Source organism: Enhygromyxa salina (assembly GCF_002994635.1).
Lineage (GTDB): Bacteria > Myxococcota_A > Polyangia > Nannocystales > Nannocystaceae > Plesiocystis > Plesiocystis salina_B.
In genome coordinates, this window is the sequence record NZ_PVNL01000083.1 from 1 (window position 1) to 57,370 (window position 57,370).

At 68.8% G+C, this 57,370-nt stretch carries 48 protein-coding genes and 1 pseudogene (1 of these 49 cut by a window edge); 22 read left to right on the plus strand and 27 right to left on the minus strand.

What is annotated here, in order from left to right; translation table 11 throughout:
* Positions 1-676, minus strand: a pseudogene (locus ENSA7_RS20865) (hypothetical protein); the annotation flags it as partial.
* 275 nt (positions 677-951) lie between these two features.
* Between ENSA7_RS20865 and ENSA7_RS20870 the strand changes: the two are divergent.
* Positions 952-1,851: an FHA domain-containing protein gene (locus ENSA7_RS20870; RefSeq protein ID WP_106091076.1), complete on the plus strand. Its 900-nt coding sequence runs from the start codon at positions 952-954 to the stop codon at positions 1,849-1,851.
* Between the two features lie 276 nt (positions 1,852-2,127).
* Entirely contained in the window at positions 2,128-3,492 is a 1,365-nt protein-coding gene (locus ENSA7_RS20875; protein ID WP_181233955.1) for a sigma 54-interacting transcriptional regulator, read from the plus strand.
* 532 nt (positions 3,493-4,024) lie between these two features.
* Here ENSA7_RS20875 and ENSA7_RS20880 read toward each other — a convergent pair.
* From ENSA7_RS20880 to ENSA7_RS20900, 5 genes are all read right to left on the minus strand, one after another.
* Positions 4,025-5,545, minus strand: a complete 1,521-nt coding sequence (locus ENSA7_RS20880) for a methyl-accepting chemotaxis protein (RefSeq protein ID WP_106091078.1) — start codon at positions 5,543-5,545, stop codon at positions 4,025-4,027.
* 148 nt (positions 5,546-5,693) lie between these two features.
* Entirely contained in the window at positions 5,694-6,338 is a 645-nt protein-coding gene (locus ENSA7_RS20885) for a hypothetical protein (RefSeq protein WP_106091079.1), read from the minus strand.
* A 91-nt stretch (positions 6,339-6,429) separates the two neighbouring features.
* Positions 6,430-7,854: a COG3014 family protein gene (locus ENSA7_RS20890; RefSeq protein ID WP_106091080.1), complete on the minus strand. Its 1,425-nt coding sequence runs from the start codon at positions 7,852-7,854 to the stop codon at positions 6,430-6,432.
* Between the two features lie 10 nt (positions 7,855-7,864).
* Positions 7,865-8,494, minus strand: a complete 630-nt coding sequence (locus ENSA7_RS20895; RefSeq protein WP_146157939.1) for an LpoB-related protein — start codon at positions 8,492-8,494, stop codon at positions 7,865-7,867.
* A 109-nt stretch (positions 8,495-8,603) separates the two neighbouring features.
* Entirely contained in the window at positions 8,604-8,894 is a 291-nt protein-coding gene (locus tag ENSA7_RS20900) for a DUF493 domain-containing protein (protein WP_106091082.1), read from the minus strand.
* Between the two features lie 175 nt (positions 8,895-9,069).
* On the opposite strand from ENSA7_RS20900, the gene ENSA7_RS20905 reads away from it, so the two are divergent.
* On the plus strand, positions 9,070-10,203 hold the full coding sequence (locus tag ENSA7_RS20905) for an efflux RND transporter periplasmic adaptor subunit (protein WP_106091083.1): 1,134 nt from the start codon (positions 9,070-9,072) through the stop codon (positions 10,201-10,203).
* A 76-nt stretch (positions 10,204-10,279) separates the two neighbouring features.
* Positions 10,280-13,645 carry an efflux RND transporter permease subunit gene (locus ENSA7_RS20910; RefSeq protein WP_106091084.1) on the plus strand — a complete coding sequence of 1,122 codons (3,366 nt, stop codon included), beginning with the start codon at positions 10,280-10,282 and terminating at the stop codon, positions 13,643-13,645.
* Here the strand turns inward: ENSA7_RS20910 and ENSA7_RS20915 are convergent.
* Entirely contained in the window at positions 13,642-14,427 is a 786-nt protein-coding gene (locus ENSA7_RS20915; RefSeq protein ID WP_106091085.1) for a molybdopterin-dependent oxidoreductase, read from the minus strand. The two genes, ENSA7_RS20910 and ENSA7_RS20915, sit on opposite strands and share 4 nt — an antisense overlap.
* 145 nt (positions 14,428-14,572) lie before the next feature.
* Here ENSA7_RS20915 and ENSA7_RS20920 point away from each other — a divergent pair, with 145 nt between their 5' ends.
* From ENSA7_RS20920 to ENSA7_RS20930, 3 genes are read left to right on the plus strand one after another with little or no spacing between them, the layout of a single operon-like run.
* The gene (locus ENSA7_RS20920; protein ID WP_106091086.1) at positions 14,573-15,355 is read left to right on the plus strand and encodes a Smr/MutS family protein; all 783 of its coding nucleotides are present in this window, start codon (positions 14,573-14,575) and stop codon (positions 15,353-15,355) included.
* A 57-nt stretch (positions 15,356-15,412) separates the two neighbouring features.
* Positions 15,413-16,060: a hypothetical protein gene (locus ENSA7_RS20925; protein WP_146157940.1), complete on the plus strand. Its 648-nt coding sequence runs from the start codon at positions 15,413-15,415 to the stop codon at positions 16,058-16,060.
* On the plus strand, positions 16,060-16,965 hold the full coding sequence (locus ENSA7_RS20930) for an alpha/beta hydrolase (RefSeq protein ID WP_146157941.1): 906 nt from the start codon (positions 16,060-16,062) through the stop codon (positions 16,963-16,965). Before ENSA7_RS20925 ends, ENSA7_RS20930 begins: the two co-directional genes overlap by 1 nt.
* A gap of 5 nt (positions 16,966-16,970) precedes the next feature.
* On the opposite strand, the gene ENSA7_RS20935 is transcribed toward ENSA7_RS20930, so the two are convergent.
* Positions 16,971-17,642: an AgmX/PglI C-terminal domain-containing protein gene (locus tag ENSA7_RS20935; RefSeq protein ID WP_106091089.1), complete on the minus strand. Its 672-nt coding sequence runs from the start codon at positions 17,640-17,642 to the stop codon at positions 16,971-16,973.
* Between the two features lie 71 nt (positions 17,643-17,713).
* On the opposite strand from ENSA7_RS20935, the gene ENSA7_RS20940 reads away from it, so the two are divergent.
* Positions 17,714-18,232, plus strand: a complete 519-nt coding sequence (locus tag ENSA7_RS20940) for a hypothetical protein (RefSeq protein WP_106091090.1) — start codon at positions 17,714-17,716, stop codon at positions 18,230-18,232.
* Positions 18,233-18,245: 13 nt separating this feature from the next.
* On the opposite strand, the gene ENSA7_RS20945 is transcribed toward ENSA7_RS20940, so the two are convergent.
* From ENSA7_RS20945 to ENSA7_RS20955, 3 genes are all read right to left on the minus strand, one after another.
* Positions 18,246-18,557: a type II toxin-antitoxin system RelE/ParE family toxin gene (locus ENSA7_RS20945; protein WP_106091091.1), complete on the minus strand. Its 312-nt coding sequence runs from the start codon at positions 18,555-18,557 to the stop codon at positions 18,246-18,248.
* Positions 18,544-18,780, minus strand: a complete 237-nt coding sequence (locus tag ENSA7_RS20950) for an addiction module protein (RefSeq protein ID WP_106091092.1) — start codon at positions 18,778-18,780, stop codon at positions 18,544-18,546. Before ENSA7_RS20950 ends, ENSA7_RS20945 begins: the two co-directional genes overlap by 14 nt.
* A gap of 208 nt (positions 18,781-18,988) precedes the next feature.
* Positions 18,989-22,702 (minus strand): vitamin B12-dependent ribonucleotide reductase, encoded by a 3,714-nt coding sequence (locus ENSA7_RS20955; RefSeq protein WP_106091093.1) that lies wholly within the window; start codon positions 22,700-22,702, stop codon positions 18,989-18,991.
* Between the two features lie 921 nt (positions 22,703-23,623).
* Here ENSA7_RS20955 and ENSA7_RS20960 point away from each other — a divergent pair.
* Both ENSA7_RS20960 and ENSA7_RS20965 read left to right on the plus strand, forming a co-directional pair.
* Entirely contained in the window at positions 23,624-24,175 is a 552-nt protein-coding gene (locus ENSA7_RS20960) for a hypothetical protein (protein ID WP_146157943.1), read from the plus strand.
* 9 nt (positions 24,176-24,184) lie between these two features.
* Positions 24,185-26,797, plus strand: a complete 2,613-nt coding sequence (locus ENSA7_RS20965) for an efflux RND transporter permease subunit (RefSeq protein ID WP_106091095.1) — start codon at positions 24,185-24,187, stop codon at positions 26,795-26,797.
* Positions 26,798-26,940: 143 nt separating this feature from the next.
* On the opposite strand, the gene ENSA7_RS20970 is transcribed toward ENSA7_RS20965, so the two are convergent.
* The 8 genes from ENSA7_RS20970 to ENSA7_RS21000 form a co-directional block, all read right to left on the minus strand.
* Complete coding sequence (locus ENSA7_RS20970; RefSeq protein WP_146157944.1) at positions 26,941-29,871, minus strand: putative glycosyltransferase family protein; 2,931 nt, start codon at positions 29,869-29,871, stop codon at positions 26,941-26,943.
* Between the two features lie 25 nt (positions 29,872-29,896).
* The gene (locus tag ENSA7_RS20975) at positions 29,897-30,433 is read right to left on the minus strand and encodes a cytochrome P460 family protein (protein ID WP_146157945.1); all 537 of its coding nucleotides are present in this window, start codon (positions 30,431-30,433) and stop codon (positions 29,897-29,899) included.
* A 30-nt stretch (positions 30,434-30,463) separates the two neighbouring features.
* Positions 30,464-31,174 (minus strand): hypothetical protein, encoded by a 711-nt coding sequence (locus ENSA7_RS20980; protein WP_106091098.1) that lies wholly within the window; start codon positions 31,172-31,174, stop codon positions 30,464-30,466.
* Positions 31,171-32,088, minus strand: coding sequence for an MNIO family bufferin maturase (gene bufB, locus ENSA7_RS20985; protein ID WP_342352834.1), 918 nt, complete (start codon positions 32,086-32,088; stop codon positions 31,171-31,173). The genes ENSA7_RS20980 and bufB overlap by 4 nt, the downstream gene beginning before the upstream one ends.
* Positions 32,018-32,320 (minus strand): hypothetical protein, encoded by a 303-nt coding sequence (locus tag ENSA7_RS43985; protein WP_181233965.1) that lies wholly within the window; start codon positions 32,318-32,320, stop codon positions 32,018-32,020. Before ENSA7_RS43985 ends, bufB begins: the two co-directional genes overlap by 71 nt.
* Before the next feature lie 89 nt (positions 32,321-32,409).
* The gene (locus tag ENSA7_RS20990; RefSeq protein WP_106091099.1) at positions 32,410-33,399 is read right to left on the minus strand and encodes a hypothetical protein; all 990 of its coding nucleotides are present in this window, start codon (positions 33,397-33,399) and stop codon (positions 32,410-32,412) included.
* A gap of 20 nt (positions 33,400-33,419) precedes the next feature.
* A complete protein-coding gene (locus tag ENSA7_RS20995) occupies positions 33,420-34,607 on the minus strand; it encodes a class I SAM-dependent methyltransferase (RefSeq protein WP_106091100.1) in 1,188 nt (395 codons plus the stop codon).
* 42 nt (positions 34,608-34,649) lie between these two features.
* The gene (locus tag ENSA7_RS21000; protein WP_106091101.1) at positions 34,650-35,558 is read right to left on the minus strand and encodes a LysR family transcriptional regulator; all 909 of its coding nucleotides are present in this window, start codon (positions 35,556-35,558) and stop codon (positions 34,650-34,652) included.
* A gap of 140 nt (positions 35,559-35,698) precedes the next feature.
* On the opposite strand from ENSA7_RS21000, the gene ENSA7_RS21005 reads away from it, so the two are divergent.
* The 3 genes from ENSA7_RS21005 (at position 35,699) to ENSA7_RS21015 (ending at position 40,543) form a co-directional block, all read left to right on the plus strand.
* The gene (locus tag ENSA7_RS21005) at positions 35,699-36,766 is read left to right on the plus strand and encodes an MBL fold metallo-hydrolase (RefSeq protein WP_106091102.1); all 1,068 of its coding nucleotides are present in this window, start codon (positions 35,699-35,701) and stop codon (positions 36,764-36,766) included.
* Between the two features lie 63 nt (positions 36,767-36,829).
* Positions 36,830-38,932 carry a S9 family peptidase gene (locus ENSA7_RS21010; RefSeq protein WP_146157946.1) on the plus strand — a complete coding sequence of 701 codons (2,103 nt, stop codon included), beginning with the start codon at positions 36,830-36,832 and terminating at the stop codon, positions 38,930-38,932.
* Between the two features lie 93 nt (positions 38,933-39,025).
* The gene (locus ENSA7_RS21015) at positions 39,026-40,543 is read left to right on the plus strand and encodes an SEFIR domain-containing protein (RefSeq protein ID WP_106091104.1); all 1,518 of its coding nucleotides are present in this window, start codon (positions 39,026-39,028) and stop codon (positions 40,541-40,543) included.
* A 12-nt stretch (positions 40,544-40,555) separates the two neighbouring features.
* Here ENSA7_RS21015 and serA read toward each other — a convergent pair whose 3' ends face one another.
* The gene (serA, locus tag ENSA7_RS21020) at positions 40,556-41,788 is read right to left on the minus strand and encodes a phosphoglycerate dehydrogenase (protein ID WP_244923855.1); all 1,233 of its coding nucleotides are present in this window, start codon (positions 41,786-41,788) and stop codon (positions 40,556-40,558) included.
* A gap of 109 nt (positions 41,789-41,897) precedes the next feature.
* Here serA and trpS point away from each other — a divergent pair, with 109 nt between their 5' ends.
* Positions 41,898-42,959 (plus strand): tryptophan--tRNA ligase, encoded by a 1,062-nt coding sequence (gene trpS, locus ENSA7_RS21025; RefSeq protein ID WP_181233956.1) that lies wholly within the window; start codon positions 41,898-41,900, stop codon positions 42,957-42,959.
* A gap of 15 nt (positions 42,960-42,974) precedes the next feature.
* On the opposite strand, the gene ENSA7_RS21030 is transcribed toward trpS, so the two are convergent.
* Genes ENSA7_RS21030 through ENSA7_RS21045 form a run of 4 tightly spaced genes read right to left on the minus strand, consistent with a single transcriptional unit; the run spans position 42,975 to position 47,206 of the window.
* On the minus strand, positions 42,975-45,092 hold the full coding sequence (locus tag ENSA7_RS21030) for a TonB-dependent receptor (RefSeq protein WP_181233957.1): 2,118 nt from the start codon (positions 45,090-45,092) through the stop codon (positions 42,975-42,977).
* Between the two features lie 7 nt (positions 45,093-45,099).
* Positions 45,100-45,816, minus strand: a complete 717-nt coding sequence (locus ENSA7_RS21035) for a hypothetical protein (protein ID WP_106091106.1) — start codon at positions 45,814-45,816, stop codon at positions 45,100-45,102.
* A complete protein-coding gene (locus ENSA7_RS21040; protein ID WP_106091107.1) occupies positions 45,813-46,685 on the minus strand; it encodes a hypothetical protein in 873 nt (290 codons plus the stop codon). Before ENSA7_RS21040 ends, ENSA7_RS21035 begins: the two co-directional genes overlap by 4 nt.
* Before the next feature lie 47 nt (positions 46,686-46,732).
* Positions 46,733-47,206 (minus strand): hypothetical protein, encoded by a 474-nt coding sequence (locus tag ENSA7_RS21045; protein ID WP_106091108.1) that lies wholly within the window; start codon positions 47,204-47,206, stop codon positions 46,733-46,735.
* A 251-nt stretch (positions 47,207-47,457) separates the two neighbouring features.
* Between ENSA7_RS21045 and ENSA7_RS46170 the strand changes: the two genes are divergently transcribed.
* The 4 genes from ENSA7_RS46170 (at position 47,458) to ENSA7_RS21065 (ending at position 52,261) form a co-directional block, all read left to right on the plus strand.
* Positions 47,458-47,649: a (2Fe-2S)-binding protein gene (locus ENSA7_RS46170; protein WP_106091109.1), complete on the plus strand. Its 192-nt coding sequence runs from the start codon at positions 47,458-47,460 to the stop codon at positions 47,647-47,649.
* A gap of 172 nt (positions 47,650-47,821) precedes the next feature.
* Positions 47,822-48,286 carry a bacterioferritin gene (gene bfr, locus ENSA7_RS21055; RefSeq protein ID WP_106091110.1) on the plus strand — a complete coding sequence of 155 codons (465 nt, stop codon included), beginning with the start codon at positions 47,822-47,824 and terminating at the stop codon, positions 48,284-48,286.
* Between the two features lie 271 nt (positions 48,287-48,557).
* Positions 48,558-50,798, plus strand: a complete 2,241-nt coding sequence (locus ENSA7_RS21060; protein WP_181233958.1) for a serine/threonine-protein kinase — start codon at positions 48,558-48,560, stop codon at positions 50,796-50,798.
* Positions 50,799-51,139: 341 nt separating this feature from the next.
* Positions 51,140-52,261, plus strand: a complete 1,122-nt coding sequence (locus ENSA7_RS21065) for a cyclic nucleotide-binding domain-containing protein (protein ID WP_181233959.1) — start codon at positions 51,140-51,142, stop codon at positions 52,259-52,261.
* Between the two features lie 47 nt (positions 52,262-52,308).
* On the opposite strand, the gene ENSA7_RS21070 is transcribed toward ENSA7_RS21065, so the two are convergent.
* Positions 52,309-52,557, minus strand: a complete 249-nt coding sequence (locus ENSA7_RS21070; RefSeq protein ID WP_146157948.1) for a hypothetical protein — start codon at positions 52,555-52,557, stop codon at positions 52,309-52,311.
* 88 nt (positions 52,558-52,645) lie between these two features.
* Between ENSA7_RS21070 and ENSA7_RS21075 the strand changes: the two genes are divergently transcribed.
* Entirely contained in the window at positions 52,646-53,245 is a 600-nt protein-coding gene (locus tag ENSA7_RS21075; RefSeq protein WP_106091114.1) for a Maf family protein, read from the plus strand.
* A 140-nt stretch (positions 53,246-53,385) separates the two neighbouring features.
* Here the strand turns inward: ENSA7_RS21075 and ENSA7_RS46010 are convergent, their stop codons facing one another.
* Positions 53,386-53,934, minus strand: coding sequence for a DNA topoisomerase IB-related protein (locus ENSA7_RS46010; RefSeq protein ID WP_342352833.1), 549 nt, complete (start codon positions 53,932-53,934; stop codon positions 53,386-53,388).
* Between ENSA7_RS46010 and ENSA7_RS21090 the strand changes: the two genes are divergently transcribed.
* Entirely contained in the window at positions 53,897-54,691 is a 795-nt protein-coding gene (locus tag ENSA7_RS21090) for a hemerythrin domain-containing protein (RefSeq protein WP_244923857.1), read from the plus strand. The two genes, ENSA7_RS46010 and ENSA7_RS21090, sit on opposite strands and share 38 nt — an antisense overlap.
* A gap of 68 nt (positions 54,692-54,759) precedes the next feature.
* On the opposite strand, the gene ENSA7_RS21095 is transcribed toward ENSA7_RS21090, so the two are convergent.
* Entirely contained in the window at positions 54,760-54,963 is a 204-nt protein-coding gene (locus ENSA7_RS21095) for a hypothetical protein (RefSeq protein WP_106091116.1), read from the minus strand.
* A gap of 79 nt (positions 54,964-55,042) precedes the next feature.
* Here ENSA7_RS21095 and ENSA7_RS21100 point away from each other — a divergent pair, with 79 nt between their 5' ends.
* Both ENSA7_RS21100 and ENSA7_RS21105 read left to right on the plus strand, forming a co-directional pair.
* Entirely contained in the window at positions 55,043-55,888 is an 846-nt protein-coding gene (locus tag ENSA7_RS21100) for a DNA-formamidopyrimidine glycosylase family protein (protein ID WP_106091117.1), read from the plus strand.
* Between the two features lie 121 nt (positions 55,889-56,009).
* Positions 56,010-57,370, plus strand: the 5' portion of a protein-coding gene (locus ENSA7_RS21105; protein ID WP_244923858.1) for a TIGR01777 family oxidoreductase. It continues 22 nt past the right edge of the window; the window shows 1,361 of its 1,383 coding nt (coding positions 1-1,361); it begins with the start codon at positions 56,010-56,012; its stop codon lies off the right edge, out of view.

The following is a 57,370-nucleotide window of genomic DNA, read 5'->3' on the forward strand; positions in this document are numbered from 1 at the left end:
CACCGCCGCCTCCGCCTCCACCACCGCCGCCATTGGGATCGGTCGATGGACGCCCGCCAGTTGGACCGCCGCGATCAGCGTTGGGCCCACGGCTCGGTCGCCAGTCGTGCGGCGGCCGACCGTAGGCGTGGTAGCCATGGTGCCCCGCGCCGCCCCAGTACCAGCCGTGCCCGTAGTAGCCGGTCCCCCAGCAGTACGAGACCCACGGGTAGTGATAATTCCAGACGACCACGAGCGGCTGCGGGGGACCCCAGTAGTACGACCACGTGCCCCAGTAGGGATCCCAAAACACGAACGAGCCCTGCACGTTGTAGTACCAGCGGCCCGCCCAGTAGACCCGCGGGAACGTCTCAATTGGCTCGGGGTAGGTGTGGACGTAGGTGACGACGACGACCTGCTCGCCGCTCGACATCGTCTCGTAACCCAGCGTCTCGGTCGGATAGTCTCCGACGGGCTGCGCGTAGTATTGGTCCTGCACGTGGACATCGGCGTAGGCCATGTCCGTGGGCGGCAGCGCGCCGTCTTGGTAGTTCTGCTGGTAGTAGGCCGTGTTGGCGCGCTGTTGGTAGGTCGGCGCGGCGGTAGCCTGTTGCTGCTGCCGCTTGTTGGCGCAGCCTGTCAGCGAGACGAGGGCCAGGAGCCCACCAACGAAAAAGGTCTTGCTTGATACCGCCACACCCCTAGTGTTCCGCGCACCCACTGTCGATACAACCCGGTCGATCCCGGGTTGAGCCGGCGGGCCGCGCACTGATCCCCTCCCACCGCGCCAGGGGATCCACCGCAGCCCGGTCCAGAACTCAAAACGAACGTCGTTCTGATCACCCAGGCGCAAATTTTCGGTGCGCTAACTCACCCGATGAGCGGTGTTGGCGAGGCGATTCGCTGGCTGCCGCGCCCGCGCCGGGGACAACTTTGGACCCAGCGTGGCGGCCGTTGCGGTAGGGTTTGCGCATGGCTCAGGTCGACGTACCGGTGCTGACCTTCGTGTCTGGAGCTGATCCCGGCCAGCCGTTTCCGCTCGGCCCAGACGGACACAACTGGGTCGCCGGCCGCAGCAACGACGCCGATCTCGTGCTCGCCGACGACACGGTCTCGCGCAAGCACGCGCGGATCTACGAGGCCCGCGGAACCCTGTGGCTGCGAGATCTCGGCTCGCGCAACGGCACCCGCGTCAACGGTCGCGAGATCTCGCACCATCGCCTGCGACCCGGAGACCGGATCACGATCGGCGCCAGCTTGCTGCGCGTCGACGTGGTCCCGCTCGCCAAGCTTCGCCGCGATCGATCGGGCGCCGAAGAGACCACCGCCGGCCGGTCGATGACCGGCAGCATCCAAGACATCCCGCTCGCCGACGTGCTGCAGTGGCTCGCAACCAGCCGCAAGACCGGCGCGCTGCGAGTCCGCGGCAACTCGGTCGGCGAGCTGTTCCTCCGCGAGGGTCGGGTCTACTACGCGCGGATTCAAGGCAACGACAAGCTCAAGGCCGACAAGGCCCTGCTGCGAATGATGAACTGGAGCGAGGGCACCTTCGAGCTCGACAACAACGCCGTCGCACCAGCCGATGGCAAGGAGCTCTCGGTCGGCCTCGAGCACATCTTGATGGAGGCCGCGCGCGTCCAGGACGAGCTCGCGCACCTCGCCGAGCGCCACCAGGTACCTCGCCAACACATCGACCTGAAGCTGCCGTCGGGCAAGCCGTGGCGCGAGCTCACCCCGCCGCAGCTCGATCTCGTCGAGTCGATCGCAGCCGGCGGTGACTGGCCAACCGTGCTCAATCGACTCGAGGCCGACGACGTCGCGCTCACCCAGGCCGCGATCGAGCTGCATGAAGCCGGCGTGATCGACTACTGATCGTCGGCGCTCCGCTGTAGCGATCTGGGTCGAGATCTGGGTCGAGATCTGGGTCGAGATCTGGGTGCGCCCGTGTAAGTCGATCGGGTGAGATCAGAAAATAACAGTCACGCTGTATTCGAGCGAGCGCCGGCAACGCTGGCTCGTTTCGACGACTGATCTTTCGAACGCGCGCGGGTCATTTTCGCCGGCTGCGCGTGCTTTTGCAGGCGCGGCTCGTGTGCGGCAGGTTGAAGCCGGGTAAGATCTCAGGCCAGGCTTTGAACTGTTGTGGACGTGACCATCCCCGAAGAAACTTTATCCGACGACTCGCCGCTGCTCGGCCAGGGGCCCGCGCACGCATGGTTGATCTTCATCGGGTCGAGCGAGAACGACTTTCGTAATGCAGGCGGCGTGTGGTCGCTGGACGGGGTATCCAAGATCTCCTTCGGCCGCGTGAGCGGCACGGATCTCCAGGCCGAGCGCGAGGACAACGAGCTCTCGCTGCGGATCCCGCTGGGCTGGGTGAGTGGTCGTCACGCCGAGGTCCGCATCGTCAAGTCGGGGACCGCGCTCGAGTTCGACCTTTGCGATCTCGACAGCCGCAACGGCACCCACATCGAGCGGCAGGCGATCCCCGGCATGGCCCGACTGCTCGCCGGTCAGGTGTTCGAGGTCGGCCGCTCGTTCTGGATGATCCGCGAGATCACTCAACACGACGTCCCGCCCGAGCACGTCCGCGTCCTGGATCCCTCGGGCACCTCCAACCCGATGCTGTGCGGGATCCAGCGGACCTTGCTGCGCCTCGCGACCAGCGACGTTCCGCTGCTCCTGCACGGCGAGACCGGCACGGGCAAAGAGATCACCGCGCGCTCGGTCCACAAGCTCAGCGGCCGCCCAGGTGCGTTCGTTGCGACCAACCTCGCGGCGCTGTCCGACGACCGCATCGACTCGATCCTGTTCGGTCACAAGCGCGGGGCGTTCATCGGCGCCGACGAAGATCGCCCGGGGATCTTCGAGCAGGCCGACAAGGGCACGCTGTTCCTCGACGAGCTCGGCGAGCTCTCGCCCGCGGCCCAGACCAAGCTTCACGCGGCGCTGGCCGAGGGCCGGGTGATGCGCGTCGGCGAGGAGAAGCCGCGAAAATTCGACGTGCGGGTGATCTGCTCGACCCTCCACGACATCCGCGCGCTGGTCGAGGCTGGCAAGTTTCGGCCGGATCTGTACTCGCGCCTGGCCGGGTTCGCGGCCACGCTGCCGCCGCTGCGTCGGCGTCGCGAGGATCTGGGCGTGCTGACCAAGGTCGTGTACCGGTCGCGGGCCGGCACCGAGGTCAAGATCGCCACGCGGGCGTTTCGGCGGATCCTCAGCCATAGCTGGCCCTTCAATGTTCGGGAGCTGCACCAGACGCTGGCGACGGCTTCGATCTTGGCGGGGACCAACGGGGAGATCTCGCGGGATCTGCTCGACGACATTCTGGCTAGCCGTCGGGACATGCCGCAGTCGCCGGAGAGCGTCAGTGAGCTGCGGGCGAAGCTGGTGAGTGAGCTGGCGAAGACTGGGGGGGATACGGCGGAGGTGGCTCGGGCGCTGCATCGTGAACCGAAGGAGATCCACAGGTGGATCGAGCGGTTTGAGATTGAGCCTGATGCTTATCGGTGAATGTGGGGGTTCTTGGTTGTTTGCGGGGGTGTGACGCGGGTGTGTTGGTTGTTTGCGGGGGTGTGAGTGTCCGATGAGGGCGCGCACGGGCTGCAGATGGCCCCAACCCGGCTAGGTCTACTTCAGTCTCGTTTCGCAGCTTCCCCTCGTGCGTTGTCCTGACCCGGTCTTGGGTGGCTTCGATAATCTCCACGTGCGTAGATACGCCGGGTTGGGGCCATCTGCGGCCTTGTGTGCGCGCTTCGGTCACGGGGGTGATCTCCGCTGCGGGCAAGCGGACAGCCTCGTATCTTTGACCGCTGACCAGTACTTCGCTCTCCTCCCCTGGGGGCGCCCGACGAGCGAGCAACGCGAGCGAACGAACGCGTCCCACCAACCCCAAACGCAACCGTCCTCTGAACGTGCCGAGCCCCCCTCTGGGGGGCCACGATCCCAATGCGAACAGCAGACCGGCCCGACGAGCGAGCGCAGCGAGCGAACGGACGCGAAGCGTCCGCATTCGGCAAAGTGCGAAGTCGGCCGCGGGGGGTAATTACAGCTGGCCGAGGGCTCGCTCGATCAGCTCCATCTGGCTCTGGGTGGCTTCGCGGATCGAGGACAGGCGCTCGACGATCGTGTCGGCGTTTTGGGTCTGGCCCTGGTGCGCGGAGCTGAGCTGGCTGATCTGCTCGGAGATGGTCTCGATCGCCTGAGTGATCTGGCGGCTGCCGCGGGTCTGCTCTTGGGTCGAGCGCTCCACGTGGCGGGTGATCTGCTTCATCTTTTCGGCAGACTTCATGATCTGCTCGGCGCCGCGGGCTTGCTCGGAGGTGGCGGTCGCGACCTGCTGGACGGTGGTGGCGACCACGTTGATCGCGTCGGTGACCTGCTTGGAGCCCTTGGTCTGTTCGACGGTGGCGCGGGCGATCTCGCGGACCATCTGGGTGGAGCGGCGGGCGGAGTCGGAGATGCGCTTGAGCGAGTCTTCGGCCTGGTGGCTGACGCGGACGCCGTCGTCGACGGACTTGCTCGAGCGCTGGACGGCCTCGACGGCGTTGTAGCTCTCGCGCTGGACGGCCTTGATGATCTCGGCGATCTCCTTGGTGGAGGTCGCGGAGCGCTCGGCGAGGTCCTTGATCTCGTCGGCGACGACGGCGAAGCCCTTGCCGTGCTCGCCGGCCTGGGCGGCGATGATCGCTGCGTTGAGCGCGAGCAGGTTGGTCTGCTCGGCGACGTCGTCGATGACCGAGAGGATCAGGCCGATCTCGCCGATGCGCTGACCGAGGCGGCTGATCACGGACACGGCGTCGGCCGAGTAGGTCTTGATCAGGTTGATGACCTCGATGGTCCGGTTGATCGCGTCGACGCCACCCTCGGCGGCCCAGACTACCTCTTCGGACAGCTGCGCGGTCTCGTTGGCGTTGTTCTCGACCTGCTGGATCGAGATGTCCATCTGGTTCATGGCCGAGGAGGTCTCTTCGGCGGTGGTCGAGAGCGCCTCGATGTTCTTGGCGACCTCGCGGACCGAGAAGGTCATCTCTTCGATCGAGATCGCGGTCTCCTCTACGGAGGACGCGAGGTTGAACATGCTCTCGGCGACCTCGTCGTTGGCCGCGGCCATCTCGAGGATCGAGCTCGAGCTCTCCTCGGCGTTCGACGCGAGCAGATCGACGCTCTCGGCGATGCTCTTTAAGCCCGCGCGCATCTCCGTCAACGCGGTCAGCGTGTCGTCGACGTCGGGCGCGGCGCTGATGATGCTGTTTTGCAGCTCACGCAGGTAGCCAAGCCGATCATCGACCACCGCCGCGCTGGGCTGCTTGGGTGCCTGGGCGATCTGGTCTCGCAGCTGCTGAGCCTCCTCGCGACACGCGTCGCGCTCGAGCCTCGCGCTCTGAAGCTCCTCGCGCACGCGCTTGACCTCGTCGCGGGCCTGTTCGCGATCCGCTCGCGCGTCACGTAGATCAGCCCGAGCGTCGTTGAGGTCAGAGCGAAGGGTGGCGATCTCGGCTTCGAGATCAGCAGTCCTATCGTCTTCGCTCTCGCCCTCGCCGTTGTCCCTCTTGGACTTCGCCATCAGACCGCGATTCTACGGGCTCCGGTGGAGTCCGTCACGGAAGTCGGTCAGCGAAGCGCAGGTAGTTAAAATCTGTGAGCGTGATCACGGGTTTTGGCGGTCCGCGTGACGGATGCCCAGTGCCGCGGGAACAGCTCAGGCAAGCAGATCAGAAGAACGTGAAGCGCATCCCGACCATGCCCGTGTGGCGCAGCGGAGCGGGGACGAGTTCCTCTTCGCCGGCGAGAAAGCGTAGGTCGTAGGTGATCCCGACCGAGGCGGCCGCGGTGGCATTGAGCCAAAATTCGTAGCCCACGCCCACGTTGCCGCCGATCCCGGCGACCAGGGTGTTGTTGGGGTCACCCGCGGGGAGCCCGACGCCGCCGAGGCCCGTGCGCAGATACAAGCCCTGCCACGCGTAGCCGGTGAACTCGAAGTCACCACCAAACATCCACGAGCTGGCCCCCTCGGCCCGGCCCAGATACTTGGCGCCGTGCAGGTTGATGCCGAGCAACACGCGCTTGGACACGCCCCCGCCAAACGCGAGGTTGAGCCCGACATCGGGGACGAAGGTGCCCTTCATGCCGGAGAAACCAAAAAAAACGCCGGGGCCAACGTAGACACCCCGGCGATCTCGTGCGCCCTCGAACTCGATCCCGTTGGGCCCACCGCGGACGGCCGCCTCGGCCTCGCTCGGGCTGGCGAGCGTGACGGCGGCTGCGGCGAGACCACCCACGAGCAGACTGGCGAGCGCGACACGCCGACGACGGACAACACTGGTAAAACGGTCGGTGGCGATCAGGGCGAGGGTCATGGCGTACTCCTAAGGGCTCGGGTGATCATGAACCGGATCTGTCGCGGACGCTCGTGGGGTCACGGCAGACCATGCCCGCGCCGCGATTCAGTCAGCGGAGCGTGGTCACGTCGAGCACAACGTAACCCCCCGCGCCGACATTCACCTGGGCCGTGCGACGCTCCTCACCCCCGCTGCCGCGCACGACCATGACCAGGGTGTGGTTGCCGGGCGGAACCTGGGTCCGGCCGATCCAGACCCGATCGGGGAGCGTGGTCCAAGACCGCGTGTCGGGCTTGTCGAGCGCGACCATGGCCCCCTCGATCGCGAGGGCGCTGAGCAGCCCGACGACCTCGTTGCCCTGGTTGCCGGCAGCGCGTGCGCCCTCGGCCGCGGCCGCGCGCACGATCATGCGAGTGATCGCGGAGCCGATGATCTTGGGGCGCAGCTCATCGAACTCGCGGTTGATCTCGGCGCCGAGATCACTGACCAAGTCGAGCTGCACGGGGTAGCCGTCGATGCTCCACTCGGCGCTATCGAACAGATTGCCCGCCGGCTGCAGATCCGGGAACACCACGACCTTCATCGCGCTGTGCTCGAGCAGCTTGGTGTTACCGGTCACGAACGCGCCCGCCAGGCCGATCGCGGCGCCGATCGGGATCCGGACCGGGACCTTGTAGGGCACCCGACCGGTCTTGATGATGACGAGGATCTCGGCTGGCTTGGCGGCGGCCTCGTTGCTGGCCACGGGGATCGGCGCGGCTTCGACGGCCGAGCCCTCGACGGTCGGGTCCTCGCCTGCGCCCTCGGTCGCAGCCGTCGGAAACCCGGCTGCGCCGCCGCCGAGGTAGCGATCGAGTCGCTCGCTCCGGTAGCTCCCGCGCTGCCCGAGCCGCCCGATCGGCTCGATCAGCGTGGGCAGCTCGCGCTCTTGCAGCGCCTCGTCGTAGTAGCGAAGCGCGCTGTCGGGGTTGCCCTGGCGCTCGGCGACGAAGCCCGCCAGGTACGACCCAAACGCCCCGTGCGCGTGCTCGGGGTCGTAGTCGAGCAAGTACTGGCGCATCACGGTGAACCGCTTGGCCTCGATCGCGGCGCCGTCGAGATCGCCCTGGGCCAGGTAGTTGATCAGGTTCAGGCCGTTGAGCGCGAGCTTCTCCGTGGGCGTGGTCCGGTAGTGGGTCGCGGCATCGGAAAAGATGTAGCGGCCGATCTCGTCGGCCGAGCTGCGCAGATCCAGGAACTCGAGCTGCTCGTCGGCGGCCTGAAAGTTGGTCGCGCTCGCGTCCCACAGCGCCATGGCCTGGAGGATCGTGGCGCGCTCGAGCACCGCCAGCGCGGTCTCGCTCTTCCACTTGGTCGGCAGCTCGACGGGATCTTTGACCTTGATGAAGCGGTTGACCTCGGCGAGCCCGGCTTCGTACTGCCCGGCCGAGATCAGCTCGCGCATCGACTCGGTCTTGTCCGAGTAGGTCGCACACCCGACGCCGATCGCACCGAGGAGACCGACGATCAGCCAGCGAGTTCGCCTGCGAGACATGGCCAACGGGCTAGCGCACGATCGCTTTGCTGCGCTCGGAGGTGAACTGGAACTTGACCACGCTGGTCTCGATCTCGATCACCTGGATGAACAGCGAGTACTGAATGCGGCGCTCTCGGTCGAAGCGCTCCTCGGTCGAGGTGACCTTGCCAGTAATGTAGTACTTGGCGCCGAGCTGGGCCCCGAGCCGGGCCGCGGTGGACGGATCGAACAGATCCGAGTTTTGCATCTGCGCCTCCGAGACCATCTCGGCCTGGCGCTCGCGGCTGACGACCGAGACCGCGCCCGAATTGACCATGGTGGTCTCGATCTGCGAGAGCAGCGTGAGCATCTGGTCGTCCAGATGCATGCTCGTGGCGTTCTTGATCGGCCAGATCGCGACGACTGGCGGGTTGGCCATCGAGCCCTGGACGTCGCGCGCCCACCAGGCCGAGGCGAACATCGCGTTGAGGTTCTCGTTGACGAGGTAGTCGATGTCCACGCGATCGAGGGTCGTGCTCATCGCCCCCTGATCGAGGTTGGGGTTCTCCGTGCCGGGGCCGCCGCGCACCGCCTTGGGCTTGCACCCGAGCGTGCCGCCAGCGAGACCGGCGAGGAGAAGCAGACAGAGCGAGGACCTCAGGACGCTGGACTCGTGCATGGCGGGATCGTTGTCGTCAGAGCAGGTTGCCGGGATCGCCGGCGCGGGGATTGTCGGGGAGTTGGCGGCAATGCCGAACTCCGACGGCGGGATCACCTAGTGAATAGTCTCACAGGATCATCCGAAGGCCGTGGACGTCGTGCAGACGCTCGTACGCGAGGATGACTTCATCGACGGTCTGGGCCTGCAGAGCCAGTGTGATGCAGATCGAATTGCCCTTGCTGCTCACCCGCTCGCTGAGCTCGAGTCGCGCACCAACCGCCTGGGTGCATGCGGCGTGAATGGCCACGCGAAATTGCTCGGTCGCGGGCCCGAACGCCTTGATGAGATACTCGCCGGGGAACTCGTGGCTCGCCTCGAGTAACGCTCGGCTCGGCGCGCGGCTCGTTGACTGTCCCATGTCGCTGTCCTACCACTGGGTACGCGGCCGTGGTAGCCGAGCCCCGACGACCATGACAGCTCGAGACCCCGCACGCTCCGGCCAACCGAACGGTCGGCGCACCGCTCAGACCGCTGCTCCAGCGCGGCCATGGGGGCGTAGGGCGTTCATTGGTGGGGGCGCGAGCTTGCTCGCCATGCTTGGCTGCGGCGGCGCGTCCGGGGCTGAGCCTGGAGGTAAAGGTGGCGGCAAGCGGGGCGGCAAGGGTGGAGGTCCAGGTGGTCGCGGAGGTGGCGGCGGACCGCCCGAGCCGCTCGCGATCGAGGTGACCAAGCTCGAACCTGCGACGATCGAGCGGCACTACCGGGCCTCGGGCACGCTCGAGCCCCTGCGTCGCGCCGAGCTCCGACCGATCCGCGCGGGGATCATCAATGTGCTCGAGGTCGAGGTTGGCGACGTGGTCGAGGACGGGCAGATCCTCGCGCGGCTCGACGGCCGCGAGCTCTCGATGCAGGCCAAGCGCGACCGCGTGGCGGCGGCGAACGTCGAGGCCGAGCTCGGCCGGTTGAAGAGCCTCGAAGCCAGCGGGGCGGTCGGCCAAGAAGAGGTCGACGCGCGTCGCTACGAGCTCGAGTCGGCCAGGGCGGCCGCGCGGCTGTCGGGCGCGCAGGCCTCGACGATGAGCGTGCGGGCTCCGTTCGCGGGCACGATCATCGGTCGCGCCGTCGACGTTGGAAACCTCGCGAGCACCGCCACGGTGATCTACGAGCTCGCGGATCTGAGCGCCCTCGAGCTGCCGCTGCACCTGCCCGAGCGAGAGGCCGCGCGCGTGACCGTTGGAAATTCGGTGGAGGTCGAGCTGATCGACGGCTCCACGTTCAGTGGTGAGGTCATCCGCCGGGCGCCGATCGTCGACCCGCTGACCGGGACCGTCGAGTTCCTGGTGCGGGCGAGCACGTTTCCAGCGCTGGCCGTGCCCGGCGCGTTCGTGCGCGCCCGGGTGCTGCTCGAGCGGCGCGAGGGGGCGCCCAGCGTGCCCAACGACGCCGTGTTCGAGCTCGAGGGCCAGCGCTACGTGTACGTGCTGCGCGAGGGCAAGGCCCGCCGCGTGGCCGTGCAGGTCGGGCTCGAGGGCAGCGAGCGCGTGGAGATCAGCGGCGGCGTCGCGCCTGAAGATCGGGTGCTGACCGACGCCAACGGGATCACCGAAGGCATGCCCGTCAAGCCAGCCGGCGAGGCCGACGTCGAGCGTGAGCCCGAGCCCGAGCCCAAAGACGACGACGACGCAGGCAAGCGCCGCGGCGGGTTTGGCAACAAGCGACACCGGTGATCCTCGTGATGGGCGGGGGCACGAGTCGGTGGCGCTTGGTCTGCGGTGTCGGAAAATTTAGGGCGCGGGTGCGGGCATGACGGACGCGGGGGCAGACGACTCGACCGCGGACGGGGAGCTCGCGCGGGAACGATCGCGCGCGGGGATCTGGGGGGTGATCGCGGGGGTGGTCATGCGGCCGGTGACGGTCACGATGGTCACGGTCGCGCTGTTGCTGTTTGGCATCGTCGCGCTCACGCGGATGCCGGTCGAGCTGCTGCCGGATCTCGGGTACCCGAGCATCACGGTTCAGACCGAGTACACCGACGCGGCCCCGGCCGAGGTCGAGGAGCTGGTCACGCGGCCGATCGAAGAGCTGGTCGGCGGGGTCCCGGGGGTGGTCGCGGTCGAGTCGAGCTCGCGCGAGGGTGTCAGCGAGGTGATGCTCGACTTCGCCTGGGGCACGCGGATCGACGACGCGATGGCGGACGTGCGCGAGAAGCTCGATCGGGTCCGGCTGCCGACCGAGTCCGAGCGGCCGATCGTGCTGCGCTACGACCCCTCGCAAGAGCCGATCTTGCGGTTCGCGCTGGTCGTGGAGTCCGCGGACGGGGTCACGAATTTTCGGGCGCTGCGCGACCTCGCCGACGAGAGCATCAAGCAGACGCTCGAGAAGCTCGACGGGGTCGCGGCGGTCCAGCTCCACGGCGGCGACGAGGAAGAGGTGATCGTCGAGCTCGACCCCGAGCGGCTGGCCGCGCTCGGGATCGACGCCAGCGAGGTCGTCGCGGCGATCGGCGCGGACAACATCAATCGCCCGGGCGGCGGCCTGACCGACGACGGCAACCGCTACCTGATCCGCACGGTCCACGAGGCCAAGACCCCCGAGGCGCTCGGGCAGATCATCGTCCGCGAGGGCACGACCACCAGCGGGGAGCTGCGCCTGCGCGAGCTGGTCAGCGCACGCGGGATCCGGCGGGCGCCGCTCGAGCGCGAGGAGGTCTCGCTGGTCGGCCCGGCGGAGGCGATCGAGCTCGCGGTGTTTCGCGAGGGCGACGCCAACACCGTGCGGGTGGCCGACAAGGTGCTCGAGCGGATCGAGCAGCTGTCCAAGCAGCTGCCGGAGGGCCACCGCCTGGTCGTGCTCAGCAACCAGGCCAGCTTCATCGACGCGGCGATCATGGAGGTCGCGCTCAACACCCTGATCGGCGGCGGCCTGGCGATCTTGGTGCTGTTGTTCTTCCTGCGTGACCTTCGCTCGACCCTGGTGATCGGCGTGGCGATCCCGATCTCGCTGTTGGTGAGCTTCGTGCCCCTGACCACGCTGGGGATCTCGCTCAACCTCATGAGCCTCGGCGGGCTCGCGCTCGGGGTCGGGATGCTGGTCGACAACAGCATCGTCACGCTCGAGGCGATCGCCCGGATCCGCGAGCAGCAGCCGGAGCTCGGCCGGCGCGAGACCGCCGTGCGGGGGACCGTGGAGATCGCCAGCTCGGTCGTGGCCTCGACGCTGACCACGGTCGCGGTGTTCTTCCCGATGGCGTTCGTGGAGGGCGTGGCCGGGCAGCTTGTCAGCGACCTCGCCTACGCGGTCAGCTTCTCGATCTTGTCGTCGATGGTCGTGAGCCTGACGCTGGTCCCGGTGCTGCAGGCGATCGGGGACGGGGACGGGGACGCGGACGCGGACGCGGAGGCGGCCGCGCCCGAGGGCAAGTCCAAGCGCTCGGCGCTCGCCTGGCTCGTCGCGATCCCGGCGCTGCTGTGGGTGCCGATCCGGCTGCTGGTCCGCGGCCTGGGGTGGTTGCTCGAGCGCGCCGCGTGGCCGCTGACCCGGGGCTGGGAGCTGCTCGAGGCCCAGTACCCGCGGTTCTTGAGCGTCGCGCTGAAGGGCCGAATCCCGGTCTTGCTGCTCAGCCTGGGCGTCTGCGCGCTGGTGTTGTGGTCGGGCCGAGACCTCGGCCGCACGCTGCTGCCCGAGGTCCGCCAGGGCGAGGTCTACGTGCAGATCGAGCTGCCGCAGGGGACCGCGCTGGAGCGCTCGACTGCGCTGACGCGGGGGATCATGCGCGAGCTCGACGGGGATCCGCGGCTCGAGCTGGTGTTCGCGCGGGTCGGCAGCGTGACCCAGGGCGGCTCGGCGACCGGCGGTCAGGCCGGCACCCACCTGGTTCAGATCAACTTTCGCCTGCGGCCAGAGCTGGTCGCGGCCGGCGAGCTCGAGGCGGTCGAGGACCAGCTGTTCACCGACGTCACCGCGGCGACCGAGCGGGTCCTCGACGGCGTCGAGCACCGGGCACGGTTTGGTCGCCCGGAGCTGTTCTCGTTCGAGTCGCCCGTCGAGGTCCGGGTGTTCGCCGACGAGAGCGCCGACGCGATCGCCCACACCCTGCGGCTGCTACCGCGGCTGCGCGAGATCGAGGGCCTCGCCGACGTCGCGGCCGACGATCTGTCGGGCCGCCCGGAGGTCCGCGTCGACTTTGATCGTGAGCGCCTGATGCTCGCCGGGCTCGACGTCGACCGAGCCGCGGCCGCGATCCAGCGCGGGATCCAGGGCGAGGTCGCCGGGCAGCTGCACGCGACCGACAAGCAGCTCGACATCCGCGTGCGCCTGCCCGAGGTCGACCGATCCGACATCACCGACGTCCAGCGGATCCAAGTTGGGGTCGTGGGCGGGACCACCGACGCGGTCACTGGCCAGCGCAGCCCCCCCAAGTCGATCCCGCTGACGGCCGTGGCGAGGGTCGAGCCCGCCGTGGGTCCCGCCGAGATCCGCCGGATCGACGGACGCCGCGGCCTCCGGATCCGCGCCCGCGCCGACGCGGGTGACCTGGGCAGCCTGGCCGCGCAGATCAACGACGCGCTCGACGTCGCCAGCGCCCAGATCCCCGCAGGCACCTGGGTCGAGACCGAGCTCGCGGGCCAGGCCGAGGAGATGGGCGACTCGCTCGAGAGCCTGGCCTTCACCGCGCTGCTGTCGATCTTCTTGGTCTACGTGGTCATGGCGTCGAGCTTCGAGAGCCTGCACCACCCGTTCTTGATCATGTTCACCGTCCCGCTCGCCGCGGTCGGGGTGGTGCTCGCGTGTCTGCTGACGGGTACGCCGATCTCGGCGATGGTCGGGATCGGGGCGATCATCTTGGGCGGGATCGTGGTCAACAACGCGATCGTGCTGATCAGCGCCGTCAACCAGCGCCGCGGCGCGGGGATGGACGTCCGCGCCGCGCTGATCGACGCCGGCAAGGTCCGCGTGCGGCCGATCCTGATGACCACCGCGACGACCGTGCTCGGGCTGCTGCCGATGGCCTTCGGTCTGGGCGAGGGCGCCGCCCTGCGTCAGCCGCTGGCGCTCGCGGTGATCGGCGGCCTGGTCGTCGCAACCGCGCTGACCCTGGTCGTGATCCCCTGCGCCTACGCGCTCGCGCCCGGCCGCAAGCGGGCAGCCTGGGGCGATTCAGAGCCCTAAGAGTAGCGCTCTTCTTTCCAGGGGTCGCCGTGGTCGTTGTAGCCGCGCTGCTCCCAGTAGCCCGACTCGTTGCGGCGAGAGAAGCGAATCCCGGTCAGCCACTTGGCGCTCTTCCAAAAGTACAGATCCGGGACGACCGCGCGGACCGGGGCCCCGTGCTCGGTCGTGAGCGGGGCGCCGTCGAGCTTGTGCGCGACCATGACGTTGTCGCGCAGCGCGTCGGCGATCGGGATGTTCGAGGTGTAGCCATGCGCCGCCTCGAAGATCACGAAGCGCGCGGTGTCCTTGACGCCGACCAGCTTGGCCAGCGTCTTCAGCTGCACGCCCGTCCACTTGGCACCGAGCACGGTCCAGCCGGTCACGCAGTGTACGTCTTCGGCCCGGGTCACCTGCGTCTGCTTCAGGATCGCTCGAAAGTCGAGGTCGATCGGGTTGTCGACCTCGCCGTGGAGCCGCAGCCAATACTTGGACTTCGAGGTATCACCGGGCTGGCCACCCATCGGCCGCACGCTGGTGATGACCTGCTGACCCGGGGGCAAGCGCGGGCGTCCGTCGGGGCGGGTCTCGGCCCTGGCGCGGGCGATCAGGCCGTCGTCGGCGATCACATAGGCGCCTCCAAATGCCACCACCGCCGCGCCCGCGCCGGCTTGCTGCAGGAACCGCCGACGGGCTAGAGAACGCAGCACCGCCGGGCGCCGAGCCGGCTCGAGGGCCAGATCTCGCGCGTTGGGATCGGGCCAGCTTGGATCGGACTCGGTGGGCTCGTGGCGAGGTTTTATCATGGCGAGATCGCTGTAAGCGTCGAGGCTACGGGGCCTGGCGGAGATCGGTTACCGCGGCCAGCATAGCCCGGATGCCGCCGCCATTTGGCGTGTGGTTTGGCGCCATCGTGTCGCGCCGACGGATCGGCCGTGCTACTGACCTGACGTGGCTGGTGACGAGCGCGACAGCGATCCAAAGGTGACGCTGGGTGCGCTGCTCGAGCCCATGCTCGGGCAGCTTGGCCAGCTCGCGGATGGTCCCAAGCCCGCGGCGGCGCCCAAGCCCGCGGCGGCGCCCAAGCCCGCGGCGGCGCCCAAGCCCAAGCCGCCCGAGCGGCGAAGGCTCGACGAGCACGAGCTCATGGCGCTGATCTTCAGCCTGCTCGATCACGAGAACCCCCGCGTGTGTGAGGGGATCGAGTTCGATCGGCTGGTGATCCTCACCGAGCGCGCAAGCGAGGCGGCGCCCGTTGATCCATCACCAACCGCTGCCCCACCCGCGCCCCGCTCGGTGCCCGCCACACCCGAGCCGCTCGGCCTCGACCTCGACCCATCCCAGCAATGGATCGGTCGCAGCTGGGCGGACGACATCGCCACGGTCCCCTCCGAGCTGCTCGATCGACCGCAGCTCGACGCCGCCCAGCTCGAGTTGGTCGCGCGCGCAGGCAAGCGCGAGCGCGCGACCCTCAACCTGCGTCGGCTCGACCGCGACGGTGCCCTGCGTCACCTGCAGCTGTTCATCCACGCCTGTCGACTCAGGCGGGTCCGCGTGTGCCGGGTGATCACCGGAAAGGGCGTGCACAGCAGCGGCGAGCCCGTGCTCAAGCGGGCGGTCCTCGAGTGGTGTCGGGGCCCTGGCCGCGCGTCGGTGCTCGGCTGGGCACCCCTGCTGGATCACCACGGCGAGTGGGGTTCGCTGGCGCTCGAGCTGCGCGCCCCCACCGGGTAAGGGACGCGGCGTCATGGGTCGCACGGCGTGTGGAAAACCTGGATAATGCGGCCGCCTATGTCGCGTTGTCCCCTGCTCCTGTCTGTATCTCTCCTGCTTGGCGTGCTGGGCTGCGGCGTCGAGGTCTGCGAGTCTGCCTCGACCCCCGAGGCGTTCGCTGGCATCGCCGACGACCTCCCCTCGCAGATGGTGTTCTGTGTCCCCGATGCCGACGGCGGCGCGGACCGGCCCAACGCCGCGCACGTCAACTTCCAGGTCGACACGCCTCACGACGCGTGGATCACCGTCGTCGATCACTTCGAGAGCAAGGGCTGGGAGCGGCTCGAGCAGCAGACCGGCGAAAACCTGCTCTCGGTCAAGTTCGGCCACCTCGAGACCGGCTACGTGATCAACTTCGGCACGATCAACGAGAACCGGGCCGAGAGCCCGATCAAGAAGCACCGGGTCCACGGGCACGTGAACATCAGCAAGGCCCCGTGCCTCGAGAAGTTCGGCGAGGACGACACGGTGTGCGTGGACAACACGCTGGTTCACTGCACGCTCGGCATGCCGACCCAGGAGATCGACTGCAGCGCCGACCTTCGCAGCTGCGCGGGCGAGCGCTACGGCAACTCGGCCTGCGTCTCGGATCTGTGCCTCGCAACCAAGGCTGGGACCGGCAAGTGGGACCCGGCCTCCTGCCCACCCGAGCTGGTCAAGCCCTGATGCGGATCCGCCACGCGTACCTGCACGGCTTCGCGTCGTCGCCCCAGGCTCGCAAGGGCCAGGCGCTGCGCAGCTACTACGCCGAGCAGGGGATCGACCTGCACACCCCAGACCTCAACGCGCCAAGCTTCGCTGCGCTCACCTATACGGGCATGCTCGACGCGCTCGACTCGCTCGACTCGGAGCTCGACGCGACCGAGGGCGTCGAGCCGGGCAGCTCGCGCTGGCGGTTCGTGGGCTCGAGCATGGGCGGGTACCTGGCCGCTCGGTGGGCGAGCTTGCACCCCGAGCGGGTCGATCGACTGCTGCTGTTGTGCCCGGCGTTCGACTTCGCCGCGCGCTGGCCACAGATCCTCGGCCAGGCCGGGTTTGATCGCTGGCGCGAGCAGGGCAGCTTTTTGCTGCCCGACGCGACCGGCACCCCGGTCAATGTGCACTTTGGCCTGGTCGAAGACGCGATGACCCACCCGGCGCGGCCAGTCGTCAGCTGCCCGACCATGATCATCCACGGCACCCAGGACGTCGTCGTGCCGATCGAGAGCTCTCGCCGCTACGTGCAGGAGCACCCCGAGCCGAGCCTGGTCGAGCTGATCGAGGTCGACGATGCTCACCCGCTGACCGACTCGCTCCCGACGATCCAGGCCTGCGCGCAGCGACACCTGATCGCGCCCCGGCCCGTGCTGTACTGGGATTTCTTTGGTCCGGCGGCGCAGGGCACCGCCGAGCACTTTCATCGCCACCTCGACGAATTCTTGGCCCGCGAGGGCCTGCCCGTGGGTGACGAGGGCTGCGAGACCGGGCTGGTGGTGGTCGAGCCGGGCCGCCACGCCGCCGCGACCTGTCGCTGCCCCGAGTCACTCGTGGCGGTGATCGGTCGAGCGCTGCGACCTCACCGTGTCGAGTAGTCGCGTCACTCGGGCTCGAACACGAACGGGTACGTGACCTCGACGCGGCCGCCGTCCGCGGGGGGATCGAAGCTCACGGCCATCAACGACTCGCGCATGCACTCGCGCACGAACGGGCTGTCGAGCGTGGACTCGTCGCTGATCGCCGCGTCTTCCACGATCCCGCCGATGTCCTCGGCGCCGACGATCGTGAAATTTGCGATCAGCTTGCCGGCCAGCTCGGGCTGGTCTTCGAGCGCGCTCTCGTAGCACTCGATCGCGACAGGGACCAACTGCTCGGCGATCGCCGACTCGATGTACTGCGGGTCGAGGGCCGGCAGCTGCGCAGCGGCGCTCGGGGTCGGGGCGGCTGCGCCTGGCGCCGCAGGGTCGAGCCCATGCTGGCGGCGCAGCGCCGACCAGATCCGCTCGCGCTCGAGGTCCCGCGCCATGCGGTCGCGCGGCCTCACGCCGCGCCGTGGAGCCTCGGGCGCCACTTCGTTCACCTGCTGCGCCTGCGGCTTTGGCTGCGCGGGCTCAACGGCCGGGGTAGTGGCGACGGGATCGACCTGCGCAGCCGCGGCCACGGCTGGAGCCGGCTCGTTGGGGGCGGCCAGCAAGAAGAACACCGACGCGCCGAGCCCAGCCAGGGCGAGCATTGCCACCATCACGACCGCTTGGGGGTTTTTCTCAGCCATTCGCATTCCTACCACGAGCGGACTTGCAAGCAGCGTCAGGGGCGGTCGCGTACGTGCTAACCTGTGCTGACATGGCAGCCGCGGACGCCCACACCGCCTACCCAGCCGAGGTCTACGAGAGCTTCGATGCTTTCATGCAGCAGGTGCTACAGGACACCTACACGCGTGGAGCCAAGCGGCCCGAGTTCGTCGCGCTCGTGCTCGCCAGCGGCGAGCTGATCCCCATGGCCTGGGGCCGGGTCAAGAAGGCGGGCGTCCGGGATCTCGCGATCGGGGCCGCCGGGGTCGTGGCCTTGCGGTTTGGAATCCGCTGGCTGATCGCGGGCCCGCTCGGGGTGATCCTGACCGGCTTCACCGTCGCCACCCTGATCTCGTTCTTTTGGTCCAACCAGCGCGACGTCATGGCCCGGCGCAAGCCCTACAAGCGGCTGATCTCGGAGACCCACGAGAAGTACCAGGACATCCAGACCCGCTACCAAGACGGCCGCTACGACGCCGGCGAGCGGGCGCTGCTGGTCGAGGGTCTGCTTCGGCGGGTGCTCACGGAGATCGAGAAACCAGTCGAGGCCGACAGCGACGCAGAGGAGTAGTCTTGGATCGGCGTCAGGACAAGCGAGCGAGCCAATAGGTCGGGTCGCGGCTGTGGTGGGCCAGCGCGACTACCTTTAAAGCGCCGTCGACATTGATGACGATCACCGAGTAGTGAAAGCGGCTGACCACGAAGGCACGAACTTCGACGTCCGTCGCGACGCCCTCGATGATCGGAGCACTGGCTGGAAATGACGCGAGCTGTTGGAGCTTCGCATCCAGCTCGCGGAGAAATGTGCGCGCAAGCCCATCGCGCTGCTGCTCCAGGTAGTCTGTGGCCTCCTCGAGTTTGGCCGCGGCCTCCTCGAAGAACTCAACCTCGCGCATCGTTTGCGTACTTGGCCTCGAGGCGAGCGAAGAGCGTCTCGGCGTCTTGCAGCTTCGCCTCCCCCCTGGAGAATTTTTCGAGCCTACGCTCGATCTCTTCCCGCCAGGCGAGACTGATCTCCGGACCGCCAAGGCTATCGCTCAATACGTAAATCAGCTCTTCCCGCTGATCGGGTGGAAGCGCGAGAGCCTCCTCGACGAGCTTCTTCGCGGCCGCGTTCACCCAGACACAGTACGGCCGTGAGGGGCGGGGCTGCCAACTCTACAGTTGGCGCCTCCTGACACCAAGCTCGAGCCGGCACAGTTCGGGCGTGGCGGGCGGCCCTGGCCCCCAAGGCGCCAACGCCCCCCGGCAACCCTTGGGGCTTCCCGAAGAAGAACGCCCGGTCGAGAGACCGGGCGCCTTCATTACGAAACTACCGAGGCAACCCTCAGCTACAGCCAGAGGTGCCGCCGCAGGTCATGCACTTCATGCATGACCCGTTGCGGACCAGCGTGAACCCGCCGCAGCTGTCGCAAGCGTCGCCCTCGTAGCCCTGCATGCGGGCCCGACGGACCTGCTCGCCGAGGGCGGCCTGAGCTTGCAGCTCGGCCGCGCGGCCCCCGTTGGCGCCGCCAGCCGCTGCGACTGGCTTGAACGTGGTCGCGCTGGTGGTCGCGCCGACGGTGCGATCCTCGACCTCGATCTTGCCCTGCGCGGTGTCACCCACGAACAGGTGGGCCGAGCGGGGGATGTCGGCGGTCAGCTTGAGCGGACCGGGGGTCACGACGCGCTCGGAGATGACCTCTTCGTCGCGGTACTCGATGACCTCGTCGGCGCCGGTCGAGTCGGGGGCGAGATCCTCGGGCAGCACGTGCGCGAGGTCGGTGCGGTCGAGGTACGAGACGGCCAGCTCGCGGAAGATGTAGTCGATGATCGAGGTCGACATCTTCACGTGCGGGTGGCCGGTGACGATCCCGTTGGGCTCGAAGCGGGTGAACACGAACGCGTCGACGAACTCCTCGAGCGGCACGCCGTACTGCAGACCCAGGCTGATCGCGATCGCAAAGCAGTTCATGAGCGAGCGAAACGCCGCGCCCTCTTTGTGCATGTCGATGAAGATCTCACCGAGCGTGCCATCGGTGTACTCACCGGTGTGCACGTAGACCTTGTGCCCGCCGATCGTGGCCTTTTGGGTGTAGCCGGCCCGGCGATCCGGCATCCGGCGGCGCTTGGACAGGTAGCGGTGCACGAGCCGCTCGGTGACCTTCTCGATCACCTGCGGCTGGCTGGTGGCCGCGGCTGCGGGCGCCCGGTAGCTGGGCTCGGCCTCGTCGAGATCGTCGAGGTCATCGCTGATGTCGTCGACGAGCGAAGCCGAGAGCGGCTGGCTGAGCTTGCTGCCGTCGCGGTACAGCGCGATCGCCTTGAGGCACAGCTTCCACGAGGCCATGTAGACCTGCTTGACCTCGTCGATCGTGGCCTCGTTGGGCATGTTGATCGTCTTGGAGATCGCGCCAGACAAGAACGGCTGGGCGGCGGCCATCATGTGGACGTGGGCCATGGGGCGGATGAACCGGACCCCGTAGCGACCGCAGCGGTTGGCGCAGTCGAACACGGGCAGGTGCTCGTCCCGCAGGTGCGGCGCGCCCTCGACGGTCATGGTCCCGCACACCCAGTCGTTGGCGGCCTGGATCTGCGCGCTGGTGAACCCGAGCTCGCGGAGCATGTCGAAGCCCGGATCCGACAGCTGGGCGTCGGTGAAGCCGAGCGTGTCGCGGCAAAATTCGTCGCCGAGCGTGTAGCGGTTGAACACGAACGAGAGCTCGAACGCCTGGGGGAGCTCGGACTCGATCCGGTCGATCAGCGGCTGCGTGAACCCCTTGGCGCGCAGATCCGCGTGGGTGAGCTCGGGCGCGCCCGCGAGGGTCCCGGCGCCCTTGCAGTAGCGGACGATGTCCTCGATCTGGCCGTCGCTGTAGCCGAGCCGGCCGAGCGCGGCGGGGACCGACTGGTTGATGATCTTGAAGTAGCCGCCGCCGGCGAGCTTCTTGAACTTGACGAGCGCGAAGTCGGGCTCGATGCCGGTCGTGTCGCAGTCCATGACCAGGCCGATCGTGCCGGTCGGCGCGATCACGGTGACCTGGGCGTTGCGGAACCCCGACTTCTCGCCGCGGGTGAGCGCCTCGTCCCACGCGGCCTGGGCCGAGCGCAGCAGGTAGTTGGGGCAGATCCGCGAGTCGACGCCCTTGGGCGCGGTCGCCAGCGACTCGTACTCGGACCGCGGCACGTCGTAGATCGCGCGGCGATGGTTACGGATCACCCGCAGCATCGACTCGCGGTTGTCGGCGTAGCCGGGGAACGGCCCGTGCTCGGCCGCGAGCTCGGCCGACGCGGCGTAGCTCGCCCCGGTCATCAGGGCCGTGACGCCGCCACAGATCGCGGCGGCCTGCTCGGAGTCGTAGGGCACCCCGCGGACCATGAAGTAGGTGCCGAGGTTGGCGTAGCCGAGCCCGAGCGTGCGGAATTTGAAGCTGCGGGTGGCGATCTGCGGGCTCGGGAACTGGGCCATGAGCACCGAGACCTCGAGCACGATCGTCCACAGCCGGGTCGCGTGACGGATCGCCACGACGTCGAGGTTGCCGTCACCGGCCCCGCCCGACTCGATGAATTTCATCAGGTTCAGCGACGCCAGGTTGCACGCCGTGTCGTCGAGGAACATGTACTCCGAGCAAGGATTGCTGGCGTTGATGCGGCCGTCGGCCGGGCAGGTGTGCCAGTCGTTGATCGTGGTGTCGTACTGCAGGCCCGGGTCGGCGCAGCTCCACGCGGAGTAGGCGATCTTGTCCCACAGCTCGCGCGCGCGCAGGGTGCGGCTGACCTTGCCGTCGGTCCGACGGATCAGATCCCAGGTGTGGTCGTCCTCGACGGCGTGCAGGAACCCGTCGACGATCCGCACCGAGTTGTTGGAGTTCTGCCCGGACACGGTCCCGTAGGCGTCGGAGTCCCAGCCGGTCGTGTACTCGGGAAACTCGATCTCGCGGGCGCCCTGCTTGGCCAGCTGGATCGCGCGCTGGATGTAGTTCTCGGCGACCTGGACCTTGCGGGCGCGCTTGATCGCCTTGCGCAGCGGTCGATTCTTGCGCGGGTCGAAGCGCTCGGCGGCGGTCAGCTCCGCGTCGGTGACGTGGCACGCGCGGATGATCTGGTTGAGGTGCTCGTTGCACAGCCGCGAGCCGGTGACCAGCGCGGCGACCTTCTGCTCCTCGACGACCTTCCAGTCGATGTAGGCCTCGATGTCGGGATGATCGACGTCGACGACGACCATCTTGGCGGCGCGGCGCGTGGTCCCGCCGCTCTTGATCGCCCCGGCGGCCCGGTCGCCGATGCGCAGGAAGCTCATCAGCCCGCTCGAGCGCCCGCCGCCCGACAGCGGCTCACCCTCGCCGCGGATCTGCGAGAAGTTCGAGCCGGTGCCCGAGCCGTACTTGAACAGCCGGGCCTCGCGGACCCACAGATCCATGATGCCGCTGTCGCCGACCAGGTCGTCCGACACGCCCTGAATGAAGCACGCGTGCGGCTGCGGGTGCTCGTAGGCGTTGACCGACTTGAGCAGCTCGCCGGTGGTTGGATCGCAGTAGTAGTGGCCCTGCGCGGGGCCGCTGATCCCGTAGGCCCAGTGCAGCCCGGTGTTGAACCACTGCGGGCTGTTGGGCGCGGCGCGCTGGCTGGCGAGCATGGTCACCATCTCGTCGAAGAAGGCCCGCGCTTGCTGGTCGTCCTCGAAGTAGCCGTGCTTGTGACCCCAGTAGGTCCAGCAGCCGGCCAGGCGATCGAACACCTGTCGGCTGTCGCGCTCGCCGGTGAAGCGCTCGGCCTCGGGCAGCTCGGCGAGCGCCTCTTCGTCGGGCTCGCTGCGCCACAGCCACTCGGGCACGCCCTCTTCGGGGACCCGACGGAGCACGGCGGGGACCCCGGCGCGCCGGAAATATTTTTGGGCGAGGATGTCGACCGCGACCTGCGACCAGCCCCTGGGGACCAGCATGTTGCTGGCCTCGAACACCAGCGACCCGTCCGGGTTGGTGATGCGGGAGCTGCGGGCTTCGAAGTCGAGGCCCTCGTAGGGGCGCTCGGTCGATCGGGTGAAGAGACGGCTGATCTTCATGGCGGTGCGGGGCGTGGGCGGCGAGTGGGTGAGCAGGCGAGCAGGCTAAGAAGGCGCGAACGGCTCCGCTCGACGGCTTGACGCGAAAGCCGTGGTCTGCGGCGGTCGACTCGGGGGGAGTCGCCTGGTGCCGGGCCGGCTGGTCAGCCGAGGCGGTGGGAGCGGTGGCGGTGGGCTGGGGCTGGCAGCGTGTGCCGAGCCCGCGGGCGGGAATCTGGTGGTGGGAGCCGGCGAAGAGCAGTACCCCAGGCGGGCGGATTTGGCACGGACTCGTGGGACGCCGACCCCGTGATCTGTCGGAGCGCGAGCGTTTTTGGGGCGGCGAGCGCCCGGCCCACATGTTGGGGTCGGAGGCCTAACCAACCACAACATGTGGTGTGTCGCAAGAACCCGGCGATCGCCGCGATCTCAAGTTATCCACAGCTTCCGGCCCATGGGATTGGTCGGTTGGGAACCTGTTGAATCAGCTCTCGGCGTCCGACAAACGGCTTGATCAATGCGGTTCAGGTGTTCGACGCCACCCAGATTCTCGGGTTGGCCCCGGATTTGCTGTCGGTGGATCTGCGACCCTTCGCCTGGCGATCGATCCCCAACTGGTCCCCAGGATGACTGCGCGGTCGCCACCGATCCGCCCCCAAGCTTCGTGTCAGGAGATCTCCATTTTCGCGCATCGACTGAAACAGGCCGAGCGGGTGGAGGCGATCTCCAGCCTAGTCAAACGATCAGTCCCCGACTCCCGGGTTGCCGTCCCAAACCAGAGGGTTGCCGTCCCCGCCAGGCCTGTCGCACAATCAGGCGGACGCTAGCAGGCGGTCGCAGACTGGCGATCGCTGGTAGCCCGTGAATCGCGCGCTCTGTTGCGCCCTCCCCCGCGCGGTGCGGGTCGGACGGACGTGCTGGCGAGTGAAACCCGAGACGAGCATGGCTGGTAACGACATCCCTCCCCTGCGCCGCAACGAGCTCGAGCGCCTGAGCGCGGTCGAGACCCTCAAAGGTCTGAGCAACCCCGGCGACGTCAAGCTCGGCGAGCTCGTTGGCTTCTTGGAGGCGCGGGATCTGTGGACCCAATTCTCCAAGATCACGCTTGGGGATCTGCGCGACGCGTTCGGCCTCGAGCCCGAGCCCGAGCCCGAGCTCGACACGCCGAAGAAGCGAAAGCGGCGGATCCTGCAAGAGGCGCTGGGCGGACCCGAAGAGCAGGCCGACGGTCACGACGAAGGCGCGGAGATGGCCGACGAGATCGTCAAGAAGATCCCCAAGGCTCCGGCCGACGGGGGGCTCGAGACCGACGAGGTCGGGCGCATGGTCGTGCCCTTCGTCGAAGGCAACGGCGACGTCACGCTCGACGACATCGCCGAGTACACCCGCATGGATCGCAAGGTCCTGCGCCACCACCTGGGTGTGCTCTGTAAAGAAGGTCGGCTCGAGCGAATCGGCGTCGGTCGCCACGCGATCTACTCGGCTGTCGTGTAGGGTCCAGGCTTGAGCGAGCCGCCCGACGCCAGCTGGGCCCACCGTCTGCGCGACTGGTGGATCGAGCAGATCATCCGACACCACCGCGTGGTCCTGGTCTTGGGCCTGGCGCTGACGCTGGTCGCGGGCTGGCTCGCCTCGCGTCTGAAGATCGACAGCGACATGCGCGCGCTGCTGCCCCGCGATCACGCGGTGGTCCACGCGATCGAGCACATCGAAGCCAACTTTGGCGCGGTCGGGTCGATCAACGTCGTGGTCCAGGGCGGCGCCGCGTCAGACCGCCACGCGCTGGCCGACGCGATCGCGACGTCGCTCGCGGACGAGCCGATGCTGCGCGAGGTCGATCACCGCCTCGCCAGCGACTTCTTCATCACCCACGCGCTCTACTACCTCGACGAGTCCGACATGGACACGCTCGTCGAGCGGGTCGAGGCCTGGCAGCACTACCAGTTCTGCTCGGCGGCGCCCGACGTGTGCATCGAGGCCCCGGATCCTGACGCCCCGGCGGCCCTGCAGCAGTTCATCGACGCCAAGCGCGAGGCGGTCGAGCAGCGCGCGGGGTTTCGCGACTACTACGAGCGCGCGGGGATCGACGCGCTGGTCCTGTTCTTGCGGCCGACCCACAGCTCGGCGGATCTCGACTACGCCGTCGAGGTCAGCGATCGGATGTCCGAGCGGGTCTCGCAGGTGTTCGCCCGCGCGGGCCCGTGGCACGCCGCCGGAGTCCGCTTCAACCTGGTCGGGCCCTACGTCAACAAGGCCGCGGAGCGAAAGATCATCGGCCGCGACATGGTCCGCAGCGGCGTGGTCGCGCTGCTCGGCGTGACCGTGGTCCTGTACCTGTTGTTTCGCTCGTGGCGGGCGATCGGGACCTTGCTGGTCCCCCTCGCCTGCGGCGTGACCTGGTCGCTCGGGGCCACGCAGCTGGCGATCGGCCACCTCAACTCGATCACCAGCTTGATCTCGTCGGTGGTGATGGGCATCGGCATCGACGCGGGCATCCACATCCTCGCCCGGGCCCGGCGCGAGCGCGAGGACCACGACAACCAGCCGACGATCCGGCGCGCGTTCACGGCCGTGATCGCGCCGTTGCTGGTCGCCTCGTGCACGACCGCGAGCGCGTTCGTGGTCATGGCCAGCTCGCAGTTCCCGGCGTTCGGCGAGTTCGGGGTCATCGCGGGGTTCGGCGTCGCCCTGTGTCTGCTGGCGATGCTCACCGTGTACCCGGCGCTGCTGGCCCTGGTCGGGATCAAGCCCGCGCGGCGGATGCCACCCGACGGGATCGGCGGCGCCACGCGGGTGCTGCTGGCCCGGCCGGGCCTGATCTTCACCGCGATCGTGCTGCTGACCCTGGCGTCGTTTCGGGGCATCGAGCACATGCGCAGCGACGGGTTCGAGCGCAACACTCGCTCACTTCAGAGTGACGAGACCCGCGACGCGACCGAGGCCGACGTGTTCTTGATCTCGGAGATCTTCGGCCGCAACGTGCACGCCAGCGTGCTGTCGGTCCCGACCTACGAAGAGCTCGAGCGGGTCTACGAGCGCGCGATCAAGCAGCACGCCCGCCGCGTCGCGGCCGACGACACCCGCGTCGCCGAGCTGGTCGCGGCGCCGAGCTTGATGCCGCCCAAGCACATCGACCAGCAGCTTCGGCACGCGCGGATCACCGCGATGACCGAAGACTGGAGCCCGCGCGTGTGGGCCCAGCTGCGCGGTGAAGACCCCGACGAGTCCGACGCGGGCTCGGACGGGTGGGACGACGAGTTCGAGCCGCTCGACGGTGGCGACGCTGGCGTCGAGTCGGACGGGGATCCCGATGAAGAAACGGTCGAGACAGCTGAGACAGCCGACCAGCCCACGCAGGCGCCCACGCCGACCGGCGGCCTCGATCCCAGCGACGGCGCGACCCTCCAGCGCATGCTCGAGGCCGAGCCCTTCGGCCCCGAGGATCTCCCGCCCGAGGCGATCGGCAAGCTGCGCGGCGACGACGGCAGCTGGGGGTTGTTCGCCTACCCCAACTACGACGCGGCCGACATCCTCACGAGCGTCGAGTTCATGCAGGAGGTCCAGGCCTACGCCGACGGCGCGGGGACCTTCGCGGGCGAGCCCACGGTCTACGCGACGATCTTCACGACCCTCGAGGACGAGTGGCCGGTCGTGATCGGCATGGCGCTCTCGATCATCGCGGCGTTCGTGTTCTGGCAGGTGCGCAGCGTCGGTCAGACGCTGGTCACGATCGCCCCGCTCGCGCTCGCGTTCTGGTGGACCTTCGGGATCCTCGGCGCCTTCGATCTCAAGCTCACCTTGTTCAGCGTGCCGATCCTCCCGGCGATCTTGGGGATCGGCGTGGACAACGGCGTGTACCTGACGGCCGCGATCCGCCGCGAGCAGAGCACCAACACCGGCCTGCACCGGTCCGTCGACGAGACCGGGCGGGCGATCCTGGCCGCGACCATGACCACGGCGATGGGCTTTGGCGCGTTCTTGGTGGCCGACAGCGGGGGCCTGCGAACGATCGGGCAGCTCGCCGTGATCGGGATCTTGTCGACGGCGGTCGCGTCGTTGTTGGCGGTGCCGACGATCGCCGCGCTGGTCCAGCGCCGCCGTGACCGGCTCGAGTGATCGCTCAGGTAGCGGACGGCACCTCGACCCCGAAGCCGTCGCCGCGCCGCTCGGGTGTCAACTGAAGCGCCGCTGACGTCGCCGAGATGTCGCTGCAGCACCGCCAGGCGGCGCAGCTAGCGATACTGGCTGAGCGGGCCCGCTCAGTTCTCGAGCTCGAGCGCGCCGAGCGAGAAGCACACGGCCTGATCGTGGGCCAGCTCGTTGCGCAGCTCGATCGTGGTCGCGCCCGCGCGGGCCTCTGCGGCCAGGTGAAAGTGCTCGCGCTTGCTCGCCCCGCTCGGCGTGTAGAAGTCTGCGTCCCCGGGCAGGCGCACGCTCAGGCCCTCGAAGGTTCGATTCTCGCGCACGAAGAACCCGGCGAGGTCGTCCTCGGCGCGCAGGCCATCGAGGTGGATCTCGAGGCTCCCGCGCCCGGGCACCTGCACGCGCAGACACCGATACAGGTACGGCGCTCGAAACGACATCGACCGACGCGGGCGGGCGTCGACGCTGGTGCACCCGGCCATCGCGTCCTTGCCCAGGGTCCCGTCGCAGCCGTCGGTGGTCGAGCGCGTGACCGAGTAGCCGCCGTCGTCGACCAGGTCGCTGCGAAACTTCAGCGTGCGACCGCCCGCGAGCCGCTTCGAGGACATGTGATCCTTGGCGATCTTGGTCCAGGTGTCCGCGAGCCGCTGCTGCTGGCGCACGTAACCGCCGATCAGCAGTCCGCCGAGGCCGATCAGCCCCAGCGCCCATGAGATCCGCAGCGCCCGGGGCGAGTGCAGACGCACCGCCAGCTGCAGCTCGCGGGACGAGAACAGCATGCCCAGCAGCAGCAAGATCGCCACGTTGCTGACCCACATCGCGGCGCGCTCGAGCGTGGGCGTGCGGTACTCGAGGGTGACCGTGCCCGGCCGCTTGAACGGCAGCTTGACGCCCGGGAGCCCGCGCGCGAGCGCGACCGGCTCGGGCCGAAAGCGCTTGCCGTCGTCGCGCACCGCCGACCACTTGCGGTACGGGCCCAGCGGGATGTCGACGCGCCCCGGACCCTCGACCGCGCCGACCGACACGGTCAGCTTGGTCGTCGACTCGCGCGTGACCTCGACCTGCGCCGGGTCGAGCTTGCCGATCACCACGTGGCCGACGGGGTCGGGTTTGTCGGCGTCGTCGGCACGCAGGCGGCCGAGCTTCCACACCCCAAACTCACCGACAGGCTCGAGCGCCTCCGCCAGCCGGATGTCGTCGGACCCGTGGGTCAGCGCGTGATCGTAGATGACGTGGGTGACCCCCATCAGCCGCAGCGCGTCGGGGCTGCGTCGGCGGACCTGGTACTTGTAGTTGACCGCTGGAATGTGGCCGTCGAGGATCAGCTTGGCGTCGGCGTCGGTGATCGCAAACAGCGGGTAGGTGCCGCCCCCCATCAGCCGGCGCAAGAACGCGACGTTGAGCTGGCGGGGATCCCCCGCGTCGGCGAGCAGCTGCGCCTCCGCGACCAGGGTCTCGGCCAGGGCCTGCTCCACCGCGGCGTGGGGCGAGCCCTCGAGCACCTCGACGCCACCGACCGGGCGCGGGGTCAGGCGGCCGCGATCATCGACGATCCCGACCAACAGCGGGGCCAGGCACAGCGCGGCCAGCAGCCGGGCGGCGGCCGGGCGCGGCGGCGTGACCACGCTCGCGGGGTGATCGCGATCGGGGATCGCCCGCAGCCGCGCCAGCAACATCGCCCCGCCGATCCCAGCGAACGCGTAGAGCACCGGCTTGAGCGCGATCGAGTAGCGCGGGAACTGCAGGTTCTTGAACGAGCTGACCAGCAGGTCCAGGCGGAGCACGGTGATCGACGCCTCGGATCCCAGGACCAGCAGCGCGCAGACCAGGCCGATCCCGAGCCAGGCCATCGCGCGACCGCGACGGATCGCGACGATCATGCCGATCACGCTGAGCGGCCCGACCCAGGCTCGGAAATTCCAGAACAGCTCACCAGCGAGCAGCGCGGTCGCCAGCTCGCCCAGCGGCTTCCATGGCACCGGGGAGCGAGCCATGGCCCCCGCGCTGGCGAGGAAGCTCAGCACCCAGCCCAGACACACCAGGCCCGCGAACACGTGGATCAGCAGCCACCAGCGGATCTGCCCGCCGGGCAGCTTGCGCATGGTCCCCGTCGCCCACAGCACGACCGGCCAGGCGACCGCCGAGGTCGCCGCGGTCAGCATCCCAAACGGGTGGGCGAGCACGCTGGCGCCCAGCAGCAAGCCGGCGAGCGTCAGGCTGCGCATGCTCGGGCGTCGCAGCGCCGCCCAGGTCGCCGGTAGCGACGCGATCCACAGCGCGCTCGACAGCAGCTGCGGCCACACCCCGTGGAACATGAGGTAGTTCCAGCCGCCCTCGCGACTCGCGCCTGGATCGATCAGCCACGCGATCGCAGCCAGCGCCCCGGCCCAGCGCGGGTCCAGCAGCTCGGCCAGCGGCGCGCGCGATCCAGGAGTCTCGTCCCCAGCTGGCGGCTGCTCGATCGCCTCACCTCGCAGCTCGCGGGCGATCGTCGACGCCAGCCACCACACCGCCCCCAGCGCCAGCACCCAGATCCCCAGCAGGCCCCAGGCGTAGCTGGTCCGCAGCGAGATCAACCCGAAGCTGAGCAAGTGAGCCGCGCCCGTGATCAGGTAGCCCAGGACCGGGTACGAGTCGCCAAACGGGTAGCCGGTGTTCAGCTGATCCGAGAATCCGATCAGCTCGCCGCGCGGGATCAGCTCGTCGACCAGGACCTTGGTCTGGAAGTAGTGGATCCCGTGGTCGCGCGAGGCCGGCGGGCGCCCGAGCGCGAGGTCACCCAGCAGCGAGAGCGCGAGCGCGGTGACCACGAAGATCGGCAGCCACCGACCGATCCGCGCGCGGTTGTCTGCGATCAACGGCAGCCGCAGCAGCGGCTCCGCGAGCCGGGGCGCGACCGCCAGGACCAGCGCGAAGCCAACCCAGCGACCGAGCTGGCCGCCAAGCGCGATCAACAGCACCGCCGCGACCACGCCGAGCCACGTATGAGCCTGCGCGGAGAGCCGCAAGGGCCCCCCACCACGCTCGCTGTCGGTCGGCCGCAACACGAGAGGCGGGATTTAGCACACCCCGCTAGCCCTGTAAGTCTGGCGCGACGCCAAACACCCAGTCCGCGTCGGCCCGGGGTGTGTGACAACCGATACAGTACCCGACCGCGCCCTGGTCGTTGAGCGTCCCGTCGAGCGAGGCGTTGGCCCACCACCAGTCGCCGTGCTCCGGGTCGTACCCGGCGGGGCCCTTGAACATGATCGTCATCCCGACCGGCTCCGCGCTGGCGTTGAGGTGCTCCTTGACGATCAGCGCGCCCGCGGGGAACGAGGCGGTCGCGTCGGGATCGTCGGGGTCGACGCTGCGGTACATGCCCGCGTACTCGCTGGGTACCCAGATGTTCACGGTGTCGGCGAGCCCGTGCTGGCTGGCTGCGGCGACCGCGTTGATCTGCTCGAAGCTTGGGTAGTCGAGCGCGGCAGCGACGACAGCTTCGGCGTCGACGCCGGCCTCCCCGGTCTCGCCCTCGCCCATGTCGCCCTCGGCACCGCCATCACACCCGGCGAGCGAGAGACCCGAACAGACCACGAGCACGGCAATTTTATCAGCGAAGGCACGCATGCCCGGCCGACGCTACCACCCCGAGAGTGGTTACACCGCCGGGCACAGCACGCCCGCCGCGATCAGCTGCGCGAGGCCGTGATCGAGCGCGTCGGCGTCGAGCTGCGCGAGGCTGGCCGGCAGCGCCAGCCCCTGCCGACCGGCGAGCGCGGCCAGCTGCGGCGCGGTCGGCCAGTGGATCCGCACCGCGTGGGGTGGGTGCAGCGATCGGTAGATGAACATCGTCGCCGGCTGCGGCTCGGGCACCGGCGTCGCGCGATCGAGCGCCAGCGCCTTGACGATCTTGGTGACCGGAAACGTATAGCCGCGCACGAACAGCCGGGCCTCGAACCCGTCCGTCTCACCCGCGGGCGCCGAGGCGGCCAGGTAGCTGCACATGTGATAGTCGGCGAGCTCCTCGAGCACCGCCGAGTACTCGCCGCGCTCGGCCCGACGCGCCGCCAGGAAGTCGGAGAACGCCAGCCCATACAGGTTGGGGTCGCGCGGCGCGGTCTGGTTGATGCGTAGGTAGTCGCTGACCAGTTGCGGCCACAAGCCCGGGTGATCCCGAGTGACCAGCGTGTGGACCGAGACAAATAGCTCACTCAAGATCCGGTCGAAGTTGCGCCCGACCAGCACCCGATAAAAGTCCAGGTTGTCCGAGCCCGAGGCCGACGCGCCGAGCCGCTGCTCGATCGCATCGACGCTGGACTCACCAAACAAGAACGGGGTGATCTCGGCGTAGAACCGGTCGAGGCTCATGCTTGGCCCCTGTCTAGCCTGTCTAGCTGGCGCTTGTCGATGATCGCGCGGGCGAGGTCGGCCTGATCGAGGACAGCGTCGAGCGCGGGGATCTGCGTGTCCCACTCGATCAGCGTGGGGCACGGGCCGCGGCGCTCGATCACCTCGCGGTACAGCGCCCAGACCTCATCGCAGACCGGCGCGCCGTGGTTGTCGAGCAAGCGCGGGCCCTCGAGCTTGTGGCCCGCGAGGTGGATCTGGCAGGCCCGCTCGACCGGCAGCTGCCACAGCAGCTCGCTCGGATCCAGGTCGTGGTTGCGCGCGTTGACGAACACGTTGTTGACGTCGAGCAGCAGCAGGCAGTCGGCCTCCTCGATCACCGCCGACACGAACGCGCCCTCGTCGAGCTCCGAGCTTGGCATCTGCGCGTAGTAGCTGATGTTCTCGAGCGCGATCGGCCGATCCAGCGCGTCCGCGAGCTCGCGGACCCGCGCGGCGGTGTGGCGCACGGCCGCCTCGTTGAACGGCAAGGGCAACAGATCAAAGGTGGTCCGGCCGCCGAGCGTCGCGAAGCACAGATGATCTGTATAAAAGGGTGCGTCAATCCGATCGAGCAGCTGGCGGAGCGCGGCGAGATACTCGTGATCGAGCGGATCGGGCCCGCCGATCGACATCGACACACCGTGAGCCAGGATCGGCCATCGCTCCGCGCACGCGTCGAGCATGTGCAGGTAGCGGCCGCCCTTTCCGACGTAGTTCTCGGGGATGATCTCGAGAAAATCGAGCGTGCGCTCGTGCTCGAGGATCTCCGAGAAGTGACGTCGGCGCAGGCCGATGCCTGCGCCACGTACTGGGCCGAGCAGATCAGCCGCCTTCGGTGCCGGGACAGCCAGCCTCGGTGCCAGGGCAGCCAGCTTCGGTGCCAGGGCAACCAGCCTCGGTGCCGGGACAGCCGGCCTCGGTGCCGGGACAGCCAGCTTCGGTGCCGGGGCAGCCAGCCTCGGTGCCCGGACAGCCAGCCTCGGTGCTGCCCGTCGCGGGACAGCCAGCCTCGGTCTCCTCGGTCTTGGGGGTCTCTTCGTTGTCTTTGCCGTCGCAGCCAGGCGCCACGATGACCGCCGTCGCAAACGCGGCGGCCTCCAGAATCGAAATTAGGCCTTTTTTCATTCTATCCTCGATGATTGTTGGGGGGAGATCCGGGCCGCCTACGCGCTCTCGCGCGCAGCGGTTACCGGGCCGGCCCTTCTACCATGTTTTCAGCTCGAATCAGGCTTCTGGCAGGGGTCGAGGGCGCTGGCGAACACTCGACGTCCCTGCTCGTCGAGGTGATCGAGCAAGTAGCGTCGCGCTCGGCACAATTTTGTCAGGCGTTGTTCGTCGATTCGGGTGTAGTCCAGCCTGGCGACCGGGACTCCCCGATCAGGGCAGACCGCGCGCACGCGCTTGCCCTGTTTCAGGGTGGGTTGGCTACCGTCGGGGCAGATCAGCGTGATCGCGGGGTCCTCGAGGTTGGGATCGACGCCGCCGTAGCCCTCGAGCACCACGGCGTCCATGAGCACCGTCTGTGGGGTGAAGAATCCACTAGCGTCGGTGCCCCGATTGACCAGGCCGTGCTCGCCCTCGACCGCGTTGTCGGGCCGCTCGTGGGCGTGGCAGCTCGCGCAGTCATTCTTGCGGCGGATGCTGGCCAGGTATCGCTCGCGTCGCTCGGGGGTCATCTTCGCCGCGGGCGGGATCGCTGCGAGCTCGCCGAGCAGCTCGTCGGTCGCGCGCTGGTGGGCCGCGGGATCCGAGCGCGGCCACTCGTAGCCAAACAAAGGGGCGTTCGGGCCCGGCTCGGCCCGTCGCAGGGTGTGCATCCACTCCTCGTGGTCGTCGCCGAGCCGGGTGCCACGCACGTCCACGACGCCGCGCGCACGATCGGCGCCGCGCTGCTCGACGCGATCGGCCACGGTCCCGGGCGGAAACTCCAACACCCAGCCACCCCGCGCCTCGCTCCAGCGGGTGTGGATCACCCCGCGCTCGGGGATCCGCAGCCACACCGCGACGTCGGTCGCCGCCGCCGTCGAGCTGGGCAGCTGGATCGGCGGGACCATCTCGACGAAGCCCTCCCGCTCCCAGTGCTGCGCGGGGTCGTCGATCGTGACCCGGCTGACCGGATCGCTGGGCCACGCGAGGTAGCTGCCCACCGCGATCGCGCCGAGCCCCGCGACCGCGGCGAGCACGATGTTCAGCGGTCGGGGCACGGCGCAGGGTAGCCCGTTTTTCAGGCTTCGGCGGCCAGCTGGGTGAGCGCCCGCAGCAACGCCGGATCGACACCGAGCTGTGCGCAGCGATCCCGGACCGGGTCCAGACGCCACTGCGCGGGCGCCAGGCTGCGGATCCGCTTGGCTCGCAGCAACAAATTTTTGGGCGTGTGGCTGCTGGCGACGAACTCGAGCACGCCGAGCTCGTATCCGCAGGCCTCGAGCAGCTCCACGCGCAGGCCGTCGGTGAGCAGCTCGCCCAACGAGCGCCGCAGCAGGCCCTGCTCGACGACGGCGGGGACCAGCGCGGCGCCCGTGCTCGCGCGTGCGCTGGCCTGGTCGAGCTGGCGGGCGAGCTCGGCCTGGCAGCAGGGCACGCACAGGATCGACTCGACGCCCGCGCGGACGGCCAGGGTCAGCGCGGCGTCGGTCGCGGTGTCGCATGCGTGCAGCGAGATCGCGAGGTCCGGCGCGCCGCCGAGGCCGTCGCGGACCGCGTCGAGCTCGAGCGACTCCAAGCTCGCGACCACAAACCGCGCGTGCTCGCCAAACCCGAGCTGCTCGGCGCGCGCGCGACTGGTGGTGATCACGTCTTCGCGCAGGTCCACACCCAGCAGCCGCGCGTCGATGCCCTCGAGCCGCAGCGCCTCGAGCAGCACGAAGCTCAGGTAGCTGTTGCCGCAGGCGAGATCGACGATCCGCAGCGGTCGCTCGCGGGCGTGGCCGGTCCAGGTCGGGCGGCACAGCTCGACGAGGTGGTTGACCTGCTTGTACTTCTTCGCGTTGCGGGCCGAGATCGTGCCGTCGGGGTTCATGATCCCGATCGAGCGCAGCAGCGTGGCGCTGCGGTCAGGTCGCAGGGCACGATCTTTGCCGCCCATGATCTTGTCGACGGTCTGCTCGTCGAGCTCGCGCTGCTTGACGTGGCCGTGGCGGGCGTCGACCTCGATCCGACGGCGTGCGTCGATTACGTAGGTGTGCTTGACCAGGCCCGCGTCGGCGGCGGTTTCGGCTTCGGTCATGAGCGCGCTGAACAGCGACGCCGCGCGGGGGTCGTCTCGTTGGAGCGGGCCGGGGCCTTCGAGCACGCGCTGCTCGTGATCGCCGGTCGCGGCCTGCGGTGCGCTGAACACCGCGCGCTCCCACCCGTGGATCAGTTTGCGCTCGAGCTTGGCGCGCGCGCGGGCGAGCTTGGGATGCTTCTTCACCACGCAGACATGGCAGAGCGCTCGGGTCCTGGCAAACCGCGGTCAACAGCCCGGCGCGCGCAGCCACGGCGGCGTGGCCATGTGCGCTGCCAGCTGATCGATGAACGCGCGGACCTTCGCCGGCAGGTGGCGCCCACTCGGATACAGCGCGTGGATCGGCACCGGCCAGCTCCACTCGTCGAGCACCTGAACCACCCGCCCATCCGCGAGCGCGGGCGCGACGTGAAAATTCGGCAGACACGCGATCCCCAGCCCGCACACCACCGCCTGAAGCAGCGCGGCGCCGCTGTTGGCGGTCATCGGCCCCGACACGCTCACCGTCCGCTGCTGCTCGCCCGCCTGCAGCTCCCATCGCGTCGGGTTCGTGCTGTTCGAGTAGAGCAGGCACGCCCGCTCGCTCAGCTGCTCGGGCGAGCTCGGCCTGCCCGTGCGCTCGAGGTAGCGCGGGCTGGCCACGACGATCCGCTGGGCCACCGCCAGGCGCTTGGCGATCAGACTGCTGTCGCTCAACAGCCCCGCGCGGACCGCCACGTCGAAACCCTCGGCGACCAGATCCACCGCCCGATCCAGGTACACGACATCGAGGCTCAGCCCCGGGTTGTCGCGGCCAAAGTCGGCGATCCACGCGGCCAGCCAGGTCACCCCCAGGGCGGTCGGCAGGCTGACTCGCAGGCGCCCGCGCGGCGTGGCCTGCAGCGCCATCACGTCGTCCTGCGCGTGCGACAACAGGCTCAGCCCCTCGGCGCAGGTCTCATGATAGACGGCGCCAGCCTCGGTCAGCGTCAGCTTGCGGGTCGTGCGATGCAGCAGTCGCACGCCCAGCCGATCTTCGAGGCGCGTGATCAACTTGCTCGCGTACGAGCTCGAGATCCCCAGCTGCTCGCCGGCCGCCGCGAAGCTGCCCGCCTGGACCACGGTCACGAAGGTCTCGATCTCGACGAGCTGGCTCATGCGCTGCGGCAGGGTACCCGAGTGACGCTCTCGATTCCGGCCTGAGTGTCACGAGTCTCATGCCGCTCGAGGCCCTAATCACCTCAGCTCTTCGGTCCTAGGCTGTGTTTCAGCGCTGCTGAAGCGCGAATGGAGACCTCATGAACACCCAATTGCGCACCATCCTCCCCTCCTTACTGTTGCTCGCGGCCTGCACGGAGCCCGGCTCCGGTCTCGACTCGGACACCACCTCGGAGTCCGGAGACACCGCTGCCGAGACCCAAGAATTCACCGCCTGCGACGACGAGTTCACGATCACGGACGCCAACCCCATGTACGCATGGACGCCCAACGCGATCACCCTCGAGTCCCACGAGCTGAGCCCCGGGGTGTTCGTGATCCACGACGCCAACGCCAACACCTACGCCCCCGCCGGGATCCCGCTGGCGACCAGCGGCGGGTTCGTCATCGGCGACGACGGCGTGCTGCTGGTCGAGACCATGGTCAACCGCCAGCTGTTTTGTCAGGTGATCGATCTGGTCCGCGAGCAGACCGACAAGCCGGTCCTGTACGCGATCAACACCAGCTTCCACGGGGATCACAGCTTCGGGAACGCGTATCTGCCGGACGAGGTCCAGGTCGTCCAACACGAGCGCACCGCCGACCACATCGCGGCCCACTTCGACGAGGACATCGCGTTCATGGAGAACGGCTTCGGCGCGGATCAGGGCATCGCCGAGGCGACCCCGGTCGCCGCCGACGTGCGGGTGACCGACGACGGCTGGTCCGTCGACCTCGGCGGCGTCGTCGTCGAGGCCCAGTACCACGGCTTCGGCCAGACCCACGGCGATCTGTTCGTGCATGTCCCGTCCGCGAAGGTGTTGTGGACCGGCAACCCGCTGATCGCCGAGGCGCCGGCCCTGCCCTGGCTGCTCGAGGGCCAGGCCCAGGCGGTCAGCGCCACGCTCGCCGCGGTCAAGGCCTCGGTCCCGGCCGACACCACGATCATTCCCGGCCACAGCCACCCGCTGGGTCTCGCGGACTTCGACTTCTCGATCGACTACCTCGACACGCTCGTCGACGAGGTCCAGACCGCCGTCGACGCTGGGCTGACGGTCGAGGAGACCGTGGCCGCGGTCAGCATGGAGCCGTTCCAGGGCTACGCGCTGTGGGATTGGATCCACAGCGGCGTCAATGTCCCGACGACCCACGCCGAGCTCGGCGGCTGAGCTGGACGACTCGACCACGCTAGCGCCGTTTGACGCTGGTCCCGGCAGGTGGTCCGATGCGGCATGCCGAGCCTCGCTCGCACCTCCTCCCGCCTCGCCGCTCGGCTCGCCGCTCGACTCACCTTGGGGTTGCCGCTGTTGCTGGCCTGTGTGCCACCCACGGCGGCGACGCCGTATCCGACCACGGCCCCGCCCGAGGGCGAGTCCAGCGAGCCCAGCGAAGCGCCGAGCCCGACCACCGTCAGCTTCCTGGATCGGCCCGTCGACCTCTCGCCGTTCCTGCAGGGCTTCCCGTACGCGCGCTTCAACGCCAAGCTCGAGCACGGACGCATGTTCGTGATGCACACGGGCACGCACTACCAGCTGCGCTCGATGCCGCTGCCCGAGCCTGGCGCCCCCCCGCGACCGCTCGCGCCCGACACCGCCGAGCCGGTGACCGAGGTCGACTGGTCGACGCGCAGCCTCTGGGGCCTGCGCATGCACCCGGCCACCGACACGCTGTGGCTCCACGCCGACGCCAACAACGACGAGCAGATGAACCTGTGGCGGATCGACATGGCGGCCCCGCTCGCCCAGCGGATCCCCGCGCAGATCACCACCGCCGACTACATCTACGGCTGGGGCCTGTCCGCGGACGAGAACCACGACCAGATCGCCTACCTCGCGCGCACCGGTCAGCAGGCGCCCTACCGGACCTGCCTGCACCTGCTCGACGCCAGCGATCCCAAGCGCGAGGGCGCCGACCAGGAGATCGTGTGCGACAGCCCCGAGCTGGCCTTCACGTGGTCGACCCCCCACTTCTCACCCGACAACCAACAGATCTACTTCGCGGCTCAGGTCGAGGGCGACCGCAAGCGCGTGCAGATCGTCGAGGTTGATCTGCGCAAGAAGTCGCGGCAGGCCAGGCCGATCACCGACACTGCGATCCCGCGCAGCAGCCCCGACATGCTCGACGGCTGGGTCGACGGCGAGCACCTGATCTACGTGTCCAACGAGGCCGGGTACGGCGACGTCTACAGCTGGTCGCGGCGGACCCGAAAGCACAGGCGCCTGACCCAGCACAGTGAAGAGCTGCTGGGGGCCGCGACCATGCAAGTCGGCTCGATCGACGCCGTGCTCGTCGCCCACGGGACCCCGGCCGGGAGCACGCTCGAGCTGCTCGACGCTGGCACGGGCAAGCTGCTCGGCCAGGCCGCTGCGCCCGGCAAGGTCGAGATCCTCGACGCCCACCAAGGTCGCGCGATCTGGTCGCAGCAGGCGCCCGACAAGGTGTATGAGGCCAACCTCGCCAGCTTCACTCAGGTCGACGGGGATCTGTCCCTGCAAAACGACACGCTGCTCGAGCTCCCCGCCGCGCTGGAGTCCGAGCTGGTCCGCTGCGTGCCCGAGGCCGTGAAGATCCCCAGCTTCGACGGCGAGCTGCTGCACGCGTTCGTGCTGCGCCCCAAGCAACCCCTGCCCGAAGGCCAGGCCGTGGCGATGGTCCGCTCGTTCTACGGCGGCGACAACGAGTGGACCCGCCACGACCATATCTTGTGCGCCGCGGGCATCACCGTGGTCTCGCCGGCCGTGCGCGGGTCGTCGGGGTTTGGCAAGGCGTTCGCGGCCCTCAACGATCGAGACCTCGGCGGCGACGAGATCGTGGATCTGTTCTGGGTCGCGCGCTGGATCGAGGCGGAGCTGGGGATCCCCAGCGCGCGCGTGGGCGTGTACGGCCGCAGCCACGGCGGCTACGCGACCATGCGGGCCATGACCTTCCCGCCCGCCACCAACGACCGCGACGAGTCCTACAGGTTTGGGTTTGGCCTGGCCGAAGCCGGGTTCTCCGACATCGTCGCGTTCCACGACGCGACCAACATCCCCGACTGGGTCGTGCTCGAAGCTGGCGACCCGAGTGTCCCCGAAGATCTGGCCCGGCTGCGCGATCGCAGCCCGATCAACCACGTCGAGCGGCTGGTCGCGCCGATCTTCCTGCTGCATGGTGCCAACGACTGGCGGGTGCCCGTTGCCGGGTCACGCGCGTTCGTCGAAGCGGCCGAGGCCGCGGGCAAGTCGGTCAGCTATCTCGAGGTCGAGGGTCAGGGCCATCACGTGGAAGGCCAGGCGCGGATCGTCGAGGCCTGGCAGGCCCGCTTCGACTTCATCGCGTCCGCACTCGCGGACTAGAGGAGTTTCCCCCCTGTCCCAACGACCAAAACGCACCGCTTTTCAATCTGTTAGCGGCCGTCAGGGGGGGTGTGATGGTAGCGTTGAAGTAACGTGGATGATCGACCACCGCGCGTGTTCGTCAGCTATAGCGACGACACCCCCCAGCACGCCGAGCGCGTGCTCGAGCTCGCCCAGTGGCTGCGGACCCACGGCATCGACGCCCACATTGATCAGTTCGAGGAGTCCCCCGAGGAGGGCTGGCCGCGGTGGATCTACACCCAGATCCGCGAGTCCGAGTATGTGCTGGTCGTGTGCACGCGGGGCTACCTCGAGCGCTGCGAGGGCGAGGTTCCGCGCGGGCGCCGGGCCAACCGGGCGGTCAAGTTCGAGTCGCACCTGAGCCTGCAAGAGATCCACGACGCCGAGGGCCGCAACCGCAAATTCATCCCGCTGGTGTTCCATGACGACGACATCGGTGAGTGCGTGCCGCTGCCGCTGCGCAGCGCCACCCACTACCGGCTTCCGGACCAGCGCGACGACCTCTACCGGCGGCTCAGCGACCAGCCAAAGATCCGCCCGGCCCCGCTCGGGACCCTGCGCACCTACGACGACGACAGCCGCGACGCGCTGTCGGTCGTCAACCCGATCCTCGCGAGCGAGAGCCTCGAGGCCCTGATCGTGACCGACAAGCCGGCCAAGCGACGCAAGCGGGCCTGGTCGTCGGGCCAGATCCAGCGGCTGCTCACCGTCGGCGCGTTCGGCCTGGCGTTCCTGACCACCGCGTTGTTCATCAACAGCGCCCTCACGCCCGATGACGGGATCGACGTCGACGGGACGACCTGCCGGATCGAGCTGACCGATCCAAGCGGCAACGCGATCAACAGCGACTACATCACGCTCGAGCTCCCGGCCGGGCAAGAGATCGCGTTCAACATCGAGAACGGCAACACCTTGCGGTTTCGGTGCCCGACCGTCGCGGTCCAGGCCCGGGTCCGCGTCGACACCCAGGCGGCCGAGACCGCCGTCAAGTCCGGCACGACCGAGGCCGACAACCCAGCGGCCGACGCGCCCGCTCAGCGGATGCTGGAGTCCACGTTCACGATCCAGCCCGAGCTCGAGATGCAGACCGTTCGGCTGGGCGTGCCACCCACCGAGCTCGCCCAGCCGCTCCCGGCCAACGAGCCCACGCCCGACGAACCCGACGACTCCAACGACTCCAACGACTCCGACGACTCCGACGACCCCGGGCCCGGCTCGCTCGACAGCCCGGTCAAAGATCCTGTCGGGCCTGATCGCAAGCAGCCGACCACCAAGCTCGGGACCAAGGTCGAGCTCACCCTCGCGCCCGCCAATCCCAAGCTCGAGCGCGTCCTGAAACCGAAGCTCGAGCGACTCACGGCCTGCGTCTCCACCCCGCCGAGCCCCGCGGTGAAGGTCTCGTGCGGCCTTCAGCAGGACACCGACGGAGCGATCGTCAACGTGAGGATCGACGACGCCCAGCTGCGCGCCCAGGACGTCGACGCCGCCGACTGTGCCCAACGCGAGCTCCGCTCGTGGGCGGAGGCCGGGAGCAAGTACGATCGCACCGGCTCTTCGACCGAGCTCACGCTGAAGTTCAGCGCTCGCTGACGACGCCCGCGCTCAGCCGAGCAGGCGGGTCCGCAGCGACTGATCGAGCTTGGCGATCCCCTCGCGCAGGGCCGTCGCGCGGGGGTCCTCGCGCGGCATGTCGAGGTCCATCAACAACAGCCCGTTGCCGCCGCCGGTCACCAGGTGCTGGCCCGTGATGTTGACCCCGACGTCGGCCACGACATGGTTCACGCGCGAGAGCACGCCCGGCACGTCCTTGTGAATGTTGACCAGCCGGCAGCCGCCGCGCAGCTCGGCGCCGTCGAGCGCGGGCAGGGTCAGGCAGCCGATCGTGCGCCCGGTGGTCATGTAGCCCACGAGCGCCTCGCTGACCTCGACGCCGATGTTGGCCTGGGCCTCCTGGGTGCTGCCGCCGATGTGGGGGGTGAGGATCACCGAGCGCTTGCCCTGCAGCGGCGACTCGAACCGATCACCCGCGGCCTTGGGCTCTTTCGGATACACGTCGATCGCGGCGCCGCCGATCTGGCCCTCGTCGAGCGCGGCCGCGAGCGCGTCGAGGTCGACGACGCTGCCGCGCGAGGCGTTGATCAAGTAGGCCCCGCGCTTGAACTTGGCGAGCTCGGCCGCGCCGATCATCCCGCGGGTCTGCTCGGTGTCGGGCACGTGCAGGGTCACGAAGTCGGACTCGGCCAGCAGCGTGTCGAGGTTGTCGACCGCGCTCGCGTTGCCCAGCGGCAGCTTGTTGATCACGTCGTAGTAGCTCACGCGCAGGCCCAGCGCCTCGGCCAGCACGCTCAGCTGCGAGCCGATGTGGCCGTAGCCAATGATCCCCAGCCGCTTGCCGCGGACCTCGTGGGCCCCCTTGGCGTCCTTGAGCCACGCGCCCTCGTGGGCCGCCCAGCTGCGCGCGAAGATCTGCCGCGACAAGATCACGATCTCGGCGATCACCAGCTCGGCGACCGAGCGAGTGTTGGAGAACGGCGCGTTGAAGACCGCGACGCCGCTGACGCGGGCGTGCTCGAGATCGACCTGATCCGTGCCAATACAAAACGCCCCGATCCCGACCAGGCGCGGGACCGCGTCGAACACCGACGCGCGGACCTGCGTCTTGCTGCGGATCCCCAGCAGCACCGGCTCGTCGCCGGGGATCGCCTGCAGGGCGCGGATCAACTCTTGATCGGCGAGCCCCGCGGTGCTGCGATGGACGTGGATATTGGCCCGCTCGAACGCAGGGTCGGCGGACTCGTGGATGCTCTCACTCAGCAGGACGTGGGCTCGCGGCACGCGGCGGAGTCTGCTGGTTTCGGGTGCGACCGGCAAGTGCCGCCAGGGCGGTCGCAGCCGCCCTCCTCGCCACCCGTCCGCTAGTTTGTTAGTGATCCGCTCACCCGTCATGTCCGAGCGATCCGAGCCGTCTACCACCGCGCCAAAAGCCCGACTGCTGACGGGCGACCGCCCGACCGGTCCGCTCCACCTCGGCCACCTGCTGGGCTCGCTGCAGAGCCGGGTCGCCATGCAAGACAGCCACGAGTGCTTCTTGATCGTCGCGGATCTGCACACGCTGACGACCCGGCCCGAGCGCGAGCGGATCGCCGAGCTCCCTCGCAACGTTCGCGCGATCGTGCTCGACCTGTTGTCGGTCGGGATCGATCCCAGCAAGTCGACGATCTACCTGCAGTCGGGGGTCCCCGCGGTCTACGACCTGGCGATCTTGCTGCAGATGCTGATCCCAGCCTCGCACCTGCGCTCGCTCGCCAGCATCGCGCAGATGGCCAAGATCGCCGGCGTCGACGACGAGCGGATGTCGCTGGGCCTGCTCGGCTATCCGGTCCTGCAGGCGGCGGACATCCTGATGGCGCGCGCGCAGCTGATCCCGGTCGGCGGCGACAACCTCGCCCACGTGGAGATCGCCCGCGAGGTCGCGCAGCTGTTCAACGAGATGTACGCCGACGTGTTTCCGCTGCCCGAGGGTCAGGCGTCGCGGGTCCCGATGCTGCCGGGGATCGGCCCCGACGGGCCCGCCGCCAGCAAGATGTCGAAGTCGGCCGGCAACACGATCAACCTGGGCGACCCGGCCGAGGTCGTGGCTCAAAAACTGCGCACGCTCAGCGGGTCGCGGCTGCGGGCGTTCATCGACGCGCTGTTCGACGATCCCGCCCAGGCCGAGGCGATGAGCGCCGAGCACCGCGCCGGCCAGCTCAGCGACGCGGCCGCGCACGAGCAGCTGATCCAAGCGACCGAAGCCCTGCTCGCGCCGCTGCGTGAGCGCCGGGCCGCGTTCGAGGCCGACGACGGGTTGATCGAGGAGATCCTCGTCGACGGCACGATCCGCGCCCGCGAGGTCGCCTACGCGACGCTGCAGCAAGTCCGCGAGGCGATGGGCCTCGAGCCGCTGTGGAAGGGCCTGATCGACGTGGCCGAGCGCCGCGCCCTGGCCCGTAAGAAGCCCTACTGACCCAACTCAGACACTTCAGAATTTTGCGGTCAGCGACAGCCGCGCGTTGATGGCGGGGCCCGGGACGTAGTGCAGCGTCGGCAGCGAGCTGGCCGGGCGCTGATGGTCGAAGTTGCTGGCAAAGTAGTACTCCCCCTCGCGCAGGCGCAGCCCGAGCACGTTCTCGATCGCCAGATCGACGAACACCCGCTCGAGGTGCCAGCCTGCGGTCGCGTCGAGCCGGGCCAGGCCCGAGCCGCGCGCGCCGTAGGGCAGCGGCCGCGGAGCCCAGCCGACCAGCGTCAGCCCGGCGCGCGCGCCGATCCGGTGGACGAGCCAGGCCCGGGCGCTGCCGACCAACGTGGGCGCCAGCGGGATCGGGTTGCGCGACGCGACAAAGCGCCCGTCGACCCAGGTCACGCTGCCGGCCAGGCCCAACCACGACAGCGGCCGGGACTCGACGCCGAGCTCGCCGCCGAGCCGCCGGGTCGCAGACAGCTGCAAGCTGGTCCGCGAGACATGATCGTAGATCGACTCGCGGCCGACGTAGGTCGCGAAGCCCACGACACGGATCTGCACGCGAGGATCCGGGCGCCAGCGCAGACCCAGCTCGCCGCTGTCGGACGCGCTGACCCGCGGACCCTCGTCGACGACATCGGTCGGCACGCCGACGCGCTCGGGGTCGTAGCTCGTGAACGCGCGGGCCTCGGGCGGACGAAACCCGCGGCCGTAGGCGGCGAACAGGTCGAGCTTGCGCAGCGCGGCCCAGCGCAGGTGGGCGCGGGGGCTCGCGGCCCAGCGCAGCCCGCCACCACGGGTCGTACTCGTGGACGCGCTCGGATCGAACTCGTCGACGTCGGTGGGGGCGAGGTCGCGGGCGTCGATCACGAATGCGTCGACCCGGACCCCAGCGCCGAGCTCGAGCGTGTCGGCGAGTCGCCAGCGCAGCCCGCCAAGGGCCCACACGTCGGCCTGGGCCGCGGTCAGCTCACGGGTGGTCTCGAACGGCCGGCGGTCGAGATCCACGCGGACCTCCGACTGCTCGAACACGTCACCGCGGACCCCGACGCCCGTGCGCAGCTCCAGCCGCGGCGTGACCTGGGCGTGGTGGTCGACGCGGAGCCCGAACGGCACGCTGGCGTGGCGCTGAACCCGGCGGTCGCCCTCGATCGGGCGCTCGAGGAAGCCCGTGAAATTCTCGAGCAGCTCGAGCCGCCGATAGCCGGACCAGGCCCGCACCTGCAGGTGCCAGCGCGCGCGAACCGTGAGCCAGTCGAGCGCCGCGTGGGCCCGCCGCGCGCTGCCGTGGCCGTTGTCGTGCGCGCCCCAAAACCCGATCCGGTCGGCCTCGTGGTCGCGCAGCGAGGTCGTACCCGGGAGCCCGAACTCGGCCGCGTGGGCGATGACCAGCGCCGTGAGCTCGTGGTGGTGACCCCGCCACAGCGGCTGGCGAGCCATGACCACGGCGCGGCGACTGTCGCGGCTCTCGCCGAAGCCCTGGTCGGTCATCACGTCGGCGGCGATGAAGCGCGAGCCGTCGCCCTGCGCGGGGCTGTAGCTCAGCAGCGTGCGGGCGCGCAGGGTGCTGCCGAGCTCGAGCTTGGCCCGTAAGCCGCGCGCGTCGACTGGAACGCCGAGGTGAAACCGGGCCGTGCCAGCCAGCGCGAACGGGCCCTGATCCAGACCGAACGGGCCGGGCAGCACCTCGACGTCGCTGATCATCTCGGGGATCAGCATCCCGAGGTCGAGGTAGCCTTGGGCGTGGATGTTGGACCACTCGTTGATCGGGACCCCGTCGACCTCGATCTCGAAGTCGAGCCCGTGGACGGCGTCGAAGCCCCGCAGGAAGTACTGCTGTCCCTTGCCCTCGGCCCCGTGCTGGACCATCACCAGCCCGGGCGCGAGCCGCAGCGTGTCCTCGGCGGTGCGGATCGGGGCGGCGTCGATCTGCTCGGGGGTGATCGTGGTCGCCGAGGCCGTGTCGGTGGGCACCTCGACGATGATCTCGCGGATCTCACCAGCCTCACCCGCCTCACTAGCCTCAGCCTCGCTCGCAGACTCGGGCTCGGGCTCCGAGTCTTCGAGCGGGTGGGCGAGCGCGGCGCGGCTGGCTCCGAGCAGGATCAGCCCGAGCGTGACCGTTCGCTTGTCCACGCGGCTGTTAGCTCTCGCAGTGACCTTCGCCGTCGACGTGGCCCATGGTCTGGGCCTGAGCGGACACGAACCCCCACAGATCATCGATCTCGAGGTTGCCGGGGTCGTAGGCGCCGAGGCCCGCGCTCGCTAGCTCGGCCTGGGTCACGATGCCGTCGGCGTCGGTGTCAGCCTGCGCGATCGCGTCAAACCGCAGGTCCGGCTCCTCGGACACGAGGCTGTCGTAGAACAGGTGATCCGCGTGCACGGTGATCTGCAGCTGCGCGACGGCGTCGCGTGAGACCTGCGTGAGGGTCTCGCAGTTGCTGTACTCGACGGCCGTGTCAAAGCTCCAGGCGAAGGTCTTCTCGACCCCGTCCTTGCTGGCGCGGCCCTCGATCTCGACCGCGGCGATGGTGAAGCGCGCGTCGTCGTGATCGCCGGTCGCCACCGACGCTCGCCCGATCAGCTGGCCCATGCCCTCGCTGGGCTGCGCGAGATCGAGGGGCGCGGGGTCGGGCAGGGCGACGCCAGCTGCGGACACATCGCGCAGCTCGACCTCGAAGCGGTCGAAGCTGACCGCCCAGCCGTCGGCGAGCTCGGTCGCGGGGATGCCCTCTTCGATGAATTCTTCACCCCACGCGCGGACCTCCAGCTCACCCTCCCCGCCTGTACATGCGGTGGTGAACGCGATCGCGGTGAGGCAGACCAAGGTAAATTTGTGAATGCGGTGTGAGATAATCATGGGTCTAGGTGGGTGATGGCGTCGAACACGTCGTGGGTCTGAAACTCGCGGCGAATCGCGTAGTAGGCGTCGCTCAGCGCGGCGACCTGCTGCGGATCGCCCTCGTCGGGATCGACCAGCAGCAACTGGCCATCAGCCTCGCCGTCGGCCGCATCGAGCGCGGCGAAGTCGATGCCATCGAACAGGCGGTCGCCCTCGAGCGAGTCGCGGAGCAGCATCCGCAGCCCGATCTCGAAGCTGCTGGCCTCGGTCACGCTGGCCTCGAACGGGGCGCCGATGATCTCGCGGTCGGGCGGGGAGTCAATGATGATCGTGAACGCGACCTCGGTCGTCGCGCCGTCGACGAGCTTGCTGGCGGTGCCTCGCAAGATCGCCGTGTGACCGATCAGGGGGTCGTTCGCGTCGATCCCATCGAGCTCCGGCTGGCCGCGACCCAGACCGAAGTTCAGGGCCGTGTAGTCACCGGTGATCAGCGTCGCGAGGCCGAGCTCGCGGCCGTCCTCGCTGGCAAAGTCGATCACGTGGGTGCCCGGGAGCTCACCGATCACCTCGCCGCCCTGCTGGTGTCCGGGGTGCGCCCACGCGCGAGCCTCGAGCAGACTGGCGAGTCGGCTGATCAGCTGCGCGCCCGCGGGTTGGCGCTCGTCGTGGAGCTCGCCTGCCGTGGTGAACAGCAGATCGGCGACCACCACCCGGGCCTCGTTCAGCTCCACGCCCCACCCGAGATCGCTGACCTCAGGTTCTAGGCCAGACCCGTCGACCACGACGGCGAGCTCGACGCGCGGCGCCTCGCTAGGCTGACAGGCCGCGAGCCCGAGGAGGCTCCACCCGAGCATGAGCGCGACGGCGCGCGGCGTGGGGTGACACATCGCGGGAGTCTCAGCGGCGCTGCCGCATACGTCAACAAGCGGCCGGATTAGTCCGCGAAGGTCCCGTCGATCATCTCGCAGTCGCGCTTGGCTCGGGCCGCGTTGGCGCCCTCGTAGTAGTTCATGGCCACGCCGGTCGCCGCGAGCGTGCACGTGGCGATCACCGCTTCGCCTGGACACGGGCCGTCGCTCAGCTCGATGCCCTCGAAGCAGCGCGGCTCGATCGCGCCTTTGTGTCCGGTGTAGTCGATGCACACCCGACGTGGCTCGCCGCCTGGCTTGCTCACCAGCTCGCGTTGATCACAGCGGGGGCCGCCCTCGGGCTCGGCCGGTGGCGTTGGCTCGGCGATCTCGACGGGCGGCTCTGGTGCAGGCTCGGGCTCGACCGCGGCCGGCTCGGTGATCGGCGGCGGGCTCGGTTGCCGGGTCGCGGCCGGATCGCTCGTGGCCTCGTCGCAGGCGAAGCCCGCGAGCAACACGAGACCACACAGCAAGGGCAAGCTGGCGCGCCGGGTCGGCATCGGGCGACCATATCGAGCGGACGGGGCCCGGGCCATCTTCACGACGCCGGCCCGGTCGAGAGCGCCGATCAGACCGGCGTGACACACGCGTCCCCGCGCCCTCGCGCCCGCTCGCCCGCAAATTCAGGCCCCGGGCGGCTCGGTCTTGAACAAGCAATTCAACGCTTGCTCTGCCGAGATGACCCCGCTATATAAATCTCGGCATTGAAAACGACTTTCAATGCCGAAGTCACCGCCCTCCGCACACCGTCATGCTCGTCTGCATCTGCAAAGGCGTCTCCGACCGCCGCATCACCGAGGAAATCCGGCGCGGCGCGTGCACCGTCCGGCAGATCCAAGAGTGCTGCCAGGCGGGCACAGATTGCAAATCGTGTGTCCGGCAGATCCGGCAGATGCTGACGACCCACAGCCACGCGCACCAGCCTGCGACCGACTCGCCCTGAGTCGCGCGGGTGCGCTCGGGGCCGGTGAGCACGTCCGATCTTGAAAGCCAGTTTCATTTGATCGCGCGCGCCCGCTGCTGCTGAAAATGCCGTTCGAGTTCGTCGGCGTCGTTGCGAGTGCCGGCGCACGGGCCGTTGAAACGGTCGCTGCGCTTGCTACGGTGCCGCCAAGATGAAGGGCAAGACAGAGATCATCGAGCTGCTCAATGAGGTGCTGACCGCGGAGCTGACCGCGATCAACCAGTACTTCATCCACGCCAAGATGTTGCAGAACTGGGGGTTGAACAAGCTCGCTGCCCACGTGCGCGCCGAGTCGATCGACGAGATGAAGCACGCGGACGAGCTCATCGATCGGATCTTGTACCTCGAGGGCATCCCCAACCTGCAGCGCTACAACAAGGTCAACGTGGGCGAGACCCCCAAAGAGCAGCTCGAGCTGGATCTCCAGGTCGAGTACCAGGCGGTCGAGCGCTTCAACCGGGGCATCGCGCTGTGCCGGGACCTCGGCGACAACGGCAGCCGGGAGCTGCTCGAGGGCATGCTGGTCTCCGAGGAAGGCCACGTCGACTGGCTCGAGACTCAGCTGGATCTGATCGCCCGGCTCGGCGAGACCGCCTACCTGGCCGAACAAATGTAGGAGACTCGCGCGGGTGTGCGCGGCCCCGTGGCCGGGGGCTTCGTCTCTCGTCGGCTCCGCTCTTGCCGCGGTCCCTGCACGGGAGCCGAGACCCGCCATCGGGTAGGGCTGCGAAATCGCTCGGTAGATCCGACATTCCTGCTGCCTCACCCGCGAGACACGGCCGCGACCGTGGTCGTGGTCGGCGCCTCACGCCGGGCGGCGAGCTGTTCCACGTTCTTGGGTGCCACATGACATGCAATATCGGCCGTCCGATAGTATTTTCGCGGCCGTGAGCGAGCCTGCCACCCAAACCGAGCTGCTAGACGAGCTCGTCGGGACGACGCTCGCCGAGCGCTACCGCATCGACGAGCTGCTCGGCATCGGTGGGATGGGGGCCGTGTTTCGGGCGCGCCACCTGCTGCTCAAGCGCGACGTCGCCGTGAAGGTGTTGCACCCACGGCTCAGCGCCAACGAGGACATCTCCAAGCGGTTCGATCGCGAGGCTCAGAGCGCGGCCCGGCTCGACCACCCGAACGTCATCCCGGTCACCGAGTTCGGCTCGACCCCCGATGGCATGAAGTACATGGTCATGCAGCTGCTGTCGGGCCGCGAGCTCGGCGAGCTGCTCGAGCAGGCCCTCGATCCGCTGCGGGCGATCGACCTCGAGATCCAGATCTTGCGTGGTCTCGAACACGCTCACAACAACGGCGTGATCCACCGCGATCTCAAGCCGGAGAACGTGTTTGTCACCAAGGACCACGACAACGCGGAGATCCTCAAGCTCGTCGACTTTGGGATCGCCAAGATCGTCGACGAAGAGGACGAAGACGAGACCGCGCAGCCGCTCACCCGAATGGGGCTGGTGTTCGGTACCCCGCACTACATGAGCCCCGAGCAGGCGACCGGCTCGGTCATCGATCAGCGCACGGACATCTACTCGGCCGGGGTCCTGCTCTACCAGATGTTGGCTGGGGTCCTGCCGTTCGAGCATGACGACCCGGTCTCGCTGATCCGCATGCAGGTCAGCCTGGATCCGCCGCCGCTGCCCGACACGATCCCGCCGCCGCTGCAGCGCGTCGTCAAGATGATGATGGCCAAGGGCCGTGACGAGCGCTATCCAGACGCCCGCTCGGCTCGCAAGGCGCTGCAGTCCGTGCAGGCCCGGCTGTGGGAGGACGCGGGGATCCCGATCAAGTCCAACCCGCACGACACCGGGGTCGTCGATCCGCGCGACATCTACCCGCCAGGCCACGAGGCGCTCGTCAACAACCCGGCTTTCCGATCCGGCTCGGGCTCGATGTCGGCCGCGACCGGATCTGGCTTGGGTCTGGGCTCCGGCCTGGGCTCCGGCTCCGGCTCGATGTCGCAAACGCCGATCCCCTACGACCCGGCAGAGATCAGCGGTCCCCTCGCTGCAGAGCTTGGCGCAGAGTACGGCTCCGACTCGGGCATGACCGTGCCACCGGTCGTGCCCAGGACGACGCACATGTCGCTGGCCGACGCGCTCACGCAGTCGCACCCCACGCTCTCGCAGTCCTCCGACTCTCCGATCAGGGCCTGGATCGCCGCGATCCCGCGCACCTGGTGGTACGTCGGCGGCGGGATCCTGAGCGTGCTGCTGCTGATCTCGCTGTGGCCCAACGGCGGCGAGGGCGACGAGGGCGAGGATCCGCAAGACGGCGTCGAAGCCCCGAGCGACGATGACCCCGCGACCGTCGCCAACAGCGACGACGGTGGCGACGCCGCGGACACCGGCTCGGGCACCCCGATCAAGCCGCGCGCCGACGAGAAGACCCTGGTTGCGATCGACGTGGCGCTGACCAGCAAGAACGAAGATCAGGCCTTGGACCTGATCCGGCCCGCGCGCGACAAATTCCCCAACGATCCGCAGCTGCTGTGGCGCGAAGGTCGGGCGCTGGCGATCAAGCGCGCCAAGAGCAGCCGCGTGACCGCGCTCGAGCGCTACAGCCAGGCCCTGGATCAGGACCGCACGCTGATCGACAACCCAGACTTCTACGGCGAGCTGTACGTGCTGCTGCGCAACAAGACGTTGCAAGAGCAGGCCATCAACCTCGCGCTGCAAAAGCTCGGGCCCGCCGGTCATAAATTTTTGCTCGAGCTGGTCAACGTCGCGGATCCCAACGAGATGCTGGGGTGGGTCGATCGCCACCGCGTGCTCGACGTGCTGCGCGGCGACATGGACTCGCTCAAGCTCGTCGACTCCAAGCTCAACCTCGCGCGGGATCTGTATCAAGCCCCGCAGGCGCCCAAGCCCTGCGCCGAGTTTGCGAAGGTGCTCGATACGATCATCGAGTCCAAGGACCCGTACTTTGTCGAGCACGTGTTCGCCGTGAGTCCCCCGGCGGCGGGCGACGACGTCGATGACGCCGCCGTGTGTGCCAAGCTCGAGGACAAGCTCGTCGTCGTCCGCGACCTGATGGCCACCGCGCACCCCGAAGAGGCCGCCAAGTACGGCCCGAACAAGCCGAAGAAGAGCAATAACAACAGCAAGAAGAAAAAGAAGCGCTGAACGGGGACGGGGACCGCTCTACTGGCACGCCGGTTCAACGCTCACGCTCGGCGATACCAAGGTCGAGCGCGAGCCAGAGCACGAGCACTCGGGCCCCGGGGGTCGACGGCGCGCTCGTGTGGACTGGGACTGACGACGACTCGTGGGCTTCCTCCAACTACAGGCGTGCCTCTGTCGCGAGCTCGACATTGAGTCGGCAGCGTGGCGCTACCGCCCCGAGCATGATCTGGGGCTCACTTCGAGATTCAGGTGCGCTTCGAGCCCGTCCCGACCGAGTGATTGAAGCCGCGAGCGACCTCGCCTGTAGACACCGACTGACTCGCGTTCTTATCGTTGGCCCGATGCGGAGCTACCTCGAGAACGTCGTGTTCGACCACGTCTTGCGGCCCCGCAATCCGGCCCGCGTCGCGCGAACAAAGGACGAGCGCGAGCTCGTCTACCGGTTTCGCCATCGGGTCTACGCCAGCGAGCAGAGCGACCTCGATCACCCCGAGCTCGACGAGGCCAAGCGGTGGATCCACAGCCCGATCGATGATGACCCCGCCACCACGATCTACTATCTGGGCACGCCCGAGCGCGTGCTGGGGACCGCTCGAATCCGAGTCTGGGAGCCGGGCGCGGTCCCGGCCGATGTTCGTGAGCTGCACTCGCTCGATCTGCTGCCCGAGAGCGAGCGCGCGACGGTCGGCGACATCAAGATGGTCATGCTCGACCCCGAGCTTCGTGGCGCGCATGTCGGCGCTGCGATGTTGGTCAATGCGTTGATCGACAGCATGCGCGAACGGCCGGTCGATCTGTGGTTTGCGATCTCGGCCCCGGGGCTGCTGCGCCGCTACCACATGCTGGGCTTCGATCCGCACGGCGGGCGATTCCTGTGCTCGCACCGCGGCCTCGAGGTGTCGATCCTCGGTCTGATCGGCGACCTCGCCGAGCTCGAGCGACGCAAGAGCCCGATCCACAGGGCGCTGCGCCGCGCCAAGGTCCCGCAGGGTGGGCCGAGCGTCGAACGCTACCGGGCGATCATCCGGGGCGATCGCACGGTTTGCAGCGATACGCGTGAGATCCTGCGCAGGATCAGTGACACGAGTTCCGGCGACGTGCTGCACGGGCTGTCGGCGCGTGCGCTGCAGATCATCGCGGGCGCCGGGGTGGTCCTCGAGCTCTCGGATGGCGACCAACTGATCTACGAGGGCTTCATCGGCAAGGAGCTGTACGTGATCCTCGAGGGCCAGATCGCGACCGAGCGCGACGGTGAGCGGCTCGGCGTGCGCGAGCGCGGGCAGACGATCGGTGAGATCGCGTTGCTCGACGGGCGCGGCTATCGAACCGCGAGCTGCAGGTCGGTCGGTTCCACCCGGGTGCTCGGCCTGCGGCCGACGTTGCTGGCTCGACTCGAGGTGGTGCCCGATGACCTCGCCCAGCTGCGCGAGCGCCTGAGCCATGCGATGGCTTTGGCGGTGTGAGCTCCACCCTCGTCGACGGCGCCGTGGACTGGCGACGCGAGCGACCGCTAGCCGTTTTCGACGATCACCTTGGCCCGCCGGAGTCGCGCGAGGTTGGGCTCGGCCAGGCGCTTGAACGCCTGCGAGTTCTCGTGAAGGGCGAGCATCGCGTCGACGCAGCCGTTGTCGCCGGGGTCGTCGACCCGAATGTGTAGCGCGCTGGCGGGCCCGATTGCGAGCGGTCGCGCAGGGTCGCGGGTCCAGACCGAGAAGTGATCGCCGGCCACGCGAACATCCAGCCCGACCGGGGTTGTCACTGGCGGCAGCATCCCGGTTCGGCTGGACGACGACGCGGCCGTCGCTAGCTCCGCGAGCGGGTCGAGGCTCGTGTAAGCTGGCGCGCCTATGAGCGCGGAGGACCAAGAGCTCGTGCTAGCGAGCACCTCCCGCTGGAGGGCCGAGCTGCTCGCCCGTCTCGAGCTGCCGTTCACCAGCGCGGCGCCGCGCTTCGACGAGCGCAGCGAAGACCACCGGTTCGCCGAGCTCGGTCCGCGGGCGTTCGCGCTGCACCTCGCGCGCGGCAAGGCCCAGAGCCTGGCGGCAGACTCGAACGCGTGGATCCTCGCGGCGGATCAGCTCGCCGTGCTCGACGAACCCGACGGGCCAACGCTGCTGCACAAGCCCGGGACCGCCGAGCGGGCGATCGAGCAGCTCATGCGCCTGCGCGGCCGCACCCACCAGTTGATCACCGCGGTGGTGCTGACCCGCGGGGCGACCGAGCACCACGAGATCGACGCGCAACAGCTGACCATGCGGAGCTTCTCGCTGGCCGAGGCGACGGCGTACGTGACCAAGCACCAGCCGCTCGGCAGCGTCGGCGCGTACCACATCGAGGACGCGGGGATTCGGCTGTTCGAGCGGATCGAGGGCGACTACACCGGGATCATCGGGCTCCCGCTGCTCGCGGTGTGTCGGCTGCTGCGAGCGGCGCGGCTGCTGCCGTGACCGGCATGGAGCGAGAGGACGCCGTGGTATCTCGAGATGGCCCACACGGCGACTCTTGCGATGCCGCTGCTGCGTAGCTGCGACATGGCGCAAGCTTTTCAGTTCATGAATCGGCGGCGGCCCATGAGCGCGCGCCGACGTCAGTCGAGCTTGGGAAACTTGGCGCGGTCGCGGACCGCGACCCAGTCAGAATGATTAGTGTATTGCTTGCGGCCACGGTCATCGTAGCCAGTCGCTTGTACGTGACCGCGCGCGTCGGCGCAGATCCACACATTGGTCCACGCTGGTGGAATGGCGAGCGCGTTGATCCGCTGCTTGATCTGCGCTGTCTCGATGTGCACCCCGGATTCGTCGTAATATCCAAACCCGCGTCTGTGGCGTCGGCGGCCAAGCCCGGGCTCCTCGGCGTTCACGTAGCGCAACCCAGCACACGCGGCGGCAAGCTGGGGATCATTGCGCAAGAGTAGCGCGTGTGACGATTCGCGTGATCGCTTCGGTGACATGAGATCAGGCTGCAGCGAGCGCGGCGGTTGCCAAGCCCGAAACAGTCCCCTGCTGCGCTTTCGCGGGATTCGACCCGCGGCGGCGCCCTCGCTCGCCGAGCATGGCGGGACTCGCACCGGCAGACATCTTGCAAAGCTCCATGTCGTCATGTCCAAGGCCAAAACAACAACCAACCACGACATCATCAAGCGCTGGGTCGAGCAGCGCGGCGGCTGCCCGGCACATGTGAAGGGGACCGGCTCCGATGACGACCCAGGCGTGTTGCGTATCGACTTTCCGGGCTTTAGCGGCACCAAGACGCTCGAGCCGATCGAGTGGGAGACCTTCTTCGCGGCATTCGAGGACAACGAGCTGGCGTTCTTGTATCAAGACGAGGAAGACAGCCGCTTCTCAAAATTGATCTCGCGCGAACAGGTGGCCAAAGACAGCCGCCAAGGCGACGGGAAGTCCTCGGCGGTCGACGCGATCGAGCTGCTCGAGAGCCAGCACCGCGAGGTCGAGTCGCTGTTTGCTCAGCTCAACGAGGCGGGCTCGGTCCGGGAGAAGTCCGAGCTGTTCGCCGAGCTCGCCGACCAGCTCGCCGCTCACGCCAAGATCGAGGAGCAGATCTTCTATCCGGCGATGTGCGAGGACGACACCGCCGAGCTCCTGCACGAGTCCGTCGAAGAGCACCTCGCGGTCAAACAGACGATAGCGGAGCTGCTCGACATGGAGGCCGACGACCCACAGTTCATGAAGAAGATCGCCAAACTCGAGGCGCTCGTGAGCCACCACGTGGAGGAAGAAGAGAGCCAGCTGTTTGTCCAGGCGCGGGCGCAGGAGGCGATCAACCTCGACGCGCTAGGTCGGCAGATGAAGCGGCGCTTCACCGCGCTCATCGGCAACGAGCCCCGCCGCGAGGTCCCCAACGAGACCGACACAGCGGCGTCCTTGCCGTGCTGATCTGGGCATTCGAATCAGGTAGCCGATCTGGGCAGCTCGGTCTGGATCTGCGCGAAGGGACTATCCGTCTAGAAGACCCGACAGCGCGGTGTCTCCTCATCGAACGGAATGTGCTGGCCCGAGGCCTCGAGCTTGAAGCCGCGGGGAGCCTTGGCTCCCAGCTCGTAGATCCAGCAGGTCGTACTGGGAACGACGAAGTTGTGGCCCGCGGGAGCGACCCGCGCCCGCGCCCGCGCAGCGACCGACCACCAGGCACGGCTCGAAGTTGCCATGCGGCATGCTATCGCGGGTCTTGCAGCGAGTTCGTTGTGCTGTGGAAACCTCGATCGCGCGTGCTAATGCCCGGTCCCCGTGCCCGAAGGCGACACGATCCACCGCATCGCGGCGGCCCTGCGGCCAGTGCTCGACGGCCAGACGATCATCGCCTGTGCCTGCGAGCTCGCGGCCGTCGACGAGTGGCAGATCGCCGGCCGTCGTGTGGATCGCGTCGAGGCCCGCGGCAAGAACCTGCTGGTCCACTGCGCGCCACTGGTGGCCGTCGCGGCCGAGGGCGACACTGCCCGCCGCGCGGAGCAGCTGCCGGTCGTGATCTGGACCCACTTGGGCATGAACGGGCGTTGGTCGGTCCGCGCGGCGGGCAGTGTCGCCCTCCGCTCGGGGCCGCGCCCGTCGCTGGTCCTGCACACCCAGACCCACGCGGCGGTCTGCACCCGACCGGAGATCCTGAAGTTCCTCGGTCCCCGAGGCTTGCTGCGCAGCCGCACGCTGGCCCAGCTCGGCCCCGATCTCCTCGATCCCGGCGCGGACCTCGACGAGGCCGTCACCCGTCTGCGCGCGCTCGGTGAGATCGCGCTCGGCGACGCCATCATGCGGCAGTCCGCGGTCGCCGGGATCGGCAACGTCTACAAGTCCGAGTTGCTGTTCCTCGACCGCCGCGATCCCTTCTCGCCCGTCGGCGCGCTCGCGGCCGCCGAGCTGCGCGCGCTGCTCGAGCGCGGGCGCGACCTGATGCGCCTCAACCTCGATCGTGGCGGTCCCCGGCGGACTCGGTTCGAGGGCCGCGCGCGGCTGTGGGTCTACAAACGCAGCGGTCGACCCTGCCGGATGTGCGGCGAGTCGATCGAGATGCGCCGCCAGGGTCGGCTGGCCCGCTCGACCTACTACTGTCCGCGCTGCCAGGCTCACAGCGCGTCGTGACCACCCAAGGGTTTCGAGCACGCATGCTGAGCCGGGCGGCTCCGCGCTGGGCACGGTCGCTCATGGCCCTGGCTATTGCATGATCACGGGCGTCTGCCCGCGCATGGGTCAGACTGCGCTCGTGAGCACCTTCGAGCGAAGCGTGTCTGTCCCGGCCCCGCGCGCGGAGCTGTTCGCGTGGCACCAACGGCCAGGAGCGTTCGAGCGCCTGGCCCCGAGCTGGGAGCGCATCGAGATCGTCTCGCGCACGGGCGACATCCGCGATGGAGATCGCCTGCACTTTCGCGTGCGCAAGGGACCGATCGGCCTGCCCTGGGTGGCGCGCCACGAGGGCTTCGTCGCTGGTCATCAGTTCGTCGACGTGGCCGAGCGCAGCCCCTTCGCGAGCTGGCGCCACGTCCACACCTGCGAGGATGAGGGCGAGGGCTCGCGCCTGCGTGACGCGGTCACCTACCGGCTGCCGCTGCACGGACTGACGCATCCGCTGGTCGGTGCCCGCGTCGAGGCGATGCTCGAGCAGATGTTCCACCAGCGACACGCTCGCACCGTCCATGATCTTCGCCGTCATCAAGCCGCCGCGGCGCGCGGGTGTGGTCCCATGCGCGTCGCGATCACGGGCGCGTCGGGGCTGATCGGCACCGAGCTGCAGGCGTTCTTGACCACCGGCGGCCACGCGGTCGCGCCGGTGGTGCGACGCCCGCCAAAGCCCGGCGCGAACGAGGTCCAGTGGGATCCCGCGACGCAGCTGCTCGACCCGGCCGGGCTCGAGGGCCTCGACGCGGTCGTGCACCTGGCCGGCGAGCCGGTGCTCGGGCGCTGGACCGCGGCCAAGCGGCATCGGATCCGCAGCTCTCGCGTCGAGGGCACGCAGCTGCTGTGCGAGGCCCTCGCGCGCCTCGAGCACAAGCCACGCGTGTTGATCTGCGCGTCGGCGATCGGCATTTATGGCGACGCTGGTGACTGCGTGCTCGACGAGGAGGCTGGGGTCGGGAGCGGGTTCTTGGCCAAGGTCACCCGCGACTGGGAGGCGGCCACGCGCCCGGCGATCGACGCTGGCATTCGCGTGGTCGCGCTGCGCATTGGCATCGTCAACAGCGGACATGGTGCCGCGCTGGCCCAGCTGCGGCTGCCCTACTCGCTGGGGCTCGGCGGTCCGGTCGGCGACGGCGGGCAGTGGCACAGCTGGATCGATCTCGATGATCTGGTCGGCGTCATCCACCACGCGATCGTGTGCGACGAGCTGCGTGGTCCGGTCAACGCGGTCGCGCCGGCGCCCGTTCGCCAGCGGGACTACGCGCGGATCCTCGGCCGCGTGCTGCGACGGCCCTCCCGCCTGCGGTTGCCGGCCACGCTCGTGCGCGCGATGTTTGGGGAGCTGGCCGACGAGGTGCTGCTCGCCAGCGCGCGGGTTGGGTGTCGGCGGCTGCTCGACTCGGGCTTCGAGTTCGATCTCCCGACGCTCGAGGACAGCCTTCGTCACCA

Bases quoted from the DNA above. Each gene is read 5' to 3' on its own strand.
- ENSA7_RS20870 (WP_106091076.1), top strand. From the start codon at position 952: ATGGCTCAGGTCGACGTACCGGTGCTGACCTTCGTGTCTGGAGCTGAT.
- ENSA7_RS20880 (WP_106091078.1), bottom strand. From the start codon at position 5,545: ATGGCGAAGTCCAAGAGGGACAACGGCGAGGGCGAGAGCGAAGACGAT.
- ENSA7_RS20885 (WP_106091079.1), bottom strand. From the start codon at position 6,338: ATGACCCTCGCCCTGATCGCCACCGACCGTTTTACCAGTGTTGTCCGT.
- ENSA7_RS20890 (WP_106091080.1), bottom strand. From the start codon at position 7,854: ATGTCTCGCAGGCGAACTCGCTGGCTGATCGTCGGTCTCCTCGGTGCG.
- ENSA7_RS20895 (WP_146157939.1), bottom strand. From the start codon at position 8,494: ATGCACGAGTCCAGCGTCCTGAGGTCCTCGCTCTGTCTGCTTCTCCTC.
- ENSA7_RS20900 (WP_106091082.1), bottom strand. From the start codon at position 8,894: ATGGGACAGTCAACGAGCCGCGCGCCGAGCCGAGCGTTACTCGAGGCG.
- ENSA7_RS20905 (WP_106091083.1), top strand. From the start codon at position 9,070: ATGCTTGGCTGCGGCGGCGCGTCCGGGGCTGAGCCTGGAGGTAAAGGT.
- ENSA7_RS20910 (WP_106091084.1), top strand. From the start codon at position 10,280: ATGACGGACGCGGGGGCAGACGACTCGACCGCGGACGGGGAGCTCGCG.
- ENSA7_RS20915 (WP_106091085.1), bottom strand. From the start codon at position 14,427: ATGATAAAACCTCGCCACGAGCCCACCGAGTCCGATCCAAGCTGGCCC.
- ENSA7_RS20925 (WP_146157940.1), top strand. From the start codon at position 15,413: ATGTCGCGTTGTCCCCTGCTCCTGTCTGTATCTCTCCTGCTTGGCGTG.
- ENSA7_RS20930 (WP_146157941.1), top strand. From the start codon at position 16,060: ATGCGGATCCGCCACGCGTACCTGCACGGCTTCGCGTCGTCGCCCCAG.
- ENSA7_RS20935 (WP_106091089.1), bottom strand. From the start codon at position 17,642: ATGGCTGAGAAAAACCCCCAAGCGGTCGTGATGGTGGCAATGCTCGCC.
- ENSA7_RS20940 (WP_106091090.1), top strand. From the start codon at position 17,714: ATGGCAGCCGCGGACGCCCACACCGCCTACCCAGCCGAGGTCTACGAG.
- ENSA7_RS20945 (WP_106091091.1), bottom strand. From the start codon at position 18,557: ATGCGCGAGGTTGAGTTCTTCGAGGAGGCCGCGGCCAAACTCGAGGAG.
- ENSA7_RS20955 (WP_106091093.1), bottom strand. From the start codon at position 22,702: ATGAAGATCAGCCGTCTCTTCACCCGATCGACCGAGCGCCCCTACGAG.
- ENSA7_RS20960 (WP_146157943.1), top strand. From the start codon at position 23,624: ATGGCTGGTAACGACATCCCTCCCCTGCGCCGCAACGAGCTCGAGCGC.
- ENSA7_RS20975 (WP_146157945.1), bottom strand. From the start codon at position 30,433: ATGCGTGCCTTCGCTGATAAAATTGCCGTGCTCGTGGTCTGTTCGGGT.
- ENSA7_RS20980 (WP_106091098.1), bottom strand. From the start codon at position 31,174: ATGAGCCTCGACCGGTTCTACGCCGAGATCACCCCGTTCTTGTTTGGT.
- ENSA7_RS43985 (WP_181233965.1), bottom strand. From the start codon at position 32,320: ATGAAAAAAGGCCTAATTTCGATTCTGGAGGCCGCCGCGTTTGCGACG.
- ENSA7_RS21000 (WP_106091101.1), bottom strand. From the start codon at position 35,558: ATGAGCCAGCTCGTCGAGATCGAGACCTTCGTGACCGTGGTCCAGGCG.
- ENSA7_RS21005 (WP_106091102.1), top strand. From the start codon at position 35,699: ATGAACACCCAATTGCGCACCATCCTCCCCTCCTTACTGTTGCTCGCG.
- ENSA7_RS21010 (WP_146157946.1), top strand. From the start codon at position 36,830: ATGCCGAGCCTCGCTCGCACCTCCTCCCGCCTCGCCGCTCGGCTCGCC.
- trpS (WP_181233956.1), top strand. From the start codon at position 41,898: ATGTCCGAGCGATCCGAGCCGTCTACCACCGCGCCAAAAGCCCGACTG.
- ENSA7_RS21035 (WP_106091106.1), bottom strand. From the start codon at position 45,816: ATGATTATCTCACACCGCATTCACAAATTTACCTTGGTCTGCCTCACC.
- ENSA7_RS21040 (WP_106091107.1), bottom strand. From the start codon at position 46,685: ATGTGTCACCCCACGCCGCGCGCCGTCGCGCTCATGCTCGGGTGGAGC.
- ENSA7_RS21045 (WP_106091108.1), bottom strand. From the start codon at position 47,206: ATGCCGACCCGGCGCGCCAGCTTGCCCTTGCTGTGTGGTCTCGTGTTG.
- ENSA7_RS46170 (WP_106091109.1), top strand. From the start codon at position 47,458: ATGCTCGTCTGCATCTGCAAAGGCGTCTCCGACCGCCGCATCACCGAG.
- bfr (WP_106091110.1), top strand. From the start codon at position 47,822: ATGAAGGGCAAGACAGAGATCATCGAGCTGCTCAATGAGGTGCTGACC.
- ENSA7_RS21065 (WP_181233959.1), top strand. From the start codon at position 51,140: ATGCGGAGCTACCTCGAGAACGTCGTGTTCGACCACGTCTTGCGGCCC.
- ENSA7_RS21075 (WP_106091114.1), top strand. From the start codon at position 52,646: ATGAGCGCGGAGGACCAAGAGCTCGTGCTAGCGAGCACCTCCCGCTGG.
- ENSA7_RS21090 (WP_244923857.1), top strand. From the start codon at position 53,897: ATGTCCAAGGCCAAAACAACAACCAACCACGACATCATCAAGCGCTGG.
- ENSA7_RS46010 (WP_342352833.1), bottom strand. From the start codon at position 53,934: ATGATGTCGTGGTTGGTTGTTGTTTTGGCCTTGGACATGACGACATGG.
- ENSA7_RS21095 (WP_106091116.1), bottom strand. From the start codon at position 54,963: ATGGCAACTTCGAGCCGTGCCTGGTGGTCGGTCGCTGCGCGGGCGCGG.